At 58.0% G+C, this 53,648-nt stretch carries 40 protein-coding genes and 1 pseudogene; 8 read left to right on the top strand and 33 right to left on the bottom strand.

All coding sequences use genetic code 11. From position 1 onward, the window contains the following. Nucleotides 1-150 precede the first annotated feature (150 nt). From QN219_RS26420 to QN219_RS26435, 5 genes are all read right to left on the bottom strand, one after another. Complete coding sequence (locus tag QN219_RS26420) at nt 151-3,066, bottom strand: Ulp1 family isopeptidase (protein WP_284003139.1); 2,916 nt, start codon at nt 3,064-3,066, stop codon at nt 151-153. A gap of 922 nt (nt 3,067-3,988) precedes the next feature. Beyond that, on the bottom strand, nt 3,989-4,159 hold the full coding sequence (tnpB, locus tag QN219_RS34280; RefSeq protein WP_405052268.1) for an IS66 family insertion sequence element accessory protein TnpB: 171 nt from the start codon (nt 4,157-4,159) through the stop codon (nt 3,989-3,991). A gap of 859 nt (nt 4,160-5,018) precedes the next feature. Further along, complete coding sequence (locus QN219_RS26425; RefSeq protein ID WP_284003140.1) at nt 5,019-5,816, bottom strand: SDR family oxidoreductase; 798 nt, start codon at nt 5,814-5,816, stop codon at nt 5,019-5,021. 480 nt (nt 5,817-6,296) lie between these two features. After that, entirely contained in the window at nt 6,297-7,640 is a 1,344-nt protein-coding gene (locus tag QN219_RS26430) for a pitrilysin family protein (protein ID WP_283979305.1), read from the bottom strand. Continuing rightward, a complete protein-coding gene (locus tag QN219_RS26435) occupies nt 7,637-8,959 on the bottom strand; it encodes a pitrilysin family protein (protein WP_284003141.1) in 1,323 nt (440 codons plus the stop codon). The genes QN219_RS26430 and QN219_RS26435 overlap by 4 nt, the downstream gene beginning before the upstream one ends. 1,001 nt (nt 8,960-9,960) lie before the next feature. On the opposite strand from QN219_RS26435, the gene QN219_RS26440 reads away from it, so the two are divergent. Then, nucleotides 9,961-11,322, top strand: coding sequence for a cytochrome P450 (locus tag QN219_RS26440; RefSeq protein WP_283979307.1), 1,362 nt, complete (start codon nt 9,961-9,963; stop codon nt 11,320-11,322). Nucleotides 11,323-11,773: 451 nt separating this feature from the next. On the opposite strand, the gene QN219_RS26445 is transcribed toward QN219_RS26440, so the two are convergent. Then, nucleotides 11,774-12,787 carry a 1-aminocyclopropane-1-carboxylate deaminase gene (locus tag QN219_RS26445; protein WP_284003143.1) on the bottom strand — a complete coding sequence of 338 codons (1,014 nt, stop codon included), beginning with the start codon at nt 12,785-12,787 and terminating at the stop codon, nt 11,774-11,776. Between the two features lie 247 nt (nt 12,788-13,034). Next, nucleotides 13,035-14,057, bottom strand: a complete 1,023-nt coding sequence (locus QN219_RS26450; RefSeq protein ID WP_284003144.1) for a LysR family transcriptional regulator — start codon at nt 14,055-14,057, stop codon at nt 13,035-13,037. A gap of 2,075 nt (nt 14,058-16,132) precedes the next feature. On the opposite strand from QN219_RS26450, the gene QN219_RS26455 reads away from it, so the two are divergent. Next, nucleotides 16,133-17,083: a LysR family transcriptional regulator gene (locus QN219_RS26455; RefSeq protein ID WP_283979310.1), complete on the top strand. Its 951-nt coding sequence runs from the start codon at nt 16,133-16,135 to the stop codon at nt 17,081-17,083. Nucleotides 17,084-17,309: 226 nt separating this feature from the next. On the opposite strand, the gene QN219_RS26460 is transcribed toward QN219_RS26455, so the two are convergent. The 21 genes from QN219_RS26460 to QN219_RS26560 form a co-directional block, all read right to left on the bottom strand. Beyond that, nucleotides 17,310-17,630, bottom strand: a complete 321-nt coding sequence (locus tag QN219_RS26460; protein WP_284003146.1) for a tryptophan 7-halogenase — start codon at nt 17,628-17,630, stop codon at nt 17,310-17,312. Next, complete coding sequence (locus QN219_RS26465; protein ID WP_284003148.1) at nt 17,560-17,922, bottom strand: tryptophan 7-halogenase; 363 nt, start codon at nt 17,920-17,922, stop codon at nt 17,560-17,562. Before QN219_RS26465 ends, QN219_RS26460 begins: the two co-directional genes overlap by 71 nt. Next, on the bottom strand, nt 17,919-18,272 hold the full coding sequence (locus QN219_RS26470; protein ID WP_284003150.1) for a tryptophan 7-halogenase: 354 nt from the start codon (nt 18,270-18,272) through the stop codon (nt 17,919-17,921). Before QN219_RS26470 ends, QN219_RS26465 begins: the two co-directional genes overlap by 4 nt. Before the next feature lie 1,119 nt (nt 18,273-19,391). Beyond that, nucleotides 19,392-19,877: a NifX-associated nitrogen fixation protein gene (locus QN219_RS26475; protein ID WP_283979315.1), complete on the bottom strand. Its 486-nt coding sequence runs from the start codon at nt 19,875-19,877 to the stop codon at nt 19,392-19,394. Nucleotides 19,878-19,945: 68 nt separating this feature from the next. Continuing rightward, the gene (locus QN219_RS26480) at nt 19,946-20,197 is read right to left on the bottom strand and encodes an exopolysaccharide production repressor protein (RefSeq protein WP_309486623.1); all 252 of its coding nucleotides are present in this window, start codon (nt 20,195-20,197) and stop codon (nt 19,946-19,948) included. Between the two features lie 51 nt (nt 20,198-20,248). Further along, complete coding sequence (gene fdxB / locus QN219_RS26485) at nt 20,249-20,566, bottom strand: ferredoxin III, nif-specific (RefSeq protein ID WP_283979317.1); 318 nt, start codon at nt 20,564-20,566, stop codon at nt 20,249-20,251. A gap of 343 nt (nt 20,567-20,909) precedes the next feature. Further along, nucleotides 20,910-21,398 carry a NifX-associated nitrogen fixation protein gene (locus tag QN219_RS26490; protein ID WP_283979318.1) on the bottom strand — a complete coding sequence of 163 codons (489 nt, stop codon included), beginning with the start codon at nt 21,396-21,398 and terminating at the stop codon, nt 20,910-20,912. Nucleotides 21,399-21,401: 3 nt separating this feature from the next. Then, complete coding sequence (gene nifX / locus QN219_RS26495) at nt 21,402-21,884, bottom strand: nitrogen fixation protein NifX (RefSeq protein WP_284003151.1); 483 nt, start codon at nt 21,882-21,884, stop codon at nt 21,402-21,404. Then, on the bottom strand, nt 21,881-23,233 hold the full coding sequence (gene nifN / locus QN219_RS26500) for a nitrogenase iron-molybdenum cofactor biosynthesis protein NifN (protein ID WP_309486621.1): 1,353 nt from the start codon (nt 23,231-23,233) through the stop codon (nt 21,881-21,883). Before nifN ends, nifX begins: the two co-directional genes overlap by 4 nt. A gap of 11 nt (nt 23,234-23,244) precedes the next feature. Then, nucleotides 23,245-24,729 (bottom strand): nitrogenase iron-molybdenum cofactor biosynthesis protein NifE, encoded by a 1,485-nt coding sequence (gene nifE / locus QN219_RS26505; protein WP_283979320.1) that lies wholly within the window; start codon nt 24,727-24,729, stop codon nt 23,245-23,247. Nucleotides 24,730-24,784: 55 nt separating this feature from the next. Next, entirely contained in the window at nt 24,785-26,314 is a 1,530-nt protein-coding gene (nifK, locus tag QN219_RS26510) for a nitrogenase molybdenum-iron protein subunit beta (protein ID WP_284003152.1), read from the bottom strand. Nucleotides 26,315-26,413: 99 nt separating this feature from the next. Then, nucleotides 26,414-27,916 (bottom strand): nitrogenase molybdenum-iron protein alpha chain, encoded by a 1,503-nt coding sequence (gene nifD / locus QN219_RS26515; RefSeq protein WP_283979322.1) that lies wholly within the window; start codon nt 27,914-27,916, stop codon nt 26,414-26,416. Nucleotides 27,917-28,022: 106 nt separating this feature from the next. Next, nucleotides 28,023-28,907: a nitrogenase iron protein gene (nifH, locus tag QN219_RS26520; protein ID WP_284003154.1), complete on the bottom strand. Its 885-nt coding sequence runs from the start codon at nt 28,905-28,907 to the stop codon at nt 28,023-28,025. Nucleotides 28,908-29,631: 724 nt separating this feature from the next. Next, on the bottom strand, nt 29,632-30,678 hold the full coding sequence (locus QN219_RS26525; RefSeq protein WP_284003156.1) for an LLM class flavin-dependent oxidoreductase: 1,047 nt from the start codon (nt 30,676-30,678) through the stop codon (nt 29,632-29,634). A gap of 210 nt (nt 30,679-30,888) precedes the next feature. Continuing rightward, complete coding sequence (locus QN219_RS26530; RefSeq protein WP_284003157.1) at nt 30,889-32,586, bottom strand: SDR family oxidoreductase; 1,698 nt, start codon at nt 32,584-32,586, stop codon at nt 30,889-30,891. Next, on the bottom strand, nt 32,583-33,161 hold the full coding sequence (locus QN219_RS26535; protein WP_283979326.1) for a nuclear transport factor 2 family protein: 579 nt from the start codon (nt 33,159-33,161) through the stop codon (nt 32,583-32,585). Before QN219_RS26535 ends, QN219_RS26530 begins: the two co-directional genes overlap by 4 nt. A 190-nt stretch (nt 33,162-33,351) precedes the next feature. Beyond that, on the bottom strand, nt 33,352-33,474 hold the full coding sequence (locus QN219_RS26540) for a hypothetical protein (protein ID WP_283979366.1): 123 nt from the start codon (nt 33,472-33,474) through the stop codon (nt 33,352-33,354). Next, complete coding sequence (locus QN219_RS26545; protein WP_283979369.1) at nt 33,440-33,694, bottom strand: hypothetical protein; 255 nt, start codon at nt 33,692-33,694, stop codon at nt 33,440-33,442. The genes QN219_RS26540 and QN219_RS26545 overlap by 35 nt, the downstream gene beginning before the upstream one ends. Before the next feature lie 423 nt (nt 33,695-34,117). Continuing rightward, a complete protein-coding gene (locus QN219_RS26550; RefSeq protein ID WP_283979327.1) occupies nt 34,118-35,335 on the bottom strand; it encodes a cytochrome P450 in 1,218 nt (405 codons plus the stop codon). A 348-nt stretch (nt 35,336-35,683) separates the two neighbouring features. Then, the gene (locus QN219_RS26555) at nt 35,684-37,003 is read right to left on the bottom strand and encodes a dicarboxylate/amino acid:cation symporter (RefSeq protein ID WP_283979328.1); all 1,320 of its coding nucleotides are present in this window, start codon (nt 37,001-37,003) and stop codon (nt 35,684-35,686) included. A gap of 115 nt (nt 37,004-37,118) precedes the next feature. Beyond that, nucleotides 37,119-37,796: a nitrogen fixation protein NifQ gene (locus tag QN219_RS26560; RefSeq protein WP_284003158.1), complete on the bottom strand. Its 678-nt coding sequence runs from the start codon at nt 37,794-37,796 to the stop codon at nt 37,119-37,121. A gap of 680 nt (nt 37,797-38,476) precedes the next feature. Between QN219_RS26560 and QN219_RS26565 the strand changes: the two genes are divergently transcribed. Both QN219_RS26565 and QN219_RS26570 read left to right on the top strand, forming a co-directional pair. After that, nucleotides 38,477-39,025 carry a peroxiredoxin gene (locus QN219_RS26565; protein ID WP_284003196.1) on the top strand — a complete coding sequence of 183 codons (549 nt, stop codon included), beginning with the start codon at nt 38,477-38,479 and terminating at the stop codon, nt 39,023-39,025. Between the two features lie 421 nt (nt 39,026-39,446). Then, entirely contained in the window at nt 39,447-40,346 is a 900-nt protein-coding gene (locus QN219_RS26570; RefSeq protein WP_284003159.1) for a glycosyltransferase family 10 domain-containing protein, read from the top strand. Between the two features lie 408 nt (nt 40,347-40,754). On the opposite strand, the gene QN219_RS26575 is transcribed toward QN219_RS26570, so the two are convergent. Beyond that, nucleotides 40,755-41,852 carry a cytochrome-c peroxidase gene (locus QN219_RS26575; protein ID WP_284003160.1) on the bottom strand — a complete coding sequence of 366 codons (1,098 nt, stop codon included), beginning with the start codon at nt 41,850-41,852 and terminating at the stop codon, nt 40,755-40,757. A gap of 642 nt (nt 41,853-42,494) precedes the next feature. Between QN219_RS26575 and QN219_RS26580 the strand changes: the two genes are divergently transcribed. Beyond that, nucleotides 42,495-44,849 carry a S9 family peptidase gene (locus tag QN219_RS26580; RefSeq protein WP_284003161.1) on the top strand — a complete coding sequence of 785 codons (2,355 nt, stop codon included), beginning with the start codon at nt 42,495-42,497 and terminating at the stop codon, nt 44,847-44,849. 600 nt (nt 44,850-45,449) lie between these two features. On the opposite strand, the pseudogene QN219_RS34285 reads toward QN219_RS26580, so the two are convergent. Further along, nucleotides 45,450-45,635, bottom strand: a pseudogene (locus QN219_RS34285) (dihydroxy-acid dehydratase); the annotation flags it as partial. A 273-nt stretch (nt 45,636-45,908) separates the two neighbouring features. Continuing rightward, complete coding sequence (locus QN219_RS26590) at nt 45,909-46,859, bottom strand: DMT family transporter (RefSeq protein ID WP_309486622.1); 951 nt, start codon at nt 46,857-46,859, stop codon at nt 45,909-45,911. A 538-nt stretch (nt 46,860-47,397) separates the two neighbouring features. Here QN219_RS26590 and QN219_RS26595 point away from each other — a divergent pair. After that, nucleotides 47,398-47,718: an iron-sulfur cluster assembly accessory protein gene (locus tag QN219_RS26595; RefSeq protein WP_284003163.1), complete on the top strand. Its 321-nt coding sequence runs from the start codon at nt 47,398-47,400 to the stop codon at nt 47,716-47,718. 121 nt (nt 47,719-47,839) lie between these two features. Beyond that, nucleotides 47,840-49,003 carry a cysteine desulfurase NifS gene (gene nifS, locus QN219_RS26600; protein ID WP_284003164.1) on the top strand — a complete coding sequence of 388 codons (1,164 nt, stop codon included), beginning with the start codon at nt 47,840-47,842 and terminating at the stop codon, nt 49,001-49,003. A 311-nt stretch (nt 49,004-49,314) separates the two neighbouring features. Here the strand turns inward: nifS and QN219_RS26605 are convergent, their stop codons facing one another. Beyond that, on the bottom strand, nt 49,315-50,202 hold the full coding sequence (locus tag QN219_RS26605) for a hypothetical protein (protein ID WP_284003165.1): 888 nt from the start codon (nt 50,200-50,202) through the stop codon (nt 49,315-49,317). Between the two features lie 484 nt (nt 50,203-50,686). Further along, nucleotides 50,687-51,898, bottom strand: coding sequence for an IS256 family transposase (locus QN219_RS26610; RefSeq protein WP_283980160.1), 1,212 nt, complete (start codon nt 51,896-51,898; stop codon nt 50,687-50,689). 625 nt (nt 51,899-52,523) lie between these two features. On the opposite strand from QN219_RS26610, the gene QN219_RS26615 reads away from it, so the two are divergent. Further along, nucleotides 52,524-53,486, top strand: coding sequence for a glycoside hydrolase (locus QN219_RS26615; protein ID WP_283979336.1), 963 nt, complete (start codon nt 52,524-52,526; stop codon nt 53,484-53,486). Nucleotides 53,487-53,648 lie beyond the last annotated feature (162 nt).

The following is a 53,648-nucleotide window of genomic DNA, read 5'->3' on the forward strand; positions in this document are numbered from 1 at the left end:
AAAGGTGCTCACGATCCTCTGAAATCGTTGCTCATGATCCCCTGAAATCCGTGCTCACGATGCAGTGAAATCCGTGCTCACGATCGCCTGAAATACGCAGAGTGGAAAGCGAATTGCACCCAAGAACCCTTGATTATCGCCGCGCCGACATCAGCGCCGGAGTCGGTCTTGCAGTGCCAGCCGATCAACGACCAGGTTATCGAGGTGCAGCATGGCTGGCCGCCGTTCTTGCGCCAATTGGCGAACCAGTACCCGCGTGCCGTCCAGGACGAAGACACCGCAATCATAGCCGTTGCGCTGCTGGGTCATGCGGGCTGGCTCCAGACGGGCGCCCAGGCGTTGTGCGAGCATTGTTGCAAGCTCGTTGTTGGATCCCCGGTTCGAGTCGTAATGAAAGGCAACCGGCCTTGCCCGCTCGCGACGATCAACGAGCAGCAGCGACCAGTGCCAGCCGCGGCATTCGGGATCCCAAGCACTGGCATCGCTCACCGGCAAGAACAGGAAGTCGGCTGTATCGTTACCGTCCTGATTATGGACAATGCGCTGGAAGGCACGCACCGCCTCGTTTTCGGGGCCCAAGCGCAGATGATAGTGAGCTATGAGGGGATCCACGAGCCGCGTCCGGGAGGCGAGATCCGGATTGTCCCGCTGCAATTCCTGCATCAGAAGCGCGTAATCCGCCGCGATATGCTGGTCACCCAGCCAATCCGTGGCGCCGAGCTCCAGCCGACCACCGTCATGGGACGAGGCGGTCGGACTCAACGCCGCGATCTGAGCATCGGAGGATGTGCTCGGAAACGCCGGCGCATAATGATCATCACGCAACTCGTGCGGTGTGGACGGCAAATCAACCAGAGAGTCAAGACTGCGGTAGATGTCTGACGACCGAGACCTCGAAGACGAGGGACGCGCGGGGCCCTGCATCTGCCTGCTGAGCCAATCCCAAGCTCCCTCGAACGGGGTGTCTGGAGCTGAGGAAGACTCTTGAAACAAGCTGGACTGCCGGGCGTCTTCCCCGGCGAACGAACGCGCCTCCTCAGGAGCCCGCAACCCGAGCGCTCTATTCGCCTCGACGACTTGTAGGTATTGCCGAAGCATCGTCAAATCTTTTTCGCAGAATGAACGTCTATTCCTCCTGAAGTTCTTGGCATCTGCGTTTAACGCATTCCGCTGCCCAGTCCCGCTGAGCCGGTCAACTATGTTGCCCTTTCCCTCCCTTTGGAGCCAGTCACTGAAGGCACGAAGCCGGCTAGCGCTTAATCGAAGGGGCAGCTTTTGCGCCGCAGTCGAGTCTCCAAGTCCGCGCAGGGCTTCCTTGAGCATAGCGTCGATGAGCCGGGCGTCTGCGGGATGGGGGTTCAGCTGGCGCCCGAAGCGCTGTCGGCCGTGGATGTTGAAATTCGCAGGGCGTTCCTCGACGTTCGCGGCATGGAATTCCTGGAGCACTGGCAGCGCCGCATGGATACTCCTTGTGCCAGAAAGTGTCGCAAGGTCTGACGACCGAGACCTCGAAGACGAGGGACGCGCGGGGCCCTGCATCTGCCTGCTGAGCCAATCCCAAGCTCCCTCGAACGGGGTGTCTGGAGGTGAGGAGGGCTCTGCAGACGATTGCGACGCGGAGCCCTGCATCTCCCTGCTGAGCCAATCCCAAGCTCCCTCGAACGGGGTGTCTGGAGCTGAGGAAGACTCTTGAAACAAGCTGGACTGCTGGGCGTCTTCCCCGGCGAACGAACGCGCCTCCTCAGGAGCCCGCAACCCGAGCGCTCTATTCGCCTCGACGACTTGTAGGTATTGCCGAAGCATCGTCAAATCTTTTTCGCAGAATGAACGTCTATTCCTCCTGAAGTTCTTGGCATCTGCGTTTAACGCATTCCGCTGCCCAGTCCCGCTGAGCCGGTCAACTATGTTGCCCTTTCCCTCCCTTTGGAGCCAGTCACTGAAGGCACGAAGCCGGCTAGCGCTTAATCGAAGGGGCAGCTTTTGCGCCGCAGTCGAGTCTCCAAGTCCGCGCAGGGCTTCCTTGAGCATAGCGTCGATGAGCCGGGCGTCTGCGGGATGGGGGTTCAGCTGGCGCCCGAAGCGCTGTCGGCCGTGGATGTTGAAATTCGCAGGGCGTTCCTCGACGTTCGCGGCATGGAATTCCTGGAGCACTGGCAGCGCCGCATGGATACTCCTTGTGCCAGAAAGTGTCGCAAGTCGCTTCAATTCCTCGGGGCGGTCAAGCACGCTGGTCAGCGTCAAGCCCTCGGACCAAAGCCATATGCGCAATTGTTGCAGCCGACCCACCCACCAAAGGACGGTGCTTTTCGGCCGGCCGGCCGATTGGGCCGCCTTCCTGAACTCGGCAATAAGCCTCTCGTCATCTGTGAGCTCAGCTGGTGGCAGATCGGCATGCCGTAGATTTTCCAATGCCTCTATGATTTGATCTTTGGTGCTCTTGCTGCCGGTAGGGTCAGATTGCTGCGCATACTCCCGCGCATCGTCGTCCAACTTATGCTCGTTCAGCCGGTCGGCAATTGGCTCCCTCTCGCGCTCGTTAAGCCAGGCACTGAACTGGCGCAAATGAGATGCATTCCTCTGGGCAGGATGCAAAAATGTGCTGCCGAGAGACGCTCTCAGAAACCTGGAAACAAGGATTTTGTCCGACGCGAAGGGCTCGGTCGCGATGCGTCGCTTCGCGCAGCATATGCGAAGCTCTGAATGGACTACTTGCGACGCAGAGACGCCGGCCGAGTTCTCGCGACAACTTCCCCCGAAGGCTTTGACGACCCCTGACTTGACACGTGACAGATGCCGGCCTTTGCTGTCCTTCGTCCGCGCAGCAGGATGCGCTTCCGAGGGCACGGTGTGGCTCGTGCTGCTGAACCCGCTATTTCGTGGGTCGGACTGCGACGGCATCCACGTCGATTCCTCGATATCAGCGCGCTGGATGTTTCCATGCACCTCCGCGGGGCGCGTGTTAGGCATACTAGCACCAGGGTAAATAGCATCACCGGAGCGCTCGCCGGCGGAACTGAGCTGCAACCCGCTCACCTGCTGTTCAAAACCTGCTTGATCCTCGGGCATGTCTCCCGATTGTTGCCTCGCCCGCTGCTGTTCTTGCAGAGCAGCATAGTGGTACATCCAAGCGTTAAACCATCCGTTGCAGGGCTCCACATCACTCTCCCTAGATGACACAAATCATAGCTGGCCAATGAGCTAAGCTCGGACGCACAATTTGCATTCCTTTTCGTTGCTCAACGTCCAATGTATCTCATTTAGCTTTCAAGAGGCTGACGAGCCTCTCTGTGACTGCCGATGCAAATTCCGTGCCGGCTGAGGGTAGACAATGATGCGGCTACTGATGTGCCGGTCTGCCGGATGTTGATGTTTGAACTGGTTGCGAGCTTAAATGGCTGAGTGGGAATGTAGCCCGCGCTTGTGCTGGAAGTCCACCGGACAGACCGCTTCGACCGTCAATCGTCTTTATTACGCTCTCCCTGCTTTTGACCCCTGTCGTGCGGACTCCGTCTTCACCCCATTGAGCCGATCAGGCCATTGCGCCTCGGTCTTGTGGTTCACGACAAGCGCCCTGTTTCCCGGGAGTGCCGATACGAGGATACCCACAGGAGTCTAATTCCTTGCAGCTGGCGAACATCGCCTTCAGTATTGCACTCTCGTCGTCCTCGTTCGGCATCGTTCGGCGACGGAGCGGCCGCAGGCCCAACGATGACGCAGATTGCTCAGAAATTCCCAGGACCGCTCTCAGGATGCAACCTGCGGCAGGTCAGGTTCATGTCAGGTAAGAGCGGCTGTGTTCGACGGCCAAAGCGCGACCATTGCCGCGCGGAATGACCGCTTCGCGCTTTGCTCTCGCAGCGAGAGATCGATGTGTCGTTGATCGGCGGATGGTAACGGTACTGGATGGAGTGGAAATGAGCGAGGGTCGAGAAGATCAACCGGGGTTCGTCCGTGTGTATTCGGTCGACCGCGGCGATATGGGCTCTGATCAGCGGAACCCGAAGATCGCGCCAGACCCCGGCGCCTCCTTTATGACCGCTTCGACCAACGCCGACAGCCCAGCAATGCCACGCCGCATATCGGTCACCCCACAGGCCAAATAGACCCGCACATTCCCTGAAAACCCGATCGTGCTGCCTCCACACAGGCGATCAACCATGCCAGCATCTTTCGCTCGATGTCTGGTGGAACTTTCAAACCCCGACCGTTTCGTAGCAAGATCTTGATAAACAGTGGCGTCGGCAAAGCCGCAGGCCGCCCAAGGCCTACTTCGTCGACGAGCTGTACCGGAAGAAACGATGCTGACGCATCGAAGTGGCTAAGTGTCTTCCGCCATAAACGGATCTGAGCCGGATAGATGGTCATGAAGACGAGCTACATCGCCAATGCGGACGCCAGGCTGGTCCGCTTCTGCCAATATCTCCAGCTTAGCTTCTTTTCGACCATACGCTCAACGCTGGAAATGATCTCCATGCGAGCCATGCCAACTCTGAGATCTGGAATTAGTGTCAGCACCAATGCTGGTTCTAATGCCAGAACATCGCCTAACTGGCTCGCTCAGCAAAATTCGCTCACCGGACCCTCACCATTTAGCAGAAGTCTTCCGTCCATCGGAAGCAGTGCACGGTGCGAGCCGGCGACCATGAAAGATTGGGAGGCCCCAGGCAGAAGCAGTGCAAGCGAGTCAATCACTACGACGGCCACCGTGACACCCGGTATACGGCTCGGCTCTCGGCCTTTGGGGGGACTTCGTATTGGAGTACTGGAGCAGCCAACACGAGCGCGCGCTCAGGGAAACTTGGCAGCCAGGCTTTCGCGCAGCCTCGTTGACGTAAGGATTATTCCATTTTCGAGGTCGAATTCCGTCGGAGTCCTTTCCTACACCGGCATCGTTGAAGATCGCTGCCTTGCCTGCGCTCGTGCTGCACAGAAGGCCGCGAACTCCCCTCGGAGTGATCCTGCGACAATGACGCGCCCCGTACCGCAAACGTCCTTACTAACTTGGATCTGACAGGCCGCTAGCTTGCGTCAACTACGGGCTCAAAGCTCCCGGCTGCGAACATTCCGCCGTCCACACAGAGGGTATGGCCGGTTATGTATCCAGAGCGGATGGGATCCAACAAAAATGCGACGCCCTGCGCAATTTCATCGGGGCTTGCGTATCGTCCTTGCGGTACAGAACTAAGCAGTCGCCGTCGCTCGGCTCCGTCGTGCATTTTGGCAGCCATTTCGGTCAGCGTCGGCCCAGGCGCGAGAGCATTGACGCGCACGTTGAAGGGCGCCAACTCCACGGCCATTACTTTGCTAAGCATCTCAACGGCAGCCTTGGACGATCCGTAAGCGGATCGACCCGCATTGGCTCGCAGACCTGAGACTGAAGAAATGTTAACGATAGAGCCTCCGCCCTCTTTAACCATGCACCGTGCAGCGGTCTGGCAAATGGAGAACGTCGCAATGAAATTTAACTCGATCAGGGAGTGCAGCGAATCCAGAGAGATGTCTAAGAAGCGTGTGTTGTCTCCACGCGCCGCACAACAAACCAATCCGCGCAGCGGCGTCGCGTCAGGCAGTTCGCTGAAAATTCGCCCAACCTCAGTGGTTCGCGTGACATCCACTGCGTGAATCGTCAGTGCATCGCAAGGATCGACATCGCGGCGGAGCACTTCAAGTGCCTCTGCATTGCAGTCTAATGCCAGCACTTGCCACCGCTCGCTTATAAGCGCTGAGGTCGTCGCTCGTCCTATTCCAGATGCTGCACCGGTGACGATCACGCAGCCGCGGGCATCCCCATGGGTGTGTTCTTCAGTCCTATTCATGAGTTGCACCAATCTGTTGTTGAAATGCCGTGACCAAGGTGGCTTTCCACCGGCTCGCCACGCCTTCTGATCTGAAGAGAACACCCGCACCGAACTATGCGCGTTGCACGCGAATCTCCAATTCGCAAGATTCACATTGTGTCCAAATTCCCGTCGAGGCGATTAGAAGTAACAATTTGATCGGAAGCGGCGCGCTAACATCTGTTCGATCCGTCAGAAGATTCGCCTGCTAGAGGCCAGAATGTTCGCCCCGAATGCTTACTCTAAAAGCTGCATTGCGGCATGAGCACCGCGGCCAAATGGGTGGCGCTAGGGGGCGTGGTGCGATGGCACAGCTCCGGCTCGACACTCCGGTGAGCGACGTAAGAAGCTGACCTTGGCGACTCCCGACCACGAGGATGTGCACAAGTCTGCAGGCCCGCCGCCTGGAGAACGTCGACCCGACCGCTGCCGCGACGGTCGGGCTTTCTCTGCGGACCATCAACCTCTCCTTTCCTCGAGCGGCGCTCCGAGGATCAAGACAGCGGGGTCCGTTGAGAGAAGCCGTCTCGCGGCCGACCGGACGTCATCCACGGTTACGGCTTGGATCAGCTGTTTCCGCCGCTCGATATAGTCAATACCGAGATCTTCCATCTGGATTTCAAGCAGTGTGTGCGTGATTGCGCTCAACGAGTTGAGGCTCGCGATCGCATAACTGCCGATGGCCTCTTTCTTCGCTGCTTCGAGTTCCTTCTCACTGACGCCCTCATCTGTCATTCGCCTCACCTCCCCGCGAATGAGGGACAGTACCTCCGCGGCCCGATCCGGGCGGGTTCCCGTGCCGATAACGAGCGTCGAGGCATAGTCGCGGTTGTCGAGTATAGAGTGAATATCGTAAGCAAGCCCTCGCTTCTCGCGAACCGCGTTCCAGAGCCTGGACGTGGATACGCTGCCCCCGAGGATGTTGTTCATCAGATAGGCTGCGAAGAAATGCGCGTCTTTATGGCTGAGCCCCGGATAGGTTAGGCTCAGCCGGGTTTGCGCGAGGTAAAAGGGAGTGAGGATTTCCTGACCCAGTTTAGGTTCGGCTTCAGGGATCGGCACTAGGGAGGGTTCGGCAGGCAACCCACCGAATATCCGATCCAGATCGCGCTTGAGCGTGTCGGCATTGATCGCTCCTGCCACAGCGATGGAGAGGTTGCCGCGCGCGAAAAGCCGCTTGTGAAGCGTTCTCAGATCGGAGGTCGTAACAGCGGCGAGGGTTTGCTCGGTGCCCTCATATGGCCGGCTATAAGGATGATCGCCATAGATTGCCTTGCTCCATGCGACCTCTGCGGCCGTCTCCGGATCCTTAGCTTGTGACCTGATCCCGGAGCCTATCTGACCTCGAATGCGATCCAGAGGCTCTTGGTCGAAACGCGGCTGCTCGATGGCCCGCCGGAGTAGATCGAACGCATCGTCCTTCTGATCGGCTAGCACTCGCATCGAGCCGTACACCGCATCCGATCCGGCCCAGAACCGCGTCGCCGCGCCAGCATCATCCAGCCGCTCCTGGAAGGCTTCGCTGTCAAGCTCGCCGGCCCCTTCGTCCAACAGGCTTGTCATGAGATTGACAATGCCTTCCTTACCAGATGGATCCTGGGTGCTGCCGCCCCGGAACGCGAAACGAATGCTGACGATCGGCAGCGAATAATCTTCCACCAGCCAGGCCGTGATGCCGGTTGACGTCGTGACCTCTTGGATCGCCTTGGCTGCTCTAGCCGGCGTCGCAGAGAGGCCCATCAATACGAGCACGACCAGCAATGGTTTGGCGGCCCCGACCGGTAGTCGGTTGAAAATTGTCATCGGCTCTTCTCTCCTGAGGTAACGGTTTGCCGCGGCAGAAGATATCCCGTCACGGATCGCTCGGGATCTAGGTATTTCCTGGCAACCGCCTGCACCTGCGCCGCCGTTACCATGCGGACCCTCAACGGCCGTTCCTGTACGTCGTAGGCAGTGCCCCCGGTTGCAAGCGCGGCCCCGTACATCCTGGCCATTCCGGCTTGACTGTCGCATGCGAAGATCACCGAGCGCAGGAAGCGGTTTTTGGCCTTCTCCAGCTCGACATCCGTAATGCCGTCCTCGATGATTTTCTGAATTTCAGCGTCGATCGCCGTTTCCACTGCCTCGATCTTGGCACCCCCGCGAGGCGAGCCATAAATCGTGAAGCTTGAGGGGTCGAGCATGGTTCCGTCGAAATAGGCGCTACCGGCGTCGGCTATTCCTTGCTTTACCACCAAGTCCTGATAGATCCGGCTGCGCGTTCCTCCGCCGAGAATTTCCGATAGAAGCTCGAGGGCTTCGGCTTCGCCGGGCTCGGCTGTTCCGTAGGAAGGCGTTACCCAGGACTTTTGGAAGCTCGGCATGGTAACGCGCGGGTCGGTGAGCGTGACCGTCCGCTTGGTGTTCTGCTCCGGCTCCTGCGGCCTCACACGCGGCGGCAGGTCGGGTCCGCGCGGCACGGCCCCGTAGGTGTTCTCAGCGAGCCTCCACACGGTCGCGGTGTCCACGTCGCCTGCCACCACCAGTATGGCGTTGTTTGGGGCATAGAAGCGATCGTAGAACGATAGGGCGTCCCCGCAATTAAGCTGTTCCATCTCGTGCATCCAGCCGATGACCGGAATGCGGTAAGGGTGGTTCTGATAGAGGGTCGCCTGCACCTCCTCGTCGAGAAGTTGCTCGGATTGGTTCTCGATACCCGATCGCCGCTCCTCGAGAATGACATCGCGCTCTGTCTCGACAACCGCGTCGGTGAGGACGAGATTGCGCATCCGGTCAGCTTCGAATTCCATCATCGTCCCGAGCGCCTCCGGCGTAACCGTCTGAAGGTAGGCGGTGTAGTCCCGGTAAGTGAAGGCGTTCTCCTCCCCGCCGATCTCGGCGACCTTTGCGGCCAACTCGCCGGCAGGGTGCTTCTTCGTACCCTTGAACATCAGATGCTCCAAAAAATGAGCGATGCCCGATTTGCCGGCTGGTTCATCGGCGTTGCCAACCTTATACCAGACCATGTGCGTAACGATCGGCGCCCGGTGATCGGGTATCACGACCACCTCCAGGCCGTTGCTCAGCATAAAATTTCCAACCTCGAGCGGGTCCCCGACGGCCGCCGCTTCCGAGGTCATCATAGATTGAAGCGCGAGGGCCAGGGCAAGTGCACGTATGCACGAAACCACTCCAGGACGGATCGTCGACCAACACCAAGGTATAAGCGCCTGTGCAGTCTTGGCTTGACCGTTTCTTGGCGAGTACGGCGTCCTCCTTCTTCTCCATCTGGAACGTGCTGCGGTAGGAAGGCCGGGCGAAGGCCCCGGCATAAAGCGTTCTGAAATCATTTGGACATTCTCCGCACGATTATCGTTGTCCGTGATGCGTCTGCAAAGGCCGCAGAGCAACGCGCGTGCCACAGAAAAAGCTTCATGAATACAAGGTAGTCGATCGAACCAGCTGTCTCGCATGTCCGACATTGTTGTACATCGGACACTCGAAATCGACAGGATCTACTGTGCGAACGGCGATGGCACCGACCTGCCGCATCTCTGCTTTCCGGCATGAATTGATTTTCATATCCGTCGCCACCATGTACAGAGGTCGACCGCGCGCCAGTCGTTTTGTCCGACCTGGAGACGACTAGTCGAGCATTGAAAATGGCACTCCTGGGAGACCGGGACTCTGCCGTCCGAGCCGAGACGCACCGCAAGCTGTTTTTCCGGTTGAAGCCGTTACGACGGGATTGAAAGACAATCCGACCGTGCGGAGTTGGGATCGGTCTTGAACCGAGTAGACGCCCCGCGAGCATAAACATCGTCGGCGACCAAGGTCACGCAGCGCGAGGGTTTTCTTCTGTTCAAATGATCTGGCTCAAAGACTTTCGGGTACCGGGTGAGGAAGTTGTCTTGTGGTTCGCTATCGCAGACGCTTGAAGTCAGGCCCAAGACGAAACGAGTTATATCCCTGCGAGAAGCGGTGCGAACCATTGTCAGCAGTTCGCTACGCTCATCATTGTACCCCACGAGACTGGTGAAAGGCTCAATGGCTTAGTACTGATGTATGTCGATTGACGGCGGACTCGGCACGGCCGCAGTACCGTGTCATGAATGCAGGATGGCGTCACATAAGGAGCTTCTTAATGGATGCGAGCATCAATTTTCCGTCACCGTTTCCCATGACAAAGCATTCGACGGCGAAGGCATTGTGGTCCATGATCAAGAATCCACTGGACGCTCTGCCTCCATCCGTATTCCAGGAGTCCATCGTCTTCACTAGGCAGTTGGGCAGCCTGAACGTGTATCTGAGCGATCCCGTCCTTATCCAGAAGACGCTGGTAGAGAATGCCCAGCGCCTTAGCAAGGGCGAGCATACCAAGCACATGTTGGGACCTGCGCTGGGCGGCGGGTTGCTAACCGCCGACGGTGCGCACTGGAAATGGCAGCGGCAATCGGTGGCCGCCGCTTTCCGGCACGAAAGGCTTCTTGACCTCCAGCCTACGATGATCGCGGCCGCTGAACAGACTAAGACTCGCTGGCTGCAGCACGACGGCGAAGTTCTGGACGTGGGCCACGAGATGATGCGCACGGCCTTCGACATAATTGTCGAAACGATGATGTCGGGCGGACACGGCATCAATGTCTCTCGCGTCGAGCGGAGCATAACGGACTACCTTGAGCCGAGCGGTTGGACATTAGCTTTTGGAATGATCGGCGCACCTGAGTGGCTTCCGTATCCAGGCCGCACTAGAGCACGCGCGGCAGTCGCCTTTCTCCGCGCGAGCCTGGCGGCAGTGATCGCGAAACGTCGAAACCAGGCGAACGAAAGGCATGACCTCGTTTCGATGCTGCTGGCGGCGTCTGACCCTGAAACCGGCCGAACAATGAACGACGAGGAAATCATTGACAACCTGATGACCCTCATCACTGCTGGACATGAGACAACTGCGCTCGGTCTAGCTTGGACACTTCACCTTCTCTCGCGGCACCCGGCAGATAAGTCAAAGGTCGTCAGGGAGATTTCGCAGGTTACGGGAGGTGGCCCAGTCCTCCCCGAGCATTTAACTCAACTCATCTATACGAAGCAGGTATTTTTGGAGGCAATGCGCCTCTTTCCCCCGGCGCCGATCATCACGCGTACGGCAATCAACGACTTCCGGCTTGACCGGTACCTCATCCCAGCCGGTACAGTCTTTTTCATCCCCATTTACGCCTTGCATCGTAAAGCCGATTTATGGCCGGATCCAGAAAGCTTCGAGCCGACGAGGTTTGACCCCGAAAACACCCGCACGCGGCACCGCTATGCATATATGCCGTTCGGCGCGGGTCCCCGAGTTTGTCTAGGCAGCGCCTTCGCACTCATGGAAGCCGTCGCCGTTCTTGCTGTCCTCCTTCAGTCCTTTGAGTTCTTTAACTGCACCGAGACCCCGCCGAAGCGTGTGATGAAGATCACGCTGCGGCCTCACCCAACTCTCTCGATGTCGATTCGGCGACGAAGGAAGTAGGGAGGAAGCGTGAGGCATGATAACAAGAAATTTCAGGTTGCTGGACGTGGGCTTCACTGTAATCTGGATGAAAGCGTGACGAAGTGAACGTATCGATCCCATTTGCCTCGTCTTAATCGAAATTTGCGTCAGCGCGGCGAATGGCTGTTCGGCCATCTCACTTCGGCTACCAGATCACCATTACGCTCATTCCGCTTCCACGCGATAACCGCGGCCGCGCTCCACGAGCATCGATCGCAGCCGTAAGTGAGCCTAACCCTGGAAGGGAGAGAGCATTCACCTGCTATGCTCCTCCAACCGGAGCTCCTGTGACCGCCGTTTTCGTGCCTACACAAGCTCGCTGCAAGATCTGGCCCGCTTGGCACAGCGTTACCTCGGCTTTTTGAAAGGCGCGGCGTGATAATCGCACCGTGCACCAGAGGGCCGCAGCGACCGCCGTCGCAACGGAGGGTCAGCCTTCGCGAAACGTATAGCTGTAGCCGTTGATAGCTGGCGCGCCACCGAGATGCACGTAGAGAACCCGCGACCCTTCTGGGAAGAAGCCATTTTTGATGAGATCGACCATTCCCTGCATTGATTTACCCTCGTAGACTGGATCAGTAATGATGCCCTCAAGCCGCGCGCAGAGGCGGATAGCCTCCTTCGTTCCCTCGGATGGAATGCCATAACAGGGGCGTGCATACTCCTCGAGCAAGACCACATCGTCCTCAATAATTTCCATTGCCGGGTCGATCAGATCTGCTGTATGCCGGGCAATGTTTAGTACTTGCGCCTTGGTTTGGGCGGGAGTGGCCGAGGCATCGATGCCTATCACGTTTCGCTGTCGGCCGTCCTTAGCGAATCCGACGAGCATACCCGCGTGCGTCGACCCGGTGACCGTGCATACCACAAAATAGTCAAAGGCAAACCCAAGTTGCTTCTCCTGAGCGCGCACCTCCTCTGCGAAGCCCACGTAGCCGAGGCCGCCATACTTGTGAACGGATGTCCCGGCCGGTATCGCATAGGGCGTACCGCCTCTTGATTTGACGTCGTCTAGCGCCTGTTCCCAACTGCGGCGGATACCGATGTCAAAACCCTCGTCGATAAGGCGCACCTCCGCGCCCATGATACGGCTCAACAGAATGTTGCCGACCCGATCATAGACGGCGTCCTCATGCGGCACCCAGCTCTCCTGCACCAGAAGGCATTTCATGCCGAGCTTCGCAGCAACGGCCGCGACCATCCGCGTGTGGTTGGACTGTACGCCGCCGATGGAAACGAGGGTGTCGGCCTTGGAGGCGATCGCCTCAGGAACGATGTATTCGAGCTTGCGGAGCTTGTTTCCGCCAAAAGCAAGACCGGAGTTGCAGTCCTCGCGTTTAGCGTAAATTTCGACTTTATGTCCAAGGTATTTTCCGAGGCGGTCAAGCTTCTCGATAGGCGTCGGTCCAAAAGTAAGCGGGTATCGTTCAAATTGTTTTAGCATGATCTCTCCAGCCATACGTGAATGATCGAACTGAACGTGGTTCTGCATGAGCCTTAGCGGCGCACCTGAGGTCGGCTGCGTTTTCGGATTTCAGGCTCTTAAAAAAGCGAGTACGCTGCCGGCGCGGCTGCTGCGAGGAGGTCCGTTTACGAGAAAGCCCATGCCTACCGTAGCGGCCACCTTAGCGTCTTTTGCTGCTACCGCTCCAACTGCTTTTCTTGGCGCGGTTCGCGTAGTTGAAGTATCCTCAATGCGGGTCGTCGAAAGGTATACCGCACTCGTCCGACAGATCCGCTCCGTCGATCCGCGCTGCGACGGCTATTTCACGGCGCAGCCACCGATGTTCCACGTCGCGATGGCAGCGCTCGTGCCAGATCAGCACGACCTCGTAGGGCGTCACTTCCACCGGGGGATCGACAATCGCGAGCGGCAACATGGCGGCGATTCGGGTTGCTACGCGATGCGGTACAATCAGAGCGAGGTCGGTCGCGGCGACCACTACAGCCGCCGTCAGCAGGTTAGAAACCACCAATGGATTTCGATCCGGTAGACCGAGCTGGGCCAGTCCGTCATAGATTTGACCGAAGCGATCATTGGCGTTCGAGCCAATGGAGGCGTGGCGCAAAGCAGCGAAGGTCCCGATACTCCATTCCCGCTCCAGGGCCGGGTGGTCGTGGCGTAGCAGGCAGGTGCAGCGGTCGGTGTAGAGCGTTCGCCGCAAGTAGCCCGCCGGAGCCGCACCGATTTGCCCCATGGCCAGATCGATCTCACCTTGCTCAAGTCGCCGCAGTGCGCCGTCCAGCACTGGATCGGTGACAATATGGAGATGAGGTGCGCACTCCTGTAGACGCCGCAATAGACCGGGCAGCAGAACGAGGCCTTGGTGATCTGGCATCGCCATTGTTATCTTGCACCGCATGTCTCTTGGATCGAAGCTGCGACTGTTCACCATCTCGCGGATTGCATTCAACAAAGACGGGAGCCTTTTGGCCAAGCGATCAGCCTGCGGCGTCAGGACCAGGCCGCTTGAGCCGCGAACCAAAAGATCGTCATTGAACATGCCTCGCAGTCTTGACAACGCGCGGCTCATTGCCGGTTGACTGCGGCCGACGTGTTGGGCCGCGTGCGTGATGTTTCGGCACTGCAGTAGCGCCTCAAGCTCCACCAGTCGGTTCAGGTCGATCGATGCCAGGTTCGGTATCTGCCGCTGCTGTGCGGCGTCACCTTCCCCGACAGTCGTCTGCGGCCCCTTCCAAACGGGCTGATCCATGATTACTTCTCCAGGGTAAGTAGCGTTCTCGGGCCATACCCTCAAAAACGAGGCCGTCGTGAAACGGATTACTAAAGGCCTTCATAGGCCTCGCGACTAATTGCGAATTGCCGCAAGATCGGAGCACTTGGGGCATCACGTGATCATCGCCGGACGCGACATGACCTTTGCGCCTGCGTACATCACCTCCAAACTTGAGCCTTACATAGTCGGTCCTCATTGAGTGAAGCTAGTGAAGCATGATCAATCATTGCCGGCCTCGACGGTGCCGTTAAGCTGTTTCGGCTGCGTTCTGCCGCGCACCGCATTCATTGTGCAAGGGCAAGGCTAATAGGTTAAGCTGTTGTGCCCGCTTGTTTCCGATCGTTCAATCCGGCGAAGGACCTCTTTGCAATATTTACCCAGCCTGATTTTATGCGTTGATGACACTGAAGGTAAATGTTGCAGGGCCACTCGTAGACGCCGCGGCCATGGACTGAGCTTACCTCGGCCTGATGAAGCCGATGAATCTGGCAGCGGCGCGAAGTCAGGGCAAGCGCAGGCGCCTCGCCACGGGGGGCCCCGCGCACTTTGAGCCATTGCTCGTCGCATGCTTGCGCTCGCACGGCCGGGCTCCTCGAGATTGCACTGGTGGGCACCCCGGGTCGGGGCACCAGTGCACAAGCCGAAAAAACAGTTTGTCGCTGGAAACCGCGTGCCGAGGCCGGGACCAATCATGTTCCCTTTGCAACAGCCCCCGTTGGAGTGGTGTGTTCGAATTTCCACGTCTGCCTCCGATGTAGTCAACGCTTTTCTAATCGAATTCCGCCTGAGTGGGAAAATTGAGTTTTCGCATGATTCTCATCCACGCTGTGGATACATGCGCTCCAACGCTCTTCATCTGATCTGCTCGTTTGCGCAACGGCGACCAGGCAGCGGGCACACGCGCCTCGCCTTCGCCCGTAACGCACTGGGTGGCCCCGCGCCGCTCGTTGGGCCAGCAAATTGTGATGTCGCGTAACATGTCGCCGAAGAGAGAGAGAGAGAGAGAGAGAGAGAGTGTGTGTGTGTGTGTCAGGTGTGCCGCCAAAGAGCGCTGTTCGTTGCAGTCCTTCGAAAGAGCTTCACCTATATCCAAAGGGCATGATGCGATCAGCAGTTTGCATGGCTCGGGTCAGACAACCGGCGCTAACATTGTCCATCCTTTCATTTACCGGAGAATGCTGTCGATGTGCTCAGGAAAGTTCCAGTCAGGCGCCACGTCCAAACAAGATGATCCGAGCCCGGGCAGGGCACTGGGGAACGCTGTGGCGACGGCGGAGACGTCTCCTGCTGGCAAGTCGACAAACCTGGGCAGTAACGCGCTTCTGGGCGAAATCCCGGAGGCCGGGGCTGTCGACAAGGGTCCGGTGGCAGAGGAAAAGCGTCGAGAGGCAATGAGCCGAGTCACGCCCTTGGGGCAAACCCGAAACGCCGATGTCTTCCTGGGCCTGTGGTCCCCGTCCTTAAGAGCCTTGCTCGCCGCACTCCGGCTGAGGCCCGACTGGCTCAAGACGAGCGACAGCCGGCTGACCAGTCGGCCACAGGCCCTGCTGACGCCGCTAGTCCGAGAAAAGCAACATCAGGCGCGTTCCATACCTGAGGCAGTGGCACATTCATTGATGATCGCAGGCGGTGTCGCCTCAGCGAGAGTTCGCCCGTTGGCGACCTCTTCCTCGACAAACTACGTGACATCGTGAGCTATGCTGATTCTTAAAGCTCGGGTGCTGCTTAAGAGCCACGGCTTCAACGCCTTGCTAACGATGCGCCTCAGGGTGCTCGATCATGTGCGACCGTTGCTACTCAGAGCAGAGCAATTCCCTGGATCCGATGCGCAGGTCAGCGCGTTTATGCCTTCTCATCTTGAGCGCAGTAAACAGCTCGGTCGCGCAGTGTCGCTTCCGCGGCGCGCCAACTGACTGCGGCCCAGCCGCCTGATCTTCTTCTCGTCGGATAGGCATCCGTGGCTAGCCCGGAGGCCGAGGCCCGAGGACGCCCATTCGGCAATCGTATGGATTGTTTTAGATGGCAATCATCCGCACCGTGGGATACATCCAATGCGTTTCAAAGGCCTTGATCTGAATCTCCTCGTTGCGCTGGACGCTCTGATGAGTAAACGAAGCGTCACCGCCGCGGCACAAAGCATCAACCTCAGTCAATCGGCGATGAGTTCGGCCATCGCTCGGCTACGCACCTATTTCGGCGACGAGCTATTTACCATGCAGGGCCGCAAACTTGTCCCAACACCGCGTGCGGAAGTGCTTGCACCCGCAGTCCGCGACGCCCTGCTGCATATTCAGTATTCCATCATTTCGTCGGACATGTTCAACCCGGCCTTATCGGAGCGCAGGTTCAGGATCAGCCTCTCCGATTTCATGACGCTGGTGTTCCTTGAGAAGGTCGTAGAGCGTGTGGCTCGAGAAGCACCTGGCGTCGGCTTCGAGTTGCGGTCTGTCGATGATGATCCCGATGAGCTACTGCGATGCGGCGACGTCGATTTTCTGATCCTTCCGGAATCATTCTTGTCGAACGCGCATCCCAAAGCGAAACTGCTTGACGAGAGGTTCGTGTGCGTCGGCTGCCTGACGAACAAGCAACTGCCGCGGCAGCTTTCCCTCGAGAGATACATGTCGATGGGGCACATTGGAGTCAAATTCGGGCGTACGCTCAAACCATCCATCGAGGAATGGCTATTGCTCGAATACGGAATGAAGAGACGCATCGAGGTCGTCGCGCCGGGCTTTAGTTTGATTCCGCCGTTGCTGTCAGGGACCGACCGCATAGCGACCATACCATTGCGGCTGGCCAATCATTTCGCAAAGACCACACCCCTGCGGATCGTTGAACTTCCGCTACAACTTCCAACATTCACCGAGGCTGTCCAGTGGCCCGCGCTTCACGACAGGGATCAGGCAAGCATCTGGATGCGGGAGATTCTGTTACGGGAGGCGTCCCGCATGGCTGCTCCGAGCGAGGCGGTCCGGCATCCACAGCCTAGGCGGGTTTGAGGAGGCACCGCTTTCATATCCAGCCTATCGGCGGACGCCCGCGTGTTGCAAAGTCGAAAGGCACACCTTGCGCCGACCAAATTGGATGCTCTGCTTGATCCGACTTGCGCTATAAGATTTTGCTTGGCTTGCAGCGGCAATAGCACGCAAGGCCTAACGCACCCATCCACTCCGCGGTCTGATGGCCGACGCCGTTCCTTTCAGCAGGTCGAGATGGTCCTGGGCCTCACTTTGCCATTCCACCGGGAGCTGGCGCAGCTCCGCGCGCCGCCGTCGGGGGCACTACCCGGCGATGGGCCGCCACCGAGATCCAATCGAACTCGTGGAATAGGCTCTGCCACCCGCCTCCGACGTAGGGTTGGATATCGGTTAAACGCGGCGTCCGTTTTTGAAAGCAAGCCCTTAGCTCGGCATAACTCTCCGGCAACTCAGCCGCAGTAATTTCTCGCCAGAACGGCGTGTCGTTTCGGTTCCCATCATAGTGCAGCTGCAGGAGTTTCGAACGCCTGTCCAGCGCTCGTCTGAGCAGGCACGATTCCGCGTGCATTAGCGAGAATGCATTCCAAATTCCTCAACTGCTCGAAGGTGGGCGGCAAGAGCGCAGCCTGCAGCGGCTCGACGAACCCGGATGCCGTTCCGAGTGCCACGAGGTTGTTGACCCGCGCGGTTTCGAAATAGCCTTGATAGAACGAAAGCTCGTGCTTCGGCTGGAGACGGTGTCCAAAGCGCTGCTCGGCCTTCGCCATCGCCATACCAGTGTCCGCATGTCTGCTACTGAACAAATAGCCGGCCCTGGTCGTGCGATTCAATTGGACCTCCCAGATCCATCCGGCAGTCATGGCGGTCGAACGGTCAGGGCTTGAGGCGAAGATCCTGCCGGCTGAAGATCAAAGGTGATCGCTCGGTCGGTCGGCAAAACATTGGCGAACGAACGCCAACGGGCATTAAAGACACTGCCGAGACCCACTCTGGCAGAGCCGGAGGCATCGACGGCGAAGTCGACCTCGAGTTGTTCGCCCTCGAGCTGCAAGGCGCACACATGGCCTCGATCATCAAGCCTAATCCCGCATACCGCGGTGGCGCAGGAAGTGATCCCACGTGCCAGGCCAACCCGCTTGAGGTACCGCTCGAAACCGGCATCATCGAAATGGTAGGACGGGTAGAGACCGGACTGGCCGGTCGCGATCAACTCGTCTATCTCGCTGCTGCGATGAATTCCTCGCGATCGCCTCAAATCCGGGGATGCACGTGTGTAGGTCCTCCCCCACCGCGATTCTCGCGGACAGCTGAGGGAAGAAGCCATCGACGCGGTAGTCGATCTCCGGAACTCCGCCACCCTTCCAATTGTCATAGAGCACACCATGATATGTGGCACCGGCTTCACCGATGAAAACGTCCGAGTCGAGATCATTACGACACAACGTGTCAATCAGGTTAAGCGATCCCCTCCAGCAGGCCAAGTGGAAATAACGCCGGAGAGTCTCTATGACCGTGACATCCACATCTGGGTCGAAAACACGGGACAAGCAATCGCCGCAAGCCAGTCCACAATACCGCCCCCGATAATTCCTATCTGCCTTGCATTCGTCAGATCAAGCATTCACGTCTCCAATCGTTGTTGTATGGTAGTTGCCATGCGCCCTTTTACGAGAGGTCCGCAGTATGTCCGGCCTGGATGATAACCGATGTCCGCGCGTTCGGTCGCCGCGCCGAGATTAGATCGCAATAGCTAACGTCGGCGCCGCCAGGACCGGTCGTGTACTCGCCTGGCCGTGCGCCCTCTGGTTGGCGTTCGTGACAGTACCGAGCCTTTCGCCGCTGATGCGGGTGCGGCCATGCCCGTGATACAGGTTTCCAACCGTTTTTGAGTTGATCGAGCATGCTCAGACCCCTGACCAGCTCCGCTACCGCAGCCAAACAGACTAGGAGGAAGACGCTTCCGGCATAAGCCATTTGAAGGAGCAGCGAATAAGCTAGCGTAGTGACAAATAGGCTGCGAACGGTATGCGAGACAATATAGGCAGCGAGAGCATTGGCGCACAGGAGCAAGCACAAGACGCGAAGAAAGGTTCTGAAGGGCAACGCGATTCTCCTGATTCTTTCGCTGAAGGCATGTGACGAACTTCGCAGCGTCCATCTGCGCAAGAGCGTCGACCGTTCATCCGTTGCTGCATGATTTCGGCGAGTTGACCAGCATGTGCTCGGAAACATCGTGCCTTTGCAGTTTCAGCACTCGACTGCAGCTGTCGCTGCCACTCTTCTTCAACCCTTTAAGATCAGAGCGGCTTTTTTCCTGAAACATAGGCCCTTACTCCCGTGCCAAGTCCGGATAAGCTTGGATGACTTCGACCGCATGGTTGACCAGCTTCGTGCCGGTCTTGGCAAGTTTGCGAAGCGTACTGAAGCCAAACCGATGAACGTCGCGCAAGGTCTTCGACAACACGACTAGCCGTCTGGTCGTAAATAGCACGCGCCCGCAGCCCTCATGGCTGATCTCCATCGTTCGCGATACCAGCAGGCCCGCGCGCTCCTCTATAGCGACACCAACTGCCCCGTAAAATGCGTCAAGCCTCCACAGCACGTCCGGATCGGGGTCGCCGATGATCGGGATCGCACGACGCTGTTCCTCCGTGACAGTGAACTTGGCCAGCAGCTGGGCGTCGCACTTATTCTCCCTCGATCCGTAGAAATCGTGAGCGCGTATCCACCGCACGAGGCATTTGATGAATGGGGTGGCAAGAGCCTTGTCGTCGCCGACTGCAGGAGTAACAGCGGGATCAGATAGTGTTGCCATCGTCCAGTCCTCATCCTCCGCGCGCGTTTTCTCTTAGATCGATGTGGTTCCTCCAGCACCGTCTGATGCTAGTCCCCCAACAGCTGTCCGCCACCATGCAAAATGCATTTCCCGCCATGCTCACCAGGAATGGTCGGAATCCTGCGCCCCTTCGACGCTGTCTGTGTGCAGCCACTTCGCCAGATCAGAAAAAGTACGCTTCCGAAGTAGGCGCCTTGAAGAAGCAGCGAAGTACCCAATGTTGTAATGATTACTCTGCGGATCGAATACGAGACGAAGTAGACTGTTAAAGCGTTGGTGCACAGGACCAGGTGCAGCACACGAGAAAAGATTCTGAAGGGCAACGGCGTTCTCCCGGTTCGTCCGTTAGATCAAGCAGCAATCTTGTCTGCCGCAACATGGGTCTGGCAGTTCTTCGGGCAGACGCGGGCGCAGGCCCCGCAGCCGATGCAGCGGCCGGGGTGGTCGACAAGCATGATCATACGATTGAGCTCGCCGTCGAAGTCGTCGTCCTCGCCATCGCAGACACCGAGAATTTCACCTGATTCATCGATGCCGTGCAGGTGCATGACCTCACGCGAGCAGACCTTATAGCAGCGGCCGCAACCAATGCAGGTCGTGCCGTCGATAGCCGTCAGATACTCCGGCATCCATGGGGAGCCGTCGCGGGTAAAGAAATGACTTGTCATCGCTAGTTCTCCAGCTCTTTCTCATGCGGGGCGGCCAGCGGATCATCGTTGGCGGTTGCAGGAATTTGCGGAGGCATTGAGCGCCTCAGGCTTCGGGGCAGTGGCGGCAGCGGGACCGGGGAGGTATAGCCCCGCTGCCCACGTCGGCCCAGAGAGAGGGGGGCCGGCGATTCCTTGTGCCCAAATCGACGTCACTCTCGTGCCACATCTGGATATGCTTCGATGGCGGCGATCGCATCGGCTTCGGGGCAGTGGCGGCAGCGGGACCGGGGAGGTATAGCCCCGCTGCCCACGTCGGCCCCAGAGAGAGGGGGGCCGACGATTCCTTGTGCCCAGATCGACGTCACTCTCGCGCCACGTCTGGATATGCTTCGATGGCGGCGATCGCATCGTCCACTAGTTTCGCGCCGGCCTCCGCGAGCTTACGAAGCGTTGCGAATCCAAATCGGTGGACGTCGCGCAGTGTCTTCGAGAATACGACTAATCGCCCGGTCGTTAGAAGCACGCGCCCGAAACCCTCGTTGCTGATCATCATAGTGGGAGAAGCCACCAAGCCGGTGCGCCCTTCGATCGTGAGCCCCACGGCGGTATAAAAAATATTGATCCTCAACAGTACGTCCGGATCGGGATCGCCGATGATCGGGATCGTACGGCGCTGCTGCTCGCTGACGATGAAGTGGGCCAACAGCTCCGCGTCCGATGTGCCATCCCGCGACCCATAGGTATCCTGAGCGCGGATCAGCCGCGTGAGGCATTTGACGAAAGGGGTAGCAAGGGCCGCATCGTCCTCCTTGCAAGCAGGCGTACCCGGGGTGTCCGACATTTTTTTCATGATTCAGGCCTCGTCTTCGAAGGGCTTCTTTGCGGCGGCGCCCGCTTCTGTCAGCACCTTGCGCAACCAGGGCGGGGGAGCCGTCCTGAGCATTTTCCGGGTTCGCGAAAGCACGTCTAGGATCGGTTCAGGGTGCCCCACCTTGATCGGATGGATTTTCGCCGCTACGGCCTTGGCTGCGGAAGGTCCCCCGATAGCCAGACAAAAGAGGAGTTGACAGCCCCTCAACGCGTCCACCTTCGAGGTGATCCGGCCATCGCCCTCGGCTCGATGCTTTCCGCTCTCGTCGGAAACGTCGGCGAAACTCACTGCTTCCACCAAATCCCAGCCGTCACGGGTTACGTCGTAGACCGCAAACCGCTTGGCCGATCCGAAATGAGCGTTGAGCATTTTCATGTCTTGCGTCGCGATCGCTATGCGCAACGCGCCGGAGCACCGCGGGTGAATCTCGTCAGGGACGAGCGACAGGCGACGAACGGAGGTCATGTGGCATTTCCCTGCTTCCACACTGGATCAAGTATCTCAGGCGCCGGCGTATGCCGATTGGCCTGGAGGATGTTGGCCGCCTCGAAGATCAGGTTGCGCGTCCCCTGATAGAGAACTGTGAGCTTGTGCTGGCTGCCGAGACGGTCAAATATCGGGAAGCCAACGCGCAGGAGAGGAATGCCGAGGCGTTCTGCCGCCTGGCGTCCGTGCGAATGGGTAACGAGAAGATCAGCGCCGCCGGCTAGATCTTCGAAATCGCCGAGATCGCCGATCTGTAGCGACTCGGTCGGCACTTTCTCGAGAATTTTCGACGAACCCGTAGTCGTAACGGCCGCATTGATCTCGGCGCCTAGCCCCGTGAAAAAGGTGGCAAGCTGGTAGAGCTGGTCCGGCTCGGCGGCGATCGCGATCTTCTTGCCGGCGAAATGGAAGTGCCCGTCGAGCAGCGCGTCCTGCAGCTGTGCGCGGTACCGATGGATTTTGGCCGGCACCGGCACGCCGGAAATTTCGGAAAGAAGCGAGACGAACTGGTCGACGTTCTTCAGTCCCGTTAACGACTGGAATGAGATGTAAGGCACGCCCGTCAGTTTCTGCAGCAGCTCAGCCGGGCGCCGCATATGCTCTCCGACGGCGATGCATCGCACCGTCGTGCCAAGCTCCTCGATGTCCTCAATGCTGGTGCCGCCATAGGTGGTCCGCATCCAGCGGTCGGGCACCGTACCGTCGAGCGAGTTGGAAACGTCCGGCAGGATGACCGGCTTGAGCCCGAAACTCTCCACCATCTCGCGCAAATGCTCGATATCGGCGACCGTGAGATGCCACCCGGGCAGAATCGCCACCTTCTTCGGCTTACACGGCTGCTGGCCGCGCCGTGTAAGCCCTTGGATCATCGCGGCGACAGCCTTGGCCCAGCCCTCCTCGAGGGAGCCGTCGAAATCCGGCGTGTTTGCCAGCACGATCTGCGTACCTGCGAGTTCTTCCGCGCGCATCATCTTGATGTTGGCGATTTGCCGTGAGAAGTCTTCCGCACGGGTTTCGACCAGTGCCGTCGTGCAGATCCCGATCAGCTTCGCGTTCGTACGGGTCTTTAAGTTGAGGATCGCTTCTTCCAGATGGCCTGCCCCGCCCAGGACCGTTGCCACTTCGTCCATCGCCGTTGTCTGCAGGGGGACCGTTTCTTTGAAATGGCGAACGCAAAGCACCAGCGCGAAGCTGGTGCAGCCTTGGCTGCCGTGGAACAGCGGTATCGCACCATCCACTCCAAGAAAGGCTAACGCGGCACCCAGCGGCTGGGACGACTTGAGCGGATTGATGGCCGCTGATTTGGTCTGGGGATAGATGCGAACCATTGGCTTCCTCTTTACTCAGCGAAGTCTGCGACGTTGTGCCGGCGAGACTTTGAAGGCGCGACACTCGCGGTTCCTCCCTGCGTGCTCGGCAGTTCTTCCGCCACGGCGGGGTCGTGTTCCCATGGTGGCGGCTCCCGCACTTCGGACCAGATAGGATTGTGAATGGCGAGATCGATTTGGCGTACGAGTTCCACCGTGCCGTCGTAGCCGGCATAGGGATGGTGACGCTCCTGGTTGATATCAAGCCAGGGTGTCTTGGCCTTCAACGCGATGAACTGGGTGCGCCCGCCCGACAGCATGATGTCGGCCCTGTGTTCTGAGAGCATGGCGTAAAGCTCGTGCGGCGCCATCGACTCAAACATGTGGTGCTCGTCCTTCAGCATCTGCTTGATGCGCTCCTTGTCTTCGGCGGTCGATTTCTTGACCGAGGTGCCCACGATCTCCATGCCGATTTCCATCAGCGCATGAACAAGCGACCAGGACTTCACGCCGCCGGTGTTGATGAGAACCCGCTTGCCTTCGAGTCTCGGCCGGTAAGCCTCAACCTTTTTCCACGCGATCGCCTCCTCCTCTGCGATGAGTGTATCGGTGCGATCGAGAAGCTCTGCATCGGCGCCGTTCTTCACGAGCAGATCAGCGATTCGCCGGAGTGCTTCCGAGGTGGCCGTGATGCCGTAGAAGGAACCCTCGAAAAAGGGGATCTGCCAGCGCTCCTCCATCTTGCGGGCAAGGTTGATGAGCGCGGTTGAGCACACCATCATGGCTGCCCGTGCGCGGTGAGAGGAGGCAATCTGTCGGTAGCGCGCGTCGCCCGGAATGCAGGCGCGAACACGGATGCCAAGCTTGTCCAAGAGCGGCTTTACCAACCAGAACTCGCCAGAGAGGTTGAACTCGCCAAGGATATTGATGTCGTAAGGGCCGGCGTCATTAGGCTCCACCGTACCGATGACATGATCCAGCAAAGCCTCGCCGGCGAGCTTGTTGCCAAGATTCTTTGAACCGACGAAGCCCGGCGCATTGATAGGCACCACCGGTAAGCCGAATTTTTCGGTCGCGCGCTTGCAGACCGCCTCGATGTCGTCGCCGATCAGTGAGGTGACGCACGTCGCATAGACAAAGATAGCTGGCGGCGCATACGCCTCTTTGATTTCTCCGATTGCTTTTAGAAGCTTCCGTTCGCTGTTCCCCATCACAACATCGAGTTCGGTGAGGTCAGTGGTGAAACTTGTCCGCCAAAGCGTCGGACCTGACGAAGCCGTACCGCGATTGTCCCAGGAATTGCCTTCGCAGGCGAGCGGTGCATGGACCAGATGCGCGACGTCGGTGATCGGCTGCAGCACCACCTTGGCGCCATCGAAGGCGCAGCCGCCGGCTGCCGCACCGGGGGTCAGCGGCTTCGAACAGCCCTTTTTGCGCGTCTCGGGATCCTTGCTGCGATTCCTTTCGCAGGCGGGTTCGACGAAGGTATCCTGGATTTTTACAGTGAGCGGGGACATTTCGCTGAACTCCAACATTTATAGGGAGAAGGCCGGCCTTTGCCGGCCGCCGATTTCAGCGCGTGAGGTCATAAGAATAGTCCGTCACACCAACCTGCATCGACTCGCGATCGAGTTTGTCGAAGATCTTGTCGAGGATCGTTGTTAGGACACGCAGTCCGCCCTGGTACCCCATGAGGGGGAAACGATGGTGATGGTGCCTGTCAAAGATCGGAAACATCAGCCGGATGAGTGGCGTACCGGTATCGCGCTCTAGATACTTGCCATAAGAATTGCCGATCAGCAGGTCCACAGGCTCGGTGAAGAGCAGCGAGCGCATTGCCCACAGATCCTTCCCAGCCCAGACCTGGGCATCCTTTCCAAACGGAGAAGATGCAAGTAGCTCCTTCATCTCGCGTTCCCAGGCCGGCGTGCCGTTGGTAGCGAGGCAGTGGATCGGCTCGCCGCCGGTTTCCATAACGAACCGGGCTATGGCATAGACGAAGTCAGGATCGCCGTAGATTGCGTATTTCTTGCCGTGTAGCCACGATTGGCTGTCCGCCATGGCGTCGATCAGGCGGCCGCGCTCAAGGCGTATTGTCTCGGGAATTTCTTTGCCGGAAATGTCCGACACCTTCATCAGGAATTCGTCAGTTGCTTTGACTCCGAGCGGATAGTGGAAGGAGGCCGTAGCCTGTTCGACCTCCCGACAATATTCGAGCGTCCTGCGGGTATTGTAGTGCTGCAGCGACAGCGTAGCCTCCGCGTTGAGCGCCGCCCGCACGTCTTTGATCTTTGTGCCTCCGTCATACATACGGAATTCGCCATCCGACGGCGTATCGAACTGGTCGGAGGCATCCTGGATAAAGGTGTAGGACACGCCCATAAGGTTGAGCAGGCGCTTCAGCTCGCGATTGTTGCCGACGCAGAAGCCGTCGAAGCCTGGAATGATGTTGATCGTGCCAGCCTCTTTCGTGCGCTCCTTGCCTTTCCAGAAGTGCTCCAGAATGCCTTTGACCATGGCGTCATAACCGTCGACGAAGGCTGGCGTGTGCGCGAACGGCACGTCGAATTCGGGAGGGACTGAGCCTTCGTTCTTGGCGTTCTCGATGAAACCATGCAGATCGTCACCAATGACCTCCGCCATACAGGTGGTAGAGACGGCAATCATCTTCGGGTCGTAGAGCGTGTAAGTATTAGCAAGCCCGTCGACCATGTTCTTCAGACCGCCGAACACTGCCGCATCCTCGGTCATTGAGGACGAGACGGCCGATGAAGGCTCCTTGAAATGCCGCGACAAGTGCGAACGGTAATAGGCAACGCACCCCTGGCTACCATGGACGAAGGACATGGTGCGCTCGAAACCCGCGGCCGCGAACACCGCGCCGAGCGGCTGGCAGCCTTTGGCCGGGTTCACTACGAGCGCTTCGCGGGCAAGATTTTTTTCGCGATATTCCCAGGTTTCGGTATATGCACCCTGATCAGTAACGATCTGATCTGGATGAGGACATTCGAAATTGAGCTTCTTCTCCGCCAGCATTTGCCTGTATTCCGGCTCGCGGAACAGGGGAGCATGGTCGAGAATTTGTTCGGCGGATTGCGGCATAGTTGTCACCCTCTTTCATCTGGCCTCGTCGAACGGCGGCACAGAAACGTTCGAGACGTCAGGTCTCCCGCGGGTCCTTGTCCGCGAAAGACCAAGTTCTTATTCGGCTGAAACCGCTGCCCCAGGCGCTGCCACTTTCTTCCAGGGCGCGTCGTAGAGGTCCCAGACTGGATTGTTGATGGCCAGATCCATGTCGCGGGCGAAGATGGCGAAGCCGTCGTAGCCATGGTATGGGCCGGAGTAGTCCCATGAGTGCATCTGGCGGAATGGTATACCCATTTTCTGCACCGGGTACTTCTCCTTGATGCCGGAGCCAACAAGATCGGGACGTATCCGCTCGATGAACTTATCAAGTTCGTAACTGGTTACGTCGTCATAGATGAGCGTGCCCTTCTTCACGTAATGGCCGGTGCGCTGATAGTCGTCGTTGTGGGCGAATTCGTAGCCGGTGCCGACGATCTGCATGCCGAGGTCTTCATAGGCGGTGATGACGTGACGGGGGCGCAAACCACCCACGTAGAGCATCACCCTCTTGCCCTCGAGCCGCGGCCAATACTTGTCGATCACAGCATCGACCAAGGGCCGGTACTTGGAGATGACCTTCTCGGCCCTTTCCTCGATTGTAGGGCCGAAGTGCTTGGCTATCTTGCGCAGAGAGGCTTCGATCTGGGATGGACCGAAGAAATTGTATTCCAGCCAAGGGATACCGTATCGTTCCTCCATGTGCCGACAGATGTAATTCATCGATCGGTAGCAATGAATTAGGTTGAGCTTGGCCTTTGGGGCGCGTTCCACTTCCGCGAGTGTTGCGTCTCCCGACCAGTTTCCGACTACGCGCAGGCCCATCTCCTCGAGCAGGATGCGCGAGGCCCAGGCGTCGCCGCCGATGTTATAGTCGCCAACCACGTTGACGTCGTAGGGACCAGTTTCGAACTCGACGTCTGCCTTGCCGAAGACCCAGTCACGGATCGCGTCATTAGCGATGTGGTGGCCGAGCGATTGCGAGACGCCGCGGAAGCCTTCGCAGCGTACCGGTACGATCGTTTTTTCGTGCTCCTTGGCCTTCTTGCGAGACACCGCCTCAATGTCGTCGCCTATGAGGCCGATCGGACATTCAGACTGGACGGTGATGCCGTTATTCAGGGGAAACAGTTCCTCGATCTCGTCGATAATCTTTTCCAGCTTTTTGTCTCCACCGAAGACGATATCTTTCTCCTGAAAGTCAGAGGTGAACTGCATGGTCACGAACGTATCGACGCCTGTCGTGCCGACATAATAGTTGCGGCGCTGGGACCACGAATATTGACCGCAACCGACCGGCCCGTGTGAAACGTGGACCATATCCTTGACCGGCCCCCAAACCACGCCTTTGGAGCCGGCATAGGCGCAGCCGCGGATCGTCATCACGCCTGGAATGGACTTGATGTTCGATTTAACGTCGCATTCGGAGATGGTCTGGGCTTCCCCGCCGACCTCCTCCCTATCGGTTGCGACACTGAGGTGCTTTTGGCGACGCTTCGCCGCTTTGTGTGGGTACTGCGACAGCACTTGCGCGATAAGCTCCTCATGGCGAGCACTGTCATTTTCGTAATCGAGGCTCATTTGGGCCTGCCCCCTTCTCGAGGTTTGGGTGACGCCTCCAACGAGAGGCACCGTTCGTGGAATGGTGCGCCGGATCAAGTTCCGCGCCCCTCGTATGCGGCGGCGGTTATTGGGCAGCTGCTTCCTTGGCCTGGAGCTCTGCAAGCATCTGCTCGTCGGTCTTCATGATGCCGAAGTCGAGCAGCATGTCTTCCAGCTCCTCCATGGTGATCGGGGTCGGGATGGTGCCTTGGCCCGAATTGGCATGGATCTTTTCGGCCAGCGCGCGATATTCCGCCGCCTGTTTGGAGTCCGGTGCATATTGGATCACCGTCATTTTCCTGAGTTCGGCATGCTGGACGATGTTGTCGCGTGGCACGAAGTGGATGAGCTTGGAATTGAGCTTGGCCGCCAGTGCCTCCGCGAGATCAAGTTCGCGGTCTGTTTGGCGCTCATTGCAAATCAGCCCGCCGAGCCGCACGCCGCCCGAATGGGCATATTTCAGGATTCCCTTGGCGATGTTGTTGGCAGCATAGAGTGCCATCATCTCACCGGACATTACGATGTAGATTTCCTGGGCCTTGTTTTCACGGATCGGCATGGCGAAGCCGCCACACACCACGTCGCCGAGCACGTCGTAGGAAACATAGTCGACATCGTCGTAGGCGCCGTTTTCTTCAAGAAAATTGATCGACGTGATAACGCCGCGTCCGGCGCAGCCGACGCCCGGTTCGGGGCCGCCGGACTCCACGCATTTGATGCCTTTGTAACCGACCTTGAGCACGTCCTCGACTTCGAGGTCTTCCACGGAACCTTCCTCGGCCGCGAGATGCAGTACCGTGTCCTGCGCCTTCGAGTTCAGGATCAGGCGGGTGGAGTCGGCCTTGGGGTCGCAGCCGACGATGAGGATCTTCTGCCCGAGGTCGACAAGAGCGGCGAGCGTATTTTGCGAGGTGGTGGACTTGCCGATACCGCCCTTCCCATAAAATGCGATTTGACGCAGACCTGCCATGTTGCTTTCCTTCGTTTGTTCGAACCATCGCGGTTGCCCGCAACATGAATGCCGCCGGCAGCTTCCGCCGCCTGCGCAAGAATGGTTACAAAAGCCGTGCCAACTCGGGCCACGTGAGCCGAACAGAAGCTGATTTTTTTGCTTTCTCAGCTATTTAGGATGAGCAAGGACACCGCACGATGAAACAAGCTTTTGTCGCGGAACCGACAAATGGAACCGGCATTGTCGTATAGCGTGCCTGTCACACGTTAGGACGGCGACAAGACAACGCTGCCGATCAAGGACTAAGGCACTGGGGGTGAGGCTTTTCTCAGAGGCATTGTCAGCTCGAAGTGTCTTCCGCCGATCAAGTTTCCTTCAGACCTTTTTCCCGACCCTCATCCGTTTAAGCTCGCGACTCATCGGGTCAAAAGATTCAAATGAGAACTGGTGCTTGAACGTCTGCCGGTCTAGCATCTGAATGTATGCCTTGGAAACGACGGGCTTTCTATGGACAACAGGTGAAACGGAGGTCGGAGTGACGGGCACGACCAGTCTAGTGAGCGCTGTTTTCCATCTAACGTTTGCTAATGAATGAGTCAGCGCTTCCACGAAGAGTTCAGCTATCGTGAGCGCCCGACATTGTCGGGCGCCGGCGACGCCGGCTTGCACCCGATGGGCACTCCGATGGGTCTGAGTTAGTCGAAGTGGCCGAAGTGGAAGGCACGATAAAACTTCAAGCCTCTCACTGCCCGAGAGATTTCTGGACTGCTGGGATAATCCTGTCTCCCCAGAGCTCTATCTGACGCAGCATCGTCTTCTGGTCCAAATCCCCCAACTGGGTCTGAATTGCAATCTGGTCCGGCTTGAAGACTTCGATCTCCTCCAGAAGGCGATCAATTACGCGGTTTATGCTGCCGATCGGCAGGTTCCTTCGCATAGTGTCGAACGATAGATCATAAGGCGTCGGCACCTCCTCCAGCATGTAGCCGTCCTGGCTCTGCTGGCGACGCTGATGCAGTGCCTCGGACAGCCGGCGCTGGAAGCGGGCGTTATCGAGATAGTTGTCGATTTCCGCTCCATTATCGCTGGCATAGCAGCAGCGCAGCAACGATAGCTTAATGTCGCTGGCCCTCTTGCCCTCGGATGCCGCCGCCGTCTGGATGATGCCGCGTAGCGCGCCCAGAGTTTCCAAGCCGTCGTGGAATGCCGTGACGAAAAGATTGTGTCCCTCACGATAGGCGCGGGCCACGCTGCGAGAGGACGCGGTAGCAATCCAGATCGGCGGCGTGGGCTTTTGAAGGGTGCGCACCGAAATCGCCGTCGGGGGTATCTGGATGTTGTGACCGGAGTGCGAGAAGATCTTGTCGTTGAGCCCCTTGAGCAAGATGTCGAGGTATTCCGAGAAGATGGCCGGCGCCTCATCGATATTGACGCCGAAGCGGTCGAATTCGAACTGCTGGTATCCAGACCCAACGCCGAGTTCGAGTCGGCCGTTCGCAACGACATCGACAAAGCCGATTTCGGATAGCAGGCGCTGCGGTTGATAGAGTGGCAGTACGCAGACGGCGGTGCCGAGGCGAATGGTGTTCGTCAACCCGGCACAGTGGGCCACCATCAAGAGGGGCGACGGGACCAGGCTATAGTTGTTGAAGTGGTGCTCGGCGAACCAAGCTGTGCTGAAGCCCGCCTGCTCTGAAAGAATGGCTTGTTCAATGGAGTGGCGGATGATGCTATCGGGCGATTGATGATAGCCGCGCTGAGCGGCCAGAATGAACGTTGCGAATTCCACTGGGTGTCTCCTTGTTTGCGGATCGGGATCGCACAGTTGGTGACGTCCGCGCCTCTTTTCGGTTCCGCCTTTTGGCCAGCCGTTGCCTCAGTCTACGCATGCGGTCGGCGTGGACTGACGTCGTCCACGAGACATCCCATGATCGATGGAGCGACTCGTCCATAGCGTTTCGTTTGAAGTCGGAGCGCCGGAGGTAAGACGTTCAAACCCTCAGCTACGCGGAGGGAAACGTCGTCGACTCGCTGTTATCCGACCCCGTGTTCTCTCCGTCGAATTTGTCCCACCTAGCTCGCTGAGGCATCCCGCGTCTCTGGAGGCGGTCCAGCCTCCGTCTACGTGCAGGGTCGAGCCGTTGATGTAGCAGGCATCTGACGAGGCCAGAAAGTAGGCCGCGTCGGCGACTTCTTCCGGGCCGCCAAACCTTCCCAAAGGGATCAGCTGTCTGAGCCTCGTCTGGTCCATGCCGGCTACCTTTTCCCACTCGATGGCGCTGGACGTGCGGATGTGACCTGGAGCGACTGTGGCTGTGCGGATCCCAACTGGCCCGAGTTCGGCCGCCATGCAGCGGGTCAGCATGTCTATGCCTGCATTGTATGCGCGGTAGGCATGACCCAGCCCGAGAGGTAAGAGGCCGCAACTTGCCCCAAGATTGAGAATTACGCTGCCAGGTCGCATTGATATAGCGGCCTCACGTACGCATGTGAAGGCGCCAGAAAGATTCACATCCAGATGGTGTTTGAGCGCTGCCGGCACCTGTTCGATAGGGGGGACGAGTGTATCACTCATGCCAGGGCCGTTGACAAATACGTCGATGTGGCCGAAGCGCTCCCTCACCTCTTCGAACAACGCCACGACCTCGCTCTCCACCGTCCTGTCCACGCGTTTTGCCAGGTGCTTGTCACCGAGCAAGCCCGACAACCCTACCGCTGCATCACCGTCGACGTCAGCGATCACGAGCGTATCGCCGTTCGCGGCAAAACGGCGAGCGACGGCCGCGCCTATGCCTTTAGCGCCGCCCATGACGACTACTGTTCGCGCCTTGGTGCCTTCGAGCGGCGGGGAGAGTTCTGCTTGGGGCGCCGCATCCTTGGGCGGATTTGCACGACCCGGTTGATTGAATGACATGCAACCACCATCGACCACAAGCGTAGACCCCGTGATGTAACCTGCCTGCGCGCTGGCCAGAAAACGCACGGCGTGCGCGATCTCGTCGGGACGAGCCATTCGGCCGATCGGTACCCGGCACCTGATTGCGGTAGCGTTGATTTTGCCGGTGCGCTCCAGTTCGGCAACCATCGGCGTGCGTACGTAGCCGGGCGCTACCGCTGTCACACGGATGCCGCGCGAACCCCATGCGGTGGCCAGCGATTTCGTGATTGAGATCAGACCAGCTTTCGAAGCGGCGTAGGCATTGCGCTTCGGGTTGCTGGCCAGGCCAGCCATCGAAGCGATATTGACTATGGCTGCGCCAGGTTTCATCAGCTTCGCGGTTTCGCGCGCCATGGTGTACGGCCCCGTGAGGTTTACGGCTAAAGCGCGTTGAAAATCCTCCACCGGAGTGTCTGCGGTCGCCGTCATGGTCGGCGCTATCCCCGCATTGTTGACAAGCACTCCAATCTGCGAAAATCGGCTTTCGATGAGGGCACAGAGGGTGACGACCTCTTCTTCTCGAGACACGTCGCACTCAAGGCCAAGGTGGGGCTGGCCCAGATGACGCCCCAATTCAATTACGCCACTGTCCGGGAGGTCCACCGCGACAACAATGTCTCCAGCCGCGGCAAAGGTGTCGACCAGCGCACGGCCAATACCCCCTGCAGCACCTGTGATGATGATGACCCGCCCTGGCTGAACCTGCCGATCGTCTGGGCGTGTCCCGGCAGGAAGCGCTGGATATCGCAGTCTTATCATAGTTCTTCGTCTCCACTGCCGACCCGGTCCTCTGGATGACTTGTCGCGGCAATACGGCGCTTCGAAAGCGCGTAGACCGGATCATTCGGGTGCGGGGCTCCAATTGGCTGGCGAGGGCCGAACCGTTCTGGTTCTAAGGACGTCGGAGGCTTCTGCTCTTCGACCCAATCATAAACCACGACGCGTTCCAAGATGCGCCACTCTCCTTCCCTTTTCTGAAACAGATCGCAGTAGCGTCCGCATAGGAGCACCTGGGTTACCTCGCCTGCCCCGTCAGGTCCGCGTTGCAGCGCCGTGAAATAACTCTCGACCGCGGCTTCTGCCGGGCTGCGGAACTCAAACATGATGTTCGTAATCTGGTGGATGTTGCGCGGCTGCGTTTTGAAGACGCCAACCGCAAGCTGAATGAAACCGTCGACAGAGCCGGAGTAACTCCCGTGATTGTCACGCGCATCCGGCCAATAACAGCTGCGCAAAGCGGCCTCGTCTGCGCGGTCAATTCCTCGACAGTACCGATGGAGACAGTCGCGGATGGCGTCTCGGTCGAATAGTCTGGTTACGCTCTGTTTGTTCATGGGCTCTCTACAGGTTTCTGAAGATTGAAGGAGCGTGTGCCTGCCTGGCACGAGGACATTCAAGCCATTGCAGTTTAAGCGTGCGGGTGGGGCTCGAATGGCCTGATATTGTTCCCCTTCCGAGACAATCAGGCCACCTTGAGGTCCGTTAGAACCCGTTCGAAAAGGTGCTTGACCGACTTCGAAAGATCTAGCAGCACCTACAGGTGAGTGCCTCCGATTGTCTTACCTGCTCGACAATCATGTCCATGTGCTTGCGCAGGAAGGACGGCTGTCGTTCAATAACCTGGGACGGCGACTTCACCCCGAACATCGCTTGAACCTGGGAGTAAATGGCCTCGGCATTGGCCCGCAGCGCTGCCATCATCTTCAGCGGCAGTGCGAGCCCTGCCCGTTGTGGATTCGAAGATCGATTCAACCATTTTCTGAGCCTCAAAAGCGAGTATCAGCTGCTCGCCTCCTTTGATCGCCGTGGATCGATCAAAGGACGACTTTTCCATAGTTTCAAAGGGTTTTTCTGCCGTCTCGCTCATTTCCTTTTTCCTTTTCGTTTACGACGGTGTGGCTTTCCAAGTTGGAGTGTACAAATCGGCTTGCAGCCGTCGCGAGAACTCAGTTGAATTTGCCTCATCTTCATGAATCCAGGCCACTCGGGCTTGAGACCTCGTATTCGAGGCTGTAGAAGTGTGCTCACCCAACAAGCAGCCACCGCCTGTCAGTGCAGTGTTCAAAGTTCATGCCAATTTCATCGACAGCTCCCAAAGCTGAATATTAGACGTTCTTTTCAGCTACTTAGGCGCAAGTGTGGAGGAATTCGATCAGACGAGGCTGTGTCGTCAATTCGACAAGGCGGACAGTCTTGTCCGAGTGCCTCGCGAGGCCGCTGAGAGTACATGAAACTGCGAATGAAGCGCGGGGAGATCACATCGCCTCTTTGTACCCGTGCGGCGTTCCGATCAGGACCAAGCCACAATGAGATCTTTAATCCCGAATACATGACCCCCGTGGATGATCGGCGCCGTACCTTCCTTGATTCCAAATGGCGGGATGTGCGCCAACCATTCACGTAGACCAACGACAATTTCTCGCCGGGCAAGGTGCGCGCCAAGGCAAAGATGAGGACCAAAGCCAAAGGCGGTATGGTGGTTGTCCTGTCGTGCCAGATCGATAGAGTTAGGGCACTCAAATTCAGACGGGTCACGATTAGCGATCATAGTGGCGCAGCAGACATAGTCTCCCTCACGGATCGGCACGCCTTCGAATTCGACGTCCTTCGTGGCTACGCGAATCATCTGAACAGTTGAATAAGCGCGCAGCAACTCTTCAGTGGCGAGCACGAGCCGGCCTGGTTCGTTCCGCAGCAATTCTTGGTCTTCGGGATTGCGCGCAAGATAGGCAATGTCAAAGCCTATGGCGGCTGCGACCGTGTCAAGTCCCGCGACCATGAAAAGCACGCCGATGCCACGGACTTCCTCCTTTGTTAAGGAGCGGCCGTCGACCTCAGCCTGCACGATGAATGTCATGAAATCAAAAGCTGGTTTCTTGCGGCGCATCGCTGCAACTTCGTCAATGAATGTCACGATCGACCGGGCTGCTGCCGTTCGCTTGACCTTCTCACCGTGGAGCAAATCGCCTACCCAGCTAACGAATTCATCGGATCGGCTCTCTGAAAGCCCCAGAAAGCTAAGGAAAACGCTTACCGTGAAGGGAAAGGCGAAATCCTTCATCACGTCACAGCTGGTCCCGGATCGGGCTATCGCGTCGATCAGCACACTCGCTCTCAGGCGGACGGTCGGCTCCAGGGCCATCACCCGCTTAGATGAGAACAGAGGATTTAGCAGTTTACGGAAGACACCATGAGCCGGTGGATCCAATTCAAGGGGGATAACCGGCCAGTGCTCGCCGAGTGCGGAGGCGAAGATGCTACGATGACTGGAAAAGGTCTCAGCGTCCTCCAGCACCCTGCGCTGGTCTCTCGCGCGTGTGATGACCCAGGTACCTCGTCCATCGCGCGTGTTGCAAGGAGAGTAAAAGATTGGTGGGCCGTCATGAACGCAAGCCACGGCGGCGTGCGGATCCCCGTTAGGCGTCGGCGCCATGCCGGGCGACGTGAATAGACTGAAGTCCCTCACCAATCCGGGCGGAACATGATCTGGAATGGGATTGCTCTCCACTCGATTTCTCCTTCTCAACACTCATCAGCTGCGCCCGATCGTTTTCACATCCGGCAAGGGTTCTGGGTTACACTTATCTCTGACCTCTTTCTCTTGCGGGAGTTCCCTCGCGGCTCGACGACTACAGGCCTCGGGCCGGGCAAGCTTCAAAGTCCTGCCAATCTGCTGGTTGACCCGAAAACCGCAGTGCGACCGAAGAAGTTGGCCGGGGGGTCCGGAGTCCTGGAGCATCGAGGAGCCGGGGAAATACTGCTGCAGAAAACGCCCATGGTTGCGCAGGAAGGAAAGTAGGCGCGCTCTGGAGAATAAGACCGCGCCCGCACTTGTCCGGGTTTGCCGTAGGAGGCATTACTCCGCTGGCTGGACGGCCGCAGGGATCGGCGCGTCCCCTGCAAGGGCGCTCGCAAGCTGCGCCTGATTGAGCTCGCCTTCCCATTTCGCCACCACGACCGTCGCAACTGCATTACCGATTATATTGATAATTGCGCGGCATTCCGACATGAAGCGGTCGATGCCGAGGATCAGCGCCATGCCGGCGACCGGTACGGAGGGAACGACCGAGAGCGTGGCGGCAAGGGTGATGAAGCCCGCGCCGGTGATGCCGGCAGCCCCCTTCGAGCTCAGCATGGCGACAAGCAGGAGCAGGATCTGGTCACCGAGCGACAGCGGGATATCGGTCGCCTGCGCGATGAAGAGCGCGGCAAGCGTCATGTAGATGTTGGTGCCGTCGAGGTTGAAGGAATAGCCGGTCGGGATGACGAGGCCGACGACCGAGCGCTTGCAGCCTGCCTTCTCCATCTTGTTCATCAGGCCCGGCAGTGCCGCTTCCGAAGAGGACGTGCCGAGCACGAGCAGCAGTTCTTCCTTGATGTAGCGGATGAGCGCGACGATCGAGAAGCCGTTGTAGCGTGCGACGGCGCCGAGCACGATGAAGACGAACAGGAACGAGGTCAGGTAGAAGGTGCCGATTAGCATGGCGAGGTTGGCGATCGAGGCGATGCCGTACTTGCCGATGGTGAAGGCCATCGCACCGAAGGCGCCGATCGGAGCGGCCTTCATGAGGATCGCGACCAGACGGAAGATCGGCAGCGTCAGCGCCTGCAGGAAGTCGACGACGGGCTCGGCCTTCTTGCCGACCATGGCGAGCGAAATGCCGAAGAGGACCGAGATGAACAGCACCGACAGGATGTCGCCCTCGACGAAGGCGCCGATCAGCGTTGTCGGGATGATGTTCATGAGGAAGCCGGTGACGGACTGCTCATGCGCCTTGGCCGTATAGGTGGCAACCGCCTTAGCATCGAGCGAGACCGGGTCGATATGCATGCCGGCACCCGGCTGGACGACATTCGCGACGATGAGACCGACAATGAGCGCGAGGGTCGAGAAGGTCAGGAAGTAGATCATCGCCTTGCCGGCGACGCGCCCGACCTTGGCGAGGTCGGTCATGCCGGCAATACCGGTCGCGACCGTCAGGAAGATGACTGGCGCGATGATCATCTTGACGAGCTTGATGAAGGCGTCGCCGAGCGGCTTCAACTGCGTGCCGAGTTCGGGGTAGAAATGCCCGAGCAGGATGCCCGCGGCGATCGCCGCGAGGACTTGGACATAGAGGTGGCGATAAAAGGGTGTCTTGCGGCGAACCTCCGCGGAATGTTCTGCGATCAACATGACAAAATCCTCCACATGGTTGCGTGCGTGTGCCGTGAACCGAGCCTCCTGAATTGACGAAAGGCCTGACATCCCTCAACAGCTCGCGTGGGTGGCCTAACTTAGGGTCGGCTCCCTACGTGACCTCCTCGCGACGACCGTCGAATTCCTCAGGGCCAAAGCAGTTTTTCAATTCCTTGCATTCTTGGCAGCTGGGTGCGGTGCACAACGAAAAGCCCTCAGCCTCGCAGAGCTTGCGGTAAAAATACTTCTTCCACCGCATGTTATTCGTATTGCCGGCTGCAAGCGTGGGGAAATGAGTGGCGAGCAGGCGGCTTAGTTCGACCCGGTCGAAAAGACCAAGCTCTCGCCAGAGGTGGTCGTGGCGCATGGCACGCCGGGCAATGATCTTGGCGAAACGGACGCTCGCCGGACCGCCTGGTCGAGCATGCGCGAGCAGCAAACCGCGCAGGAGTTCCTCCTCCGCGCCAGGCTCCACCTCGCGTACTTCTTCCAAGCGAAAGGCGTGAATCGTTGGGGCAGGGAAATTGCCGTTCAGGATATCCCGCAGCTCGACCTGCGAAAGCCCCGTTGCCTCTGTTGCAGTTGCCTCGCCGGCATCGATTTCCTCGAGTGCACGCGAGAGGACACAGGCAAGCACGTACTGATCGAAATCCATTTCGAGGTCTAGAGGCGCCCATGGTCCGAGGCCCAGCGACTGAAATAATTGTCGCCAACCCGGCCGATCGGGCATTCTAATTCCGAGGGTGGCTCTCCCTTTCGAAAAAGCGCGGAATTGAGCTATGTTCGACATGTTGCTTTCCTTCCCTGTTTCGTTCCACGCACCGGGTGCTCGAGGTGATTACGGCACGGCAGTTCTGGCCGCTTCGTGCCGGGGGAGTTTCAAAACTCGTGCCAATCGAGTCTGCTGAGCCGAAGACGTAATTTTGTGGTCATTCAAGGACTAAATGGATGTCCGGCAGACAGCAGGCGCATGCGGCCATGTCGAGAGAACGACAAAGACGACATTAGACGTCGGATCCGTGCCAAAAGCAGCGGCCGGTTCCCTCAATGGAAAAGCGGGACCGCCAATTCGGGGCAAACTCCACACACCCTGGCCTTGCAGGCGGTAGCGTTGGTACGCGCGAGCGACTGCCAACCATTGCGCCTATGGTTTGGGCCTCGAGAAGCTGCGAGTGTTCCACCCTATGCGAATGGCTAATACCTGCACACCACACCGGCTACACAAGCAGTGCCGCTGCAGGGTTGATGCCGAATGGCACAGCGCTTGCTTTTCGCTTGTGAGTGGCCGCCAAGCTGCCAAATAGAAGATTGAAAGCGACGCCCTGACATGCCCGATATTACAAATCTCTTGAGGACTAGTGGTCGTCCTTGTTGGTGGCGGACGTTAATCGAGACACTCCCAAGTAACGGGTTTCGCAAGAGGATCCAGAGCGGCGAATGCGCCAGTTCTTTTCCGAAGGAGCAATGCTGATGGCTATAAAAAAGAGAATCCCCTTTGTCGCCTTTCGCACGCGCGTTCGCGACGAGACTGTGGAGGGGCCAAATCCATACCGTTGGGAAGTCAAAACAACCGAGGACTACTTTAGCGGCAAACGCGCTATTCTGTTTTCGCTTCCCGGTGCCTTCACGCCGACCTGCTCGACACAGCAATTGCCCGATTTTGAGAAGCTTTGTGACGAATTCTGGAAGGTGGGAATTGAATCGGTTTACTGCCTGTCAGTCAATGATGCGTTCGTGATGAATGCATGGGGCAAGGCGTTGGGGCTAAAGAAGGTCAAGCTTATTCCTGATGGTTCGGGCGAATTCACTCGCAAGATGGGCATGTTGGTCGCAAAGGACAATCTTGGCTTTGGCATGCGCTCGTGGCGTTACGCTGCCCTTATCAATGATGGCGTGGTGGAGCAATGGTTCGAAGAGGAAGGTTTCTCGGACAACTGCGATTCCGATCCCTATGGGATCTCTTCTCCGCAGAACATTCTCGAAACGCTGAGGACGCCGAATGCCGCATCTGCCTCCTGAACGGCCCCCTGAAAATATCGATCTGGCTATGGAGCCTGCACCGGTTGTTTCGAACAGGCCGGTCGGCTGATGGGCAGCTTGTATTCTACGCTGCCATGCGGTAGCCATGACGCTGATTTCTCTTCCTGCCAGCCTCTTCACACTTCTGCGAGCAGCCAGTCTGCTGTCCGTCGTCGGCGAAGTGTCGCATGCGCCCATCGATTATGATCAACGACGGCTGGGCTAAGGGCGTGGAGCTGATCAAGTTTGGTTTTTGTTGACTTCCGCCATTCGACGCCAATATGAGAAGATTGGAATAGATGGTCGGGCGGAGTGCGCAACTTTCCGCGGATAAAGGGAATGGAGTAGAACGGCTTTGCCTAAATTGCTAACGGAACGTCCAGCTCCCATTGTTGCCAGATGTCTCGATTCGTGGGGAGACTTGGATGATGCAATCCACCATCTCACTCCAAAGGGTAGTGGGATCTGGAACAATGTCGCCTTCGTGCGCAAGACGTCTTTCGCGCCCGATTGGCATATTGTCTTTAATTCTGCCTCTCTTTTCGGGTTACCCGTCGAGATCGAGGCGAGCCCGAACAGGATAATTTATGCTATCGGCGAACCGCCGACGAAAGCTCATCGCGTGTTCCACGAAGGGCAGGGGCTAAATAGCATCGTTCTCACGTCTGACGCGGAGTTGGCAGCTCGGCACGATGCAGGGCGCCGGTTCGTCCTGTCTCCACCGATCACTCGGGCTTGGTCTGTAAGAAAGACTTATGACCAACTTCTGGCCACCGAAGTCGTTGACAAGCCGCGCCGGCTCTCGTGGATCACCAGCAATATCGCCCTCCTCCAAGGACATCGATATCGATTGGCATTTCTGGAACGACTACGAGGGGCGGTCGATTTTGACCTGTTCGGTCGAGGTTTTCGGCTGATCGGAGACAAATGGGATGCACTCGCGCCTTATCGCTACAGTATAGCCTTCGAAAATACTCGTGCGGACTACTATTTCACCGAGAAGCTAATGGATTGCTTCGTTGCTGAAACAATGCCGATCTATTACGGTAGTCAGGACGTTACACGGTTTTTCCCTTCCGAATCAATGGTGATAATTAATCCAGAGGACCCAACGGTGTTGGACAAGATCCGAGAAGTTATTGACTCGGACCTCTGGAAGGAACGCCGCGACGCAATACGTGAGGCTAAGCGATTGGTTCTTGAGAAATATAATACATTTGCTTATCTCGCCAACTTCATCGAGAGCGTTCGGGATGTTCCTTTGCCCCCCGAACTTATACAGATTCGTCCCTCTGCGGTCGATTTTGGGAGGGACGAATGAAGGACTCGGATGTTCGCTCGCATCCGGCGCCCCACGATTGGCTAAATTTGGTCTAATTATGGCTGCTCAAAGGCACACGAATCACCAGAAATCCTGATCATCGATTTGTGCGATCATGTTCTTTGTTGTGGAGGAGATGATCGATGGGGGACGCGATGATTGCAGTTGCCTTAGAGGCTGTCTCAAAAAGAAGTGGGCGATTTCAATAGCTCTGGGTTCCGTCGGATTTGCAAAGATTGAATGGAACTCACAAGCGCCTGAACTGAAATCGCCCGGCGGCAATATGGGCGCGTGTTATGTAAGTGATCTTGCGGATCGTGAGTGGCTTGGTGCAGTTCCCCGCCCCTGAGCGGTCCGAACGGATTGGAGTTGAGATTTGGAAACGACATGCCGGCGTGAGCAGTTGGGTCAATGCGCCGGCCGGGGCGTCGTCGGGACGCTCGGCGGCAGGATCGGATAGGTCACCTGCGGCTGGACCCCGGTGAGCGTCCGTAAGAAGGCGATGATCTTGGCGACGTCCTCAGCCCCCAGCTCGGTGCCAAGCTGGGTCGTACCCATCACCGCCACGGCCTGCTTGAGGTCCCATACATTGCCGCTGTGAAAGTAGGGGGGAGTGAGTGTGACGTTCCTCAACGTCGGAACCTTGAAGACGTAGGCATCGTCCAACTTCCCTGTTACCTGGAGACGGCCCTTGTCGTTAGGCGGCAGGAACTCCGAGCCGGGCTTCTCGACCACGCCAAATGGAGCGTACATGCCACCGCCCACGTTTATGCCGTTGTGGCAGGAGGAGCATCCCTTGTCGACAAAAAGCCTGAGGCCTTCCTTCGCTTCATCGGTGAGTGCGTTCTCATCACCCTCGAGGTATCGATCGAACGGCGCATCGGGTGTGGTCAGTGTCCCCTCGAACACGGCGATGGCCTTCTCGATGTTGTTGTAAGTGACTGGATTTACTTCATCCGGGAAGGCTTTGACGAACGCCTCGACATAGCCGGGAATGCCTTTGATCTCCTCGACAGCGTGCGCAGGGGGCGTCCCCATCTCGATCGGGTTGGCAATTGGTCCGCCGGCCTGCTCCTTCAAGTCAGCCGCCCGGCCGTCCCAAAACTGAGCAGTACCAAAGACGGAGTTGAGTACAGTCGGCGCGTTGCGGCCGCCGCGCTGCCCGTTATAGCCGATGGAGGTGGGTCTTCCGTCGGCGCCGCCGCGTCCGATCTGATGGCAGCTGTTGCAACTGATGTTGTGCGTTTTCGAAAGTCGCGGTTCGAAATACAGCATCTTGCCCAGCTCGATCTCCTCGGGTGTCGCCGGCTTGCCGTCCAGGGCCGGCGGGACCTTGGGAATGGGGCTGAATAACAATCTCGCCTCGTCCAGCAGATTGTCTTGCGCCACCGTCGTAGAAGCGAGGAAACAGGATCCGATTGCAGTAGCTCGAAAGGTCCACCCTATCGACGAGCGGAGATGAGCGGCAAGACCTGTTTTCACAGACGACGTAGAAGACATCGACATTGCATTCCCCTTCTTTTGATCGCAACTGGCTCTGCCACCGCCCAGCAATAAACATGCCAAGCGAGCAACATTTCCCTCATTCAGATTTTTCTGCGGGCCAGCATCAATCGCTCAACCGATGATGGTCTCGTTCTGTCCTTTTCTGGCAAGGTTATACCCGGGACCGCGAAGATGTTTCTCGTTACACCGGGCGTCATCAAGGAACGGTTTGTCGGCCCACTTCTGCCGACGACGGCGTGCAACGCGTCAATGTCACAATGGCGTTGTCCGATGTAGGACGATGTTGCACATGCGACACACCGGCTCGATGTACTGCTTTGTTTCAAAATGTTTTTTTCTGGCACGCGTCGTGCTTTAGGGTCATCTGAAAGTCACGGCGCGACCACTTGCGCGGAGAAAGTCGAATGACAGCACACTGCCTCCTGCCGGGGCGCCTACAGCATGAGATTTTAGATACGGAACCTCCCTTGCCGCGGCTGTCGTCGGCGGGGGCGGCAACTCTTCAAGGAGCGGGGCTTGGCCAGTTCCTGGGACGGGCACGCCGCGTGCTGGCGGAAGGCGCTCAACGCTGCCCGCACCCGTCATTTGAGAAGCGACACCCGTAATGCGGTACCCGATAACCAAAGGAAGAGGTCAACAACCATGTACAAAGTCGTTGCTTTAACGCTCGCGTTGTTTGTTCAGGGGGTAGTGGTAGCTGCCCAGGCGGTGGCGAACGGTTCTGCCGTTGTGAATGCGCCGCTGACACCGGCCGATTTTGAGCGGGCGCTGACGATGAACGATCGCTATGGCCGACTCGCTGTCAATATCCCCGAAATGCCCTTCTGGCAAATTAAGGGCGACGCCTTCGTCTACCGCCGGACTACCCGCGACGGGCACGAATTCATACTGGTGAATGCAGAAACGGGCGAGAAACGAGTGGCCTTCGATCATGTCCGCCTCGCGGCGGCGCTGAACGAGGTGACCCAACACGACTTTCAGCCCGAAGACCTTCCGTTCCACCGTTTCGAACTGACCGACGATGGTGGCAACCTCAAATTCCGCAGCAGGAATGGGCTGTGGAGCTGCGACCTTGCGATCTACTCCTGCACAGGCACCAGGTTGCATCCGAGCGACTCGGACTATCAGGAGGAGGTCTACGACGACACGCCGCCAACGAAGAATGACCCCCACAAGTGGAGCGCGTCGCCGGACGGCGAATGGATCGCCTATATCAAGAACTACAATGTCTTCCTGCGCAGCAAGGACGGCTTGGATGTCCCGCTGAGCTGGGACGGATCGGAAGGCAACTACTATGCGTTATCGACGCTGAGCTGGTCTCCCGACTCGCGCCACCTCGCGGCTTATCGCATTCGCCCCGGCTATAAGCGGGAGGTGCACTATCTTGAATCGTCGCCAACGGACCAGCTTCAACCCAAATATCTGACTAAGGTCTATCGCAAAGCGGGTGACGTCCTTCCGCTTCGCCAACCGGTGCTATTCGACATTACCGGCCGGCACGAGATCGCTATCGACAACTCCCTCTTCCCGAATCCCTTCGACGTTTCGCCCATCCAGTGGTGGAAGGACGCGCGCGGCTTTACCTTCGAATATAACCAGCGCGGGCATCAGCTTTATCGTCTAGTCGAGGTGGACGCCTCCACCGGCCGCGCCCGCTCGCTGATTGACGAGCCCAGCGATACCTTCGTCGATTACCGGCCGCTGGCAGTGAATCAGAAGAATACCGGGAAAACCTTCCGCTACGATGTCGATGACGGAAAGGAGATCATCTGGGCATCCGAGCGCGACGGGTACGAGCATCTTTACCTCTTCAACGGACGAACGGGCGCGCTTGAAAACCAGATCACCCACGGTAATTGGGTAGTGCGCGCGGTCGACTACATCGACCCGGTCAAGCGCCAGATCTGGTTTGAGGCGAGCGGGATGAACCCTGACGAGGATCCCTATTTCGTCCACGCCTACCGCATCGGCTTCGACGGCAAGGGATTGACTGAGTTGACGCCCGAGCGCGCCAACCACCACATCGAGTTCTCTCCCGACGGCCGCTATTATGTCGACCTCTCGTCACGCGTCGATCTGTCGCCAAGAATGGTGCTCTACCGCGCCAGCGACAACGCCGAACTGATGGATGTCGAGACCGCCGACATTTCCGAGCTCGTCGCCGCCGGCTGGCGCCCGCCGGTCAGCTTCCATGCCAAGGGGCGGGACGGCAAGACCGATATCTGGGGCGTCATTCATCTGCCAGCCCACTTCGACCCGAAGAAGAGATACCCAGTGGTGGAGGACATCTATGCCGGGCCGCAGGGCTCCTTCGTGCCTAAATCTTTCTCGACGCGCATAGAGCCGCTCACGCAATTAGGTTTCATCGTCGTGCAGATCGATGGCATGGGCACTAACAACCGCTCGCGCGCCTTCCATGATGTCGCCTGGAAAAACCTAAAGGACGCGGGCTTTCCCGATCGCATCCTGTGGCACAAGGCGGCCGCCGCGAAGTTTCCGTGGTACGACATCTCCAATGTCGGCATTTTCGGCACGTCGGCCGGGGGCCAGAGCGCGGTCGGCGCGCTGCTCTTCCACCCCGATTTCTACAAGGTCGCGGTCGCCAACAGCGGTTGCTACGACAACCGGATGGACAAGATCTGGTGGAACGAACAGTGGATGGGATGGCCGGTCGGCATTGAATATTCGCAATCCTCGGATACCGACAATGCTTATCGGCTGCTTGGCAAGCTGATGCTCGTCGTCGGCGAAATGGACCACAATGTCGATCCGTCCTCCACCTTCCAGCTTGCCGACCGGCTCATAAAGGCGGGAAAAGATTTCGAAATGGTCTATGTGCCTGGTGCCGATCACGGTACGCCAGGCACTTTCCGCGACCGCAAACTCCTGGACTTCTTCGTTCGCAACATTCTCGGCCAAACCCCACCCAATTGGAACGCCATACCCACCGGCTCCCAAACGACAAGTCGGCACCATGCCGGCGCCAGCAGCTTCTAACGACCGCCAATTCCCTCCGCCGTGTGCAGCGGCTTCAGCGCCGCGGCACACCCTCGACGCGCTCGCGAGCTTCGAAATGTAAGATCTATGCCCTGGGGCATACGCTCGCACCTCTTGATTCGCTGGGCAAACTTCTCAAAGGATCATTGCTGAGAGGTTCGGCCCAGCAAAGCCACGGGGCGTCACATGGAAGGGTCTGGGTGACCTTCTCGCATTCGCGGCAAGAGAACTTCTGCTGCCTCGACGTGGAGGCACAGGGATCGTGTCCATGCTGGTGAGAGAATTTCTTCAACGAGTGGCGCCGGAACTATCTTCGCATGGCAGTGTCTCAGATACCGGCGGATTGGATCGACCTGAAACTGAAAAACGGTAGCGCGCGGCATCAACCGCGCGCTACCTCCTCGGCTTTGCGCGTAGCAAATTGAAATCGCAACCGTCTTCAGCTTGAAGCACTTCATCGAAGTACAGTTTGGCGTATCCACGGTGAACAACGATATGGGAAGGAGCCGTCCATTCAGATCGGCGGCGTACGAGTTCGCTGTCGTCGATCATTAGTCTAGTGCTAGCAGGCCTTCCTCCACATCAAGACGGATCAAGTCACTATCGCGAACAAGCGCTAACGGCCCGCCCACGGTAGCTTCCCGGAGGAACATGAGGAACAATTGCTCCAAATGCTGTGCCGCTCAGGCCAGCGTCCGAAATTAGCACCATGTCCTTGACGCCGGCGGCAGCAAGCTTTCTGGGAATGGGCATATAACCCGTCTCGGGCACGCCGGATGCGCCCTTTGGACCAGCATTTTGCCACGTTTGATCGCTTCTAAAATGTCCGGCACAGAGCGGTTACACGCGTTGTAGCTGGAAAATGTATTGGGATGTCTATGACGGGCCGATCACGCGATCCATCCGAATAGCCCAGCGCTTTGATGAAAGCTTTTCGCAGGAACAGGGGGAAGCCGGCATCGCCGTAATGCGCTAGTCCCTGTTGGCTCGTCAGCCATCATGTGAACCTTTCAGATCTTTGGTTTTCTTGTAGTTCAGCCCTACGATTTGGCATCGTTGTCACATCGACTTCGTTCCTCGCACTCCCAAGCGGTATTCTCGCCAAACAGTAAACAGACCAGCTCCGACCACAATCACTGCGCCGGCTGCCATGTTCCACGTCACACTCTCACCGAAAAAGACCGTCGCAACAACGACGCTCAAGAAGAGTTGGAGGTATGTGAGGGGCTGAACTTCAACTGCACTGAGCAGCCCGTAAGCCTTGATGAGAAAGTAGTGACTGAGAGCACCGCAAACGCTCAGTGCGGTCATTGCGGGCCAGTCCGTCATATGTATGGGTGTCCAATAGAACGGCCCGACAAATGTTATGGCCACGGCTCCTGCGACCCCTGCATATAAGACGCTTGTCACAGCGGAGTCATACTGGCTGACCGCACGCGTAGCGATCGCATACAGGGCGTACAAAAGACTTGCGGCTAGGGGAGGCAGCAGGCGGATATCGAAATAGACATTCACGGGGTTTAGAAGCACCAGAACGCCAGCCAAGCCGACAACGACAGCGACGCGACGGCGCCAACAGACCTTTTCGCCGAGTAATGGCACCGACAGAATGGTGACCATCAGAGGTGTCGCTTGAAGTATCGCCTGGCTCATCGCTAGACCGGCGGTCGTGTAGGCGAAGACGACGGCCGCGATTTGGCTCACCAGAAGAACACCTCGCAGTAACTGCAGAACGAGTCGCTTCGTAAATAAGGCACCTCGCAGGCCTATTGGAGAGAATGCAGCAAGAACCATTACGAACACCGCAAACGCCCAAAAGCGAATCATGGTCACCATGATCGGTGGATACTTCTCACCAAGTAATCTGGAGAATCCGTCCTGACCGGCAAAAACTATCACGGCCAAGAGCACATGGAGATAGCCCGACGTTTTGTCCTGCATGGTTGAACTCACTCCGGTCTTAACGCCGTCGAGGGCGGAATCTGGTACTGCCAGAAGGGAAACGGCCACCTTGACCTCATGACCGCTGTGTCTGCTGGATCTAAGCGACCCAAAAGCACCGACATAAGGGTGGGCCGCATCGGTTTCCGCCGCCTACAAGGGAAGAGTTCAAACTTCATGCCAATTTCGCTGACGGCACCAAGGATTTGGTGTTTGTTCAGTTTTACAAATGCTTAGCCATAAATATGAAAAGCATCGCATGAAGCAAGTCTGTGTCCTCAAAAGCGGCAAAGGCGACATATTCGTCGAATGCCATTGAGGGCGCCGACCGAGAACGCACCCGCTTACGGTTTGCTCGGCGATACCTCTAGGTTCAGGAGAACGAGCCGAACACCGTGGTGTCGGATTCGGCCAAGCCAGAACTCGGTTCCCCTGTGATTCCAAGAACACCTCACACGGATTCTCAACCAATGTCTAAACTCCAACGGATGTCGTACATACGACACAGCCATGTTTGAACTTCCTGTTGTTTTAGAATGCTTTTTATGTTGGCACGCTACGTGCATAGTCGTTCGCAAGCTCAACTCGGAACCAGGAAAACGACACTATGATAACGCTCACCGAAAGTGCCATTGCCGCAGTGAAGTTTGCGCTTTCCCAGACTCCCGAGCCGGCCAATGGCTTGCGCATCACGGTTCAAGCGGGCGGCTGCGCCGGGCTCAGGTACCACCTGGGTTTGGACAGCGCGTCGCGCGAGGGCGACGCTGTCATTGACACGGGTGGGGTTAAGGTATTCGTAGACTCAGAGTCTCAATCTCATGTCGGCGGCATGACCGTGGATTTCGCCACGGGGCTAAATTCCCCCGGATTCATCTTCGACAATCCCAACGCGCGAGAGAATTGCGCCTGCGGTAAGTCCTTCGACTGATCGCCAGAGACAGGGAGAGCGAGAATGCGAGGTCTTTACAAGAAGAATCAGGAAACGCTACTTCAGTGCTGGTGTCGCAGCCGGCCATTGGCGTCATGTCAGTAGGCGGAGGGCGGCGTCCGTGAGGCCCGTCTATCTCGACAACAACGCAACGACACGCGTCGATTCCGAAGTTCTCCAGGCGATGCTGCCGTACTTTACGGAGCAGTTCGGCAACCCTTCGTCGATGCATGCCTTTGGCGCCGCTGCCGGCACAGCGATGAAGACAGCGCGGCAGCAACTGCAGGCGCTGATCGGCGCCAAGTTCGAACATGAGATCATTTTCACCTCGGGCGGGACCGAAAGCAACAATGCGGCGATCCTGTCTGCACTGCAGGTAATGCCTGAGCGAGCAGAGATCGTCACGTCAGCGGTGGAACATCCGGCGGTGCTGACGCTCTGCGGCCACCTTCAGAAGACAAGTGGTATCAAGGTGCACAGGATCCCGGTGGATCAACATGGCCGACTTGACCTTGACGCCTACCGAACCGCCCTGACCCCTCGTGTGGCAATCGTCTCAATTATGTGGGCGAACAACGAGACCGGAACGATTTTCCCTGTGGCCAAGCTTGCTGAGATGGCTAAGAAAGCCGACGCAATTTTCCACACCGACGCGGTGCAGGCTGTCGGCAAGCTTCCGATGGACCTGAAATCGACCGCAATCGACATGTTGTCGCTCTCCGGCCACAAGTTACACGGTCCAAAAGGCGTCGGCGCACTCTACATAAGGCGCGGCCTGCCCTTTCACGCACTCATCAAGGGGGGCCACCAAGAGCGCGACCGACGCGCGGGTACAGAGAACATGCCGGGGATAGTAGGCTTGGGCAAGGCGGCCGAACTTGCCTTGAAGTGCATGGATGAGGAAAACAGACGGGTGAAATCGCTCCGCGACCGCTTGGAGAAAGGACTCCTTGAGCGTATCCCCAAGACCTTCGTCAATGGGGATACGCTGGCGCGGTTGCCAAATACCACAAGCGTGACCTTCGACCGCACTGTCGGCGAAGCCATACAGTTGCTGCTCAATCGTCACGGCATCGCTTGCTCCTCTGGCTCCGCCTGCAACTCTGGCTTCTTCACACCGAGCCATGTACTAGAGGCGATGAACATCCCGCACACTGCGGCACTCGGGGCAGTTCGTTTCTCCTTTTCACGCTTTAATTGCCAGGAAGATGTTGATCATGTGCTCCAGGTGATACCCGCAATCGTGACGAAACTGGATGGCTCGTTTCCAGTTCCTGTGGGTTAAGGCGAAATGCTGAGGATAGATAATCCGCGGCGGCGCCCGCCGCTTCTTTTTCAATGAACAGAACACGCTTGGCGAAGGCCGTTCGAAGCATTCACTAAGGTTGCCGAAGAGCTTCACTGCCTTCGTACCGCGTCTTGGCGCCGCTCGCTGCCCCGACGGCCCCCGGCACTTGCGAGCGATGGGCCACAAAGCGGCGCTCTCGGTCGTCATCCACCGTTGCGAGTTCGCTGAGGGGGTGCGTTGACGCAGGCCCTTGTGGAACTCGCCACATTAAACCGCCGCACGGGGGCGGCTGCGGGCATCGATCTCCTTCACTCGGCTGCGTCCAGCGTCTCAAAGTGAAATGGGCCGCGTACGCCGGCAGAAAAACGCTCAGCCGCATTGAGAGCTACCTCTAGCCTTTCGCGAGGCGGAGAATCCGCCGATGCGAACAGCGCGCCCAGCGCTATCCGGTCGCCGCATCCACAGGCGTCGAAGCAATCGACCGGCTCCGCGACCTGATAGTCCCCGCAGATTTTGAAGAGCCGTCCGGCATAGCCGACGAGGAAGGTGCCACCGCGTTCGGCTTCGTACTGTCGCTGGGCGTAGCCGCCATCCTTCAGACATTGGCGCAGCGCGTCGACGAACTCCGTCACCATGAAAGCGTAGACGTCTGTTTCCGGATGCCTTTTTGGCGGATTGAAGGAGTGCGCCAACAGTTGGCCCATTCTAAACGAACTCGTAAAGCCGAAGATGAAGTTCTGGTTGCGGAAGACCTTGCGATCGGCCCTAACGGTAAGCGAAAATCCGGCCACACCAGCGCTATCGCCCCCGATGTGAACTGACCCGTTGTTGATGAGACCGACAATACACGTCATCGATTGGCTGCTCCTCATGTCGACTTCATTCAGTCTTATAGATGTTGACTGTCGCCCAAGTTGCCCCAAGGAGGCCCTGACGCTTGCCTTCACGGCATCACTTGCAAACGCCATGCCAAATATCCGGATGTGCTCGATGGCGCTTCGCACTCTTCCGGCTGCCCGGCACCTGGATAACGTCTGATGAAGCGTCTTGGCATACTGGTCAGCGAGACACGATCCTGCGGCAACCTCAAACGTCATGCGGCTAATCGTCTTCTTCCAAGAGCATTTGAGAAGATCGGACAAATTGATTGTTTGGATGAGAGCAATCCATACCATCATTATCCAGACATACGACAAGGCCTGAGCTCAATCTCCTGTTGCGCTCGACGCGCTGACCACCCCAAACGAATCTCTCGGTTGCGGCACGCGACATCAGTCACAGTCAGCTGGCAGCAAGTGCGGCCATCACCCGGCTATCCTTACGATTACCGGGCGCAAACTTGCCCCGCAGCTGCACATTCAGCTCTCCACCGTTGGACCCGGCCCAATCGGAGCGTGTTTCAGAATCAGCGGGAAGCCCCCGCCCCTGCTTTGAGTGGGAGACTCTCGGCGATGGAAGGTCGGGCTGAGGCTGCGTAAGCGTCCTAGGGCAAGAGGCATCTTCATCGCATGCGTGAAATGCCGGTTGGCGTCGTGGCTGTGTGAGGATGAGCACTGCTTCAATCTCGCTTACCGCTGTTGTAGTGTTGAGATGAGGTGGCCTGGACTTGTGAAATACGATCCATGTAGATAGCGTCCGTCAAGTTGGTGTAATTTCGGGTGTGGAACCGGGCCGTCATGATCAGGCGGCTTTCGGTGTGATCTGAAGGGGCCTTTCCTCCTCGATTGCTTGTGGGTTAAGCTCGGCCATACCCTCGATCTGCATGTAGCGATGTTGCAGTTGCCATTCGTCGTTGGCTTCGAGCAGCACAGCTCCGATCAGGCGGATGATGCTGTATTCGTTCGGGAAGATGCCGACGACATCGGCACGGCGCTTCACCTCCTTGTTCAGGCGCTCCAGCGGATTCGTGCTGTGAAGTTTGGTGCGGTGCTGAGACGGAAAGGCCATGTAGGCAAGCACGTCACCTTCGGCGTCGTCCATGAAGGTGCCGAGCTTCGGCCATCTGGCCCGGAGTTGATCGGCGACATGCCGCCATGTTTGGACGGCATTGTCATGATCAGGCTGAATGAAGGCCTGGCGGATGGCGGCCGCCACCATGGTGTGCTGGCCCTTGGGAACGTAAGCCAGCGCATTACGCATCGCATGAACGCGGCATCTTTGCCATGTCGCGCCGAGAACACGGGTGATGGCGGCCTTCAGCCCCTCATGCGCATCGGAGATGACGAGCTTGACGCCGGTAAGGCCACGGCGAACCAGATCGCGCAGGAAGCTTGTCCAGAACGGCTCAGCCTCGGAAGGGCCGATGTGCAGGCCGACGATCTCCCTCTTCCCGTCCGTATCGACGGCGACGGCGATTATTGCCGCCACCGAGACGATGCGGCCACCCTCGCGCATCTTCAGGTAGGTCGCATCGAGCCAGAGATATGGCCAGGCACCGGAAAGAGGGCGCTTGAGGAAGGCGTTCACGCGTTCGTCGATGTCCTTGCACAGCTTCGACACGGATGATTTCGAGATGCCGGTCATGCCCATGGCCTGCACAAGCTCGTCGACCTTGCGGGTCGAAACACCGTTGATCCAGGCTTCCTGAATGACGGCGACCAGTGCCTTCTCCACCGTTTTCCTCGGCTCCAGGAAGCCGGGAAAGTAGGTTCCGGTGCGCATCTTCGGTATTTTCAGGTTCATGGTGCCGAGCCGCGTGTCGAGCGTACGGTCGCGGTAGCCGTTCCGCCAGGTCTGGCGGGCTTCGCCACGCTCGTAACGTCCAGCGCCGATCAGGCCATCGACGTCGGCCTCCATGATCAGTTGCAGCACGCTTTCGGCAATGGCACGAAGAAAATCTGGGTCGCCACTCTTCGCGGCAAGCTCGGCAAGGGGTAATCTGTCGTCGGTCATCGGGGCCTCCGTTTCGGTCAGGTTGAAGCTTTGCAACTCCACCTTCTCCGACGGGCCCGGTGCCCACCTGACGTCTTGCGGAAACCGCAGTGTAATTTCCACCGCAACTTCCACTCAAATCGCCCCCGAAATTACACCATCTCCGCGGACACTATCCTCCATGTATCGGCTCGGTACGACAGGCAGTATCCGCCGATCGCCGCCAAAAGCATGAATTGACCGGTGGTACGATGCCTTGCACTAGACGCGGCGAAGGCCACACAGGTCGCAGGTGAAATCTGCGAGTTTGCAAAGTCGGACGTCTCTGAACGCCGGCAATCAGCCGGAGGCGTTTGCGAAGAGCAACAAACACAATCCGTCGAGCGGAAACCGGAGCTGATCCGCAGCGGTGATCTTCAGTTTGAAGGCCCGTGTTTTCGCCACGTTTCGGTGCCGCCCTGATCTTCCATATCCTCGAGTCATTGCAAAGACTTTCCGACAACTGTCGAGTTCGCGACCTGAAATGTTCACGCCCTTAACCGCACACGCTTTCAAATAACCCTTTCAGAAACACACTTGCGGCTCGTCTCTTAGGATTGGCACGTTTTTTGCTGCCTCCTGTGGCGAGACGTAGGAGCGACAGCAAATGTATGAAACCTCGACCATAATGTACGCGTGCACGATAGCGATAGGGCTTGGTGTCAGTGGCCTTGTGGCTGTGTCCGCAATCGGCCCAGGTGGCGGCGACAATGCACCATCTGTGTGGCCGGTACCAGCGGCTGATATTCCCAATTTCGATACTTTCGTCGTGCGCAGTCCGCCAAAATCGCTCGGCTTGGATCCGTTCTATGCTAAATATGCTGACGCAGCAGGTATACCTGTTATCGGGTCCGAAAAGGTCCCAGACACGGCACTTCTGATTGCCCGTGACATCGTCCTTTACATGTTGTCTGAACGGGTGGATGTCCGCGATGCGATGATCCGTGCTGGGGCGCGGGTGGGGATCATGGCGACCGATGAATCGACCACTGACATTCCCGAGCAGCGGGATTGGAAGAAGCCGGCCCCCGATGACCCGCGCCTCACCCCTGACGAACGGCGCAATTACGCCGAGACGATCGGCAAGATGACGGACCGAGAGTACTGGGCAAAAAGGGCGCGAGGCATGGGCGGGCTCTACACGACGGGGGCCGTCGAGAATTTGATGGGCGTACCAGGAACGCCGTATTACGGAGGCAACATCCTTGTTCACGAATTCTCACATAATGTTTTCAACACGCTTCGCACGGTGGATCCTGAGATCGTTGCACGGGTCGAGCAAGCCTACACCCATGCCTACCAAAAGGGCTTGTGGGTGTGTTCGTACATGGAACACAACGTCGACGAGTATTGGGCCGAAGGCACGCGGTTTTGGTTCAATACGAATTTGGCCTACCGCCGTGACGACACCACCGTTGCGACATCAGACGACTTCAAGGCTCACGATCCAGAACTCTACGATATCATGGCTGAAGTCTATCGCCATGATCACCACATTCTGGCGGACGCCTTTTACCAGCACCCGGCACAGTTACAGGTAAGGCCGATCGACCCCGAACACAACTGCTGAAGGCAAAAGCGAAGAGGCGACGCGAACCTAATGCCGTGCCCGCCCCGCCCCGATCACTTCATGAAGTCAGCCGAGAAATGTCAAGAACGAGCACATCAGTGCTAAATTCGGGTTCCCGAACTGCTGCAGCACCTATATCAAGGGCAGAACGCTGCCGAAGAT

Source organism: Sinorhizobium sp. 8-89 (genome assembly GCF_030124325.1).
Classification (GTDB): domain Bacteria; phylum Pseudomonadota; class Alphaproteobacteria; order Rhizobiales; family Rhizobiaceae; genus Sinorhizobium.

Excerpts from the sequence above, each read along its gene's own strand:
- QN219_RS26420 (WP_284003139.1), bottom strand. The coding sequence starts at position 3,066 with ATGCCCGAGGATCAAGCAGGTTTTGAACAGCAGGTGAGCGGGTTGCAG.
- tnpB (WP_405052268.1), bottom strand. The coding sequence starts at position 4,159 with ATGGTTGATCGCCTGTGTGGAGGCAGCACGATCGGGTTTTCAGGGAAT.
- QN219_RS26425 (WP_284003140.1), bottom strand. The coding sequence starts at position 5,816 with ATGAATAGGACTGAAGAACACACCCATGGGGATGCCCGCGGCTGCGTG.
- QN219_RS26430 (WP_283979305.1), bottom strand. The coding sequence starts at position 7,640 with ATGACAATTTTCAACCGACTACCGGTCGGGGCCGCCAAACCATTGCTG.
- QN219_RS26435 (WP_284003141.1), bottom strand. The coding sequence starts at position 8,959 with ATGATGACCTCGGAAGCGGCGGCCGTCGGGGACCCGCTCGAGGTTGGA.
- QN219_RS26440 (WP_283979307.1), top strand. The coding sequence starts at position 9,961 with ATGGATGCGAGCATCAATTTTCCGTCACCGTTTCCCATGACAAAGCAT.
- QN219_RS26445 (WP_284003143.1), bottom strand. The coding sequence starts at position 12,787 with ATGCTAAAACAATTTGAACGATACCCGCTTACTTTTGGACCGACGCCT.
- QN219_RS26450 (WP_284003144.1), bottom strand. The coding sequence starts at position 14,057 with ATGGATCAGCCCGTTTGGAAGGGGCCGCAGACGACTGTCGGGGAAGGT.
- QN219_RS26455 (WP_283979310.1), top strand. The coding sequence starts at position 16,133 with ATGCGTTTCAAAGGCCTTGATCTGAATCTCCTCGTTGCGCTGGACGCT.
- QN219_RS26460 (WP_284003146.1), bottom strand. The coding sequence starts at position 17,630 with ATGCACGCGGAATCGTGCCTGCTCAGACGAGCGCTGGACAGGCGTTCG.
- QN219_RS26465 (WP_284003148.1), bottom strand. The coding sequence starts at position 17,922 with ATGACTGCCGGATGGATCTGGGAGGTCCAATTGAATCGCACGACCAGG.
- QN219_RS26475 (WP_283979315.1), bottom strand. The coding sequence starts at position 19,877 with ATGGCAACACTATCTGATCCCGCTGTTACTCCTGCAGTCGGCGACGAC.
- fdxB (WP_283979317.1), bottom strand. The coding sequence starts at position 20,566 with ATGACAAGTCATTTCTTTACCCGCGACGGCTCCCCATGGATGCCGGAG.
- QN219_RS26490 (WP_283979318.1), bottom strand. The coding sequence starts at position 21,398 with ATGAAAAAAATGTCGGACACCCCGGGTACGCCTGCTTGCAAGGAGGAC.
- nifX (WP_284003151.1), bottom strand. The coding sequence starts at position 21,884 with ATGACCTCCGTTCGTCGCCTGTCGCTCGTCCCTGACGAGATTCACCCG.
- nifN (WP_309486621.1), bottom strand. The coding sequence starts at position 23,233 with ATGGTTCGCATCTATCCCCAGACCAAATCAGCGGCCATCAATCCGCTC.
- nifE (WP_283979320.1), bottom strand. The coding sequence starts at position 24,729 with ATGTCCCCGCTCACTGTAAAAATCCAGGATACCTTCGTCGAACCCGCC.
- nifK (WP_284003152.1), bottom strand. The coding sequence starts at position 26,314 with ATGCCGCAATCCGCCGAACAAATTCTCGACCATGCTCCCCTGTTCCGC.
- nifD (WP_283979322.1), bottom strand. The coding sequence starts at position 27,916 with ATGAGCCTCGATTACGAAAATGACAGTGCTCGCCATGAGGAGCTTATC.
- nifH (WP_284003154.1), bottom strand. The coding sequence starts at position 28,907 with ATGGCAGGTCTGCGTCAAATCGCATTTTATGGGAAGGGCGGTATCGGC.
- QN219_RS26530 (WP_284003157.1), bottom strand. The coding sequence starts at position 32,586 with ATGATAAGACTGCGATATCCAGCGCTTCCTGCCGGGACACGCCCAGAC.
- QN219_RS26535 (WP_283979326.1), bottom strand. The coding sequence starts at position 33,161 with ATGAACAAACAGAGCGTAACCAGACTATTCGACCGAGACGCCATCCGC.
- QN219_RS26540 (WP_283979366.1), bottom strand. The coding sequence starts at position 33,474 with ATGTTCGGGGTGAAGTCGCCGTCCCAGGTTATTGAACGACAGCCGTCC.
- QN219_RS26545 (WP_283979369.1), bottom strand. The coding sequence starts at position 33,694 with ATGAGCGAGACGGCAGAAAAACCCTTTGAAACTATGGAAAAGTCGTCC.
- QN219_RS26555 (WP_283979328.1), bottom strand. The coding sequence starts at position 37,003 with ATGTTGATCGCAGAACATTCCGCGGAGGTTCGCCGCAAGACACCCTTT.
- QN219_RS26560 (WP_284003158.1), bottom strand. The coding sequence starts at position 37,796 with ATGTCGAACATAGCTCAATTCCGCGCTTTTTCGAAAGGGAGAGCCACC.
- QN219_RS26565 (WP_284003196.1), top strand. The coding sequence starts at position 38,477 with ATGGCTATAAAAAAGAGAATCCCCTTTGTCGCCTTTCGCACGCGCGTT.
- QN219_RS26575 (WP_284003160.1), bottom strand. The coding sequence starts at position 41,852 with ATGTCGATGTCTTCTACGTCGTCTGTGAAAACAGGTCTTGCCGCTCAT.
- QN219_RS26580 (WP_284003161.1), top strand. The coding sequence starts at position 42,495 with ATGTACAAAGTCGTTGCTTTAACGCTCGCGTTGTTTGTTCAGGGGGTA.
- QN219_RS26595 (WP_284003163.1), top strand. The coding sequence starts at position 47,398 with ATGATAACGCTCACCGAAAGTGCCATTGCCGCAGTGAAGTTTGCGCTT.
- QN219_RS26610 (WP_283980160.1), bottom strand. The coding sequence starts at position 51,898 with ATGACCGACGACAGATTACCCCTTGCCGAGCTTGCCGCGAAGAGTGGC.
- QN219_RS26615 (WP_283979336.1), top strand. The coding sequence starts at position 52,524 with ATGTATGAAACCTCGACCATAATGTACGCGTGCACGATAGCGATAGGG.